At 42.2% G+C, this 57,671-nt stretch carries 58 protein-coding genes (2 of these 58 only partly in view); 42 read left to right on the top strand and 16 right to left on the bottom strand.

Annotated elements, in window-relative coordinates:
• Both uvrC and uvrY read right to left on the bottom strand, forming a co-directional pair.
• Positions 1-3, bottom strand: the start of a protein-coding gene (gene uvrC, locus EES38_RS09170; RefSeq protein WP_124936879.1) for an excinuclease ABC subunit UvrC. It extends 1,830 nt beyond the left edge of the window; only the first 3 of its 1,833 coding nucleotides appear in the window; it begins with the start codon at positions 1-3; its stop codon lies off the left edge, out of view.
• Positions 3-647: a UvrY/SirA/GacA family response regulator transcription factor gene (gene uvrY / locus EES38_RS09165; protein WP_124936878.1), complete on the bottom strand. Its 645-nt coding sequence runs from the start codon at positions 645-647 to the stop codon at positions 3-5. Before uvrY ends, uvrC begins: the two co-directional genes overlap by 1 nt.
• A gap of 349 nt (positions 648-996) precedes the next feature.
• Here uvrY and EES38_RS09160 point away from each other — a divergent pair, with 349 nt between their 5' ends.
• The 3 genes from EES38_RS09160 to EES38_RS09150 all read left to right on the top strand — a co-directional run bounded on the left by EES38_RS09160 (position 997) and on the right by EES38_RS09150 (position 5,819).
• A complete protein-coding gene (locus EES38_RS09160) occupies positions 997-1,482 on the top strand; it encodes a DUF3015 domain-containing protein (protein WP_124936877.1) in 486 nt (161 codons plus the stop codon).
• 61 nt (positions 1,483-1,543) lie between these two features.
• Positions 1,544-3,397, top strand: coding sequence for an Lnb N-terminal periplasmic domain-containing protein (locus EES38_RS09155; RefSeq protein ID WP_124936876.1), 1,854 nt, complete (start codon positions 1,544-1,546; stop codon positions 3,395-3,397).
• A 49-nt stretch (positions 3,398-3,446) separates the two neighbouring features.
• Complete coding sequence (locus tag EES38_RS09150; protein ID WP_124936875.1) at positions 3,447-5,819, top strand: DNA polymerase II; 2,373 nt, start codon at positions 3,447-3,449, stop codon at positions 5,817-5,819.
• A gap of 7 nt (positions 5,820-5,826) precedes the next feature.
• On the opposite strand, the gene EES38_RS09145 is transcribed toward EES38_RS09150, so the two are convergent.
• The gene (locus EES38_RS09145; protein WP_124936874.1) at positions 5,827-6,594 is read right to left on the bottom strand and encodes a nucleotidyltransferase domain-containing protein; all 768 of its coding nucleotides are present in this window, start codon (positions 6,592-6,594) and stop codon (positions 5,827-5,829) included.
• 131 nt (positions 6,595-6,725) lie between these two features.
• On the opposite strand from EES38_RS09145, the gene efpL reads away from it, so the two are divergent.
• From efpL to EES38_RS09120, 5 genes are all read left to right on the top strand, one after another.
• Positions 6,726-7,292 (top strand): elongation factor P-like protein EfpL, encoded by a 567-nt coding sequence (efpL, locus tag EES38_RS09140; protein WP_124936873.1) that lies wholly within the window; start codon positions 6,726-6,728, stop codon positions 7,290-7,292.
• Positions 7,293-7,302: 10 nt separating this feature from the next.
• Positions 7,303-7,623, top strand: a complete 321-nt coding sequence (locus EES38_RS09135) for an HI1450 family dsDNA-mimic protein (RefSeq protein WP_124936872.1) — start codon at positions 7,303-7,305, stop codon at positions 7,621-7,623.
• Between the two features lie 154 nt (positions 7,624-7,777).
• Complete coding sequence (locus EES38_RS09130) at positions 7,778-8,746, top strand: DUF3187 family protein (RefSeq protein ID WP_124936871.1); 969 nt, start codon at positions 7,778-7,780, stop codon at positions 8,744-8,746.
• Between the two features lie 71 nt (positions 8,747-8,817).
• Entirely contained in the window at positions 8,818-9,531 is a 714-nt protein-coding gene (gene hutC / locus EES38_RS09125; protein ID WP_124936870.1) for a histidine utilization transcriptional repressor HutC, read from the top strand.
• Between the two features lie 197 nt (positions 9,532-9,728).
• Entirely contained in the window at positions 9,729-10,460 is a 732-nt protein-coding gene (locus tag EES38_RS09120) for a DUF3581 domain-containing protein (protein WP_124936869.1), read from the top strand.
• Between the two features lie 64 nt (positions 10,461-10,524).
• Here EES38_RS09120 and EES38_RS09115 read toward each other — a convergent pair whose 3' ends face one another.
• Together EES38_RS09115 and ydiJ are read right to left on the bottom strand one after the other, a co-directional pair.
• Entirely contained in the window at positions 10,525-10,977 is a 453-nt protein-coding gene (locus EES38_RS09115; protein WP_124936868.1) for a methyltransferase family protein, read from the bottom strand.
• A 70-nt stretch (positions 10,978-11,047) separates the two neighbouring features.
• Complete coding sequence (gene ydiJ, locus EES38_RS09110) at positions 11,048-14,086, bottom strand: D-2-hydroxyglutarate dehydrogenase YdiJ (protein WP_124936867.1); 3,039 nt, start codon at positions 14,084-14,086, stop codon at positions 11,048-11,050.
• Between the two features lie 201 nt (positions 14,087-14,287).
• Here ydiJ and EES38_RS09105 point away from each other — a divergent pair, with 201 nt between their 5' ends.
• From EES38_RS09105 to EES38_RS09075, 7 genes are all read left to right on the top strand, one after another.
• A complete protein-coding gene (locus tag EES38_RS09105; protein WP_166434230.1) occupies positions 14,288-14,971 on the top strand; it encodes a DUF3334 family protein in 684 nt (227 codons plus the stop codon).
• A gap of 125 nt (positions 14,972-15,096) precedes the next feature.
• Positions 15,097-15,780, top strand: a complete 684-nt coding sequence (locus tag EES38_RS09100; protein WP_124936865.1) for a DUF2786 domain-containing protein — start codon at positions 15,097-15,099, stop codon at positions 15,778-15,780.
• A gap of 74 nt (positions 15,781-15,854) precedes the next feature.
• Complete coding sequence (locus tag EES38_RS09095; RefSeq protein ID WP_124936864.1) at positions 15,855-16,526, top strand: YiaD family glycine zipper/OmpA-like lipoprotein; 672 nt, start codon at positions 15,855-15,857, stop codon at positions 16,524-16,526.
• 27 nt (positions 16,527-16,553) lie between these two features.
• On the top strand, positions 16,554-17,534 hold the full coding sequence (locus EES38_RS09090; RefSeq protein ID WP_124936863.1) for a J domain-containing protein: 981 nt from the start codon (positions 16,554-16,556) through the stop codon (positions 17,532-17,534).
• Between the two features lie 114 nt (positions 17,535-17,648).
• Positions 17,649-17,849, top strand: coding sequence for a hypothetical protein (locus tag EES38_RS09085; RefSeq protein ID WP_124936862.1), 201 nt, complete (start codon positions 17,649-17,651; stop codon positions 17,847-17,849).
• Positions 17,850-18,169: 320 nt separating this feature from the next.
• A complete protein-coding gene (locus tag EES38_RS09080; RefSeq protein WP_166434229.1) occupies positions 18,170-18,562 on the top strand; it encodes a SulA-like leucine-rich domain-containing protein in 393 nt (130 codons plus the stop codon).
• 224 nt (positions 18,563-18,786) lie between these two features.
• Entirely contained in the window at positions 18,787-19,893 is a 1,107-nt protein-coding gene (locus tag EES38_RS09075) for a phosphoribosylaminoimidazolesuccinocarboxamide synthase (protein ID WP_124936860.1), read from the top strand.
• Positions 19,894-20,000: 107 nt separating this feature from the next.
• On the opposite strand, the gene EES38_RS09070 is transcribed toward EES38_RS09075, so the two are convergent.
• On the bottom strand, positions 20,001-20,375 hold the full coding sequence (locus EES38_RS09070; protein WP_124936859.1) for a transporter: 375 nt from the start codon (positions 20,373-20,375) through the stop codon (positions 20,001-20,003).
• A gap of 321 nt (positions 20,376-20,696) precedes the next feature.
• Between EES38_RS09070 and EES38_RS09065 the strand changes: the two genes are divergently transcribed.
• From EES38_RS09065 to EES38_RS09045, 5 genes are all read left to right on the top strand, one after another.
• Complete coding sequence (locus EES38_RS09065; RefSeq protein ID WP_124936858.1) at positions 20,697-22,388, top strand: NAD-dependent malic enzyme; 1,692 nt, start codon at positions 20,697-20,699, stop codon at positions 22,386-22,388.
• A 72-nt stretch (positions 22,389-22,460) separates the two neighbouring features.
• Positions 22,461-22,781, top strand: coding sequence for a DUF3392 domain-containing protein (locus tag EES38_RS09060; RefSeq protein WP_124936857.1), 321 nt, complete (start codon positions 22,461-22,463; stop codon positions 22,779-22,781).
• Positions 22,754-23,473: a SanA/YdcF family protein gene (locus EES38_RS09055; RefSeq protein ID WP_124936856.1), complete on the top strand. Its 720-nt coding sequence runs from the start codon at positions 22,754-22,756 to the stop codon at positions 23,471-23,473. Before EES38_RS09060 ends, EES38_RS09055 begins: the two co-directional genes overlap by 28 nt.
• 74 nt (positions 23,474-23,547) lie before the next feature.
• Entirely contained in the window at positions 23,548-24,375 is an 828-nt protein-coding gene (locus tag EES38_RS09050) for a DUF2797 domain-containing protein (protein WP_124936855.1), read from the top strand.
• 205 nt (positions 24,376-24,580) lie between these two features.
• The gene (locus EES38_RS09045) at positions 24,581-25,876 is read left to right on the top strand and encodes a 2-hydroxycarboxylate transporter family protein (protein ID WP_124936854.1); all 1,296 of its coding nucleotides are present in this window, start codon (positions 24,581-24,583) and stop codon (positions 25,874-25,876) included.
• Positions 25,877-25,951: 75 nt separating this feature from the next.
• Here EES38_RS09045 and EES38_RS09040 read toward each other — a convergent pair whose 3' ends face one another.
• Positions 25,952-26,608: a 2OG-Fe dioxygenase family protein gene (locus EES38_RS09040; RefSeq protein ID WP_166434247.1), complete on the bottom strand. Its 657-nt coding sequence runs from the start codon at positions 26,606-26,608 to the stop codon at positions 25,952-25,954.
• 462 nt (positions 26,609-27,070) lie between these two features.
• Between EES38_RS09040 and trxB the strand changes: the two genes are divergently transcribed.
• The 3 genes from trxB (at position 27,071) to cydC (ending at position 31,655) form a co-directional block, all read left to right on the top strand.
• Positions 27,071-28,027 (top strand): thioredoxin-disulfide reductase, encoded by a 957-nt coding sequence (gene trxB / locus EES38_RS09035; protein ID WP_124936852.1) that lies wholly within the window; start codon positions 27,071-27,073, stop codon positions 28,025-28,027.
• 123 nt (positions 28,028-28,150) lie between these two features.
• Positions 28,151-29,941, top strand: coding sequence for a heme ABC transporter permease/ATP-binding protein CydD (gene cydD, locus EES38_RS09030; RefSeq protein ID WP_124936851.1), 1,791 nt, complete (start codon positions 28,151-28,153; stop codon positions 29,939-29,941).
• Positions 29,934-31,655 carry a heme ABC transporter ATP-binding protein/permease CydC gene (gene cydC, locus EES38_RS09025; RefSeq protein WP_124936850.1) on the top strand — a complete coding sequence of 574 codons (1,722 nt, stop codon included), beginning with the start codon at positions 29,934-29,936 and terminating at the stop codon, positions 31,653-31,655. The genes cydD and cydC overlap by 8 nt, the downstream gene beginning before the upstream one ends.
• Before the next feature lie 75 nt (positions 31,656-31,730).
• Here cydC and rluB read toward each other — a convergent pair whose 3' ends face one another.
• From rluB to rnm, 3 genes are all read right to left on the bottom strand, one after another.
• Positions 31,731-32,642 carry a 23S rRNA pseudouridine(2605) synthase RluB gene (gene rluB / locus EES38_RS09020; RefSeq protein WP_124936849.1) on the bottom strand — a complete coding sequence of 304 codons (912 nt, stop codon included), beginning with the start codon at positions 32,640-32,642 and terminating at the stop codon, positions 31,731-31,733.
• A gap of 107 nt (positions 32,643-32,749) precedes the next feature.
• Complete coding sequence (locus EES38_RS09015) at positions 32,750-33,370, bottom strand: L-threonylcarbamoyladenylate synthase (protein WP_124936848.1); 621 nt, start codon at positions 33,368-33,370, stop codon at positions 32,750-32,752.
• A gap of 21 nt (positions 33,371-33,391) precedes the next feature.
• Positions 33,392-34,252, bottom strand: a complete 861-nt coding sequence (gene rnm, locus EES38_RS09010) for an RNase RNM (protein ID WP_124936847.1) — start codon at positions 34,250-34,252, stop codon at positions 33,392-33,394.
• 320 nt (positions 34,253-34,572) lie between these two features.
• On the opposite strand from rnm, the gene EES38_RS09005 reads away from it, so the two are divergent.
• The 11 genes from EES38_RS09005 to EES38_RS08955 all read left to right on the top strand — a co-directional run bounded on the left by EES38_RS09005 (position 34,573) and on the right by EES38_RS08955 (position 44,884).
• Positions 34,573-36,141 (top strand): anthranilate synthase component 1, encoded by a 1,569-nt coding sequence (locus EES38_RS09005; RefSeq protein WP_124936846.1) that lies wholly within the window; start codon positions 34,573-34,575, stop codon positions 36,139-36,141.
• 10 nt (positions 36,142-36,151) lie between these two features.
• Positions 36,152-36,730 (top strand): aminodeoxychorismate/anthranilate synthase component II, encoded by a 579-nt coding sequence (locus tag EES38_RS09000; RefSeq protein WP_124936845.1) that lies wholly within the window; start codon positions 36,152-36,154, stop codon positions 36,728-36,730.
• A gap of 60 nt (positions 36,731-36,790) precedes the next feature.
• Positions 36,791-37,798 carry an anthranilate phosphoribosyltransferase gene (gene trpD / locus EES38_RS08995; RefSeq protein WP_124936844.1) on the top strand — a complete coding sequence of 336 codons (1,008 nt, stop codon included), beginning with the start codon at positions 36,791-36,793 and terminating at the stop codon, positions 37,796-37,798.
• Positions 37,799-37,802: 4 nt separating this feature from the next.
• Entirely contained in the window at positions 37,803-39,212 is a 1,410-nt protein-coding gene (trpCF, locus tag EES38_RS08990) for a bifunctional indole-3-glycerol-phosphate synthase TrpC/phosphoribosylanthranilate isomerase TrpF (protein ID WP_124936843.1), read from the top strand.
• Between the two features lie 40 nt (positions 39,213-39,252).
• The gene (gene trpB, locus EES38_RS08985) at positions 39,253-40,443 is read left to right on the top strand and encodes a tryptophan synthase subunit beta (RefSeq protein ID WP_124936842.1); all 1,191 of its coding nucleotides are present in this window, start codon (positions 39,253-39,255) and stop codon (positions 40,441-40,443) included.
• Positions 40,443-41,249 carry a tryptophan synthase subunit alpha gene (trpA, locus tag EES38_RS08980; protein ID WP_124936841.1) on the top strand — a complete coding sequence of 269 codons (807 nt, stop codon included), beginning with the start codon at positions 40,443-40,445 and terminating at the stop codon, positions 41,247-41,249. The genes trpB and trpA overlap by 1 nt, the downstream gene beginning before the upstream one ends.
• Positions 41,250-41,574: 325 nt before the next feature.
• Positions 41,575-42,837 carry a dicarboxylate/amino acid:cation symporter gene (locus EES38_RS08975; RefSeq protein ID WP_124936840.1) on the top strand — a complete coding sequence of 421 codons (1,263 nt, stop codon included), beginning with the start codon at positions 41,575-41,577 and terminating at the stop codon, positions 42,835-42,837.
• Between the two features lie 131 nt (positions 42,838-42,968).
• On the top strand, positions 42,969-43,505 hold the full coding sequence (locus tag EES38_RS08970) for a septation protein A (protein ID WP_124936839.1): 537 nt from the start codon (positions 42,969-42,971) through the stop codon (positions 43,503-43,505).
• 128 nt (positions 43,506-43,633) lie between these two features.
• Positions 43,634-44,029 (top strand): acyl-CoA thioester hydrolase YciA, encoded by a 396-nt coding sequence (yciA, locus tag EES38_RS08965; protein WP_124936838.1) that lies wholly within the window; start codon positions 43,634-43,636, stop codon positions 44,027-44,029.
• Positions 44,030-44,180: 151 nt separating this feature from the next.
• A complete protein-coding gene (locus tag EES38_RS08960; protein WP_124936837.1) occupies positions 44,181-44,477 on the top strand; it encodes a YciI family protein in 297 nt (98 codons plus the stop codon).
• A gap of 2 nt (positions 44,478-44,479) precedes the next feature.
• The gene (locus EES38_RS08955) at positions 44,480-44,884 is read left to right on the top strand and encodes a GspS/AspS pilotin family protein (RefSeq protein WP_124936836.1); all 405 of its coding nucleotides are present in this window, start codon (positions 44,480-44,482) and stop codon (positions 44,882-44,884) included.
• Positions 44,885-44,910: 26 nt separating this feature from the next.
• Here the strand turns inward: EES38_RS08955 and EES38_RS08950 are convergent, their stop codons facing one another.
• Positions 44,911-45,774 (bottom strand): bifunctional transcriptional activator/DNA repair enzyme AdaA, encoded by an 864-nt coding sequence (locus EES38_RS08950; RefSeq protein ID WP_124936835.1) that lies wholly within the window; start codon positions 45,772-45,774, stop codon positions 44,911-44,913.
• A gap of 353 nt (positions 45,775-46,127) precedes the next feature.
• On the opposite strand from EES38_RS08950, the gene EES38_RS08945 reads away from it, so the two are divergent.
• The 6 genes from EES38_RS08945 (at position 46,128) to EES38_RS08920 (ending at position 49,754) form a co-directional block, all read left to right on the top strand.
• Positions 46,128-46,709 (top strand): hypothetical protein, encoded by a 582-nt coding sequence (locus EES38_RS08945; protein WP_124936834.1) that lies wholly within the window; start codon positions 46,128-46,130, stop codon positions 46,707-46,709.
• 147 nt (positions 46,710-46,856) lie between these two features.
• Positions 46,857-47,459 (top strand): hypothetical protein, encoded by a 603-nt coding sequence (locus EES38_RS08940; protein WP_124936833.1) that lies wholly within the window; start codon positions 46,857-46,859, stop codon positions 47,457-47,459.
• Between the two features lie 77 nt (positions 47,460-47,536).
• The gene (locus EES38_RS08935) at positions 47,537-47,926 is read left to right on the top strand and encodes a hypothetical protein (protein ID WP_124936832.1); all 390 of its coding nucleotides are present in this window, start codon (positions 47,537-47,539) and stop codon (positions 47,924-47,926) included.
• Positions 47,927-48,053: 127 nt separating this feature from the next.
• The gene (locus tag EES38_RS08930) at positions 48,054-48,686 is read left to right on the top strand and encodes a DNA-3-methyladenine glycosylase family protein (protein ID WP_243694174.1); all 633 of its coding nucleotides are present in this window, start codon (positions 48,054-48,056) and stop codon (positions 48,684-48,686) included.
• Positions 48,687-48,693: 7 nt separating this feature from the next.
• Positions 48,694-49,056: a DUF1294 domain-containing protein gene (locus EES38_RS08925; protein WP_124936831.1), complete on the top strand. Its 363-nt coding sequence runs from the start codon at positions 48,694-48,696 to the stop codon at positions 49,054-49,056.
• Positions 49,057-49,109: 53 nt separating this feature from the next.
• Complete coding sequence (locus tag EES38_RS08920) at positions 49,110-49,754, top strand: alanine--tRNA ligase-related protein (protein WP_124936830.1); 645 nt, start codon at positions 49,110-49,112, stop codon at positions 49,752-49,754.
• Positions 49,755-49,812: 58 nt separating this feature from the next.
• Here the strand turns inward: EES38_RS08920 and metE are convergent, their stop codons facing one another.
• Positions 49,813-52,092: a 5-methyltetrahydropteroyltriglutamate--homocysteine S-methyltransferase gene (metE, locus tag EES38_RS08915; RefSeq protein WP_124936829.1), complete on the bottom strand. Its 2,280-nt coding sequence runs from the start codon at positions 52,090-52,092 to the stop codon at positions 49,813-49,815.
• A 217-nt stretch (positions 52,093-52,309) separates the two neighbouring features.
• Between metE and metR the strand changes: the two genes are divergently transcribed.
• Positions 52,310-53,221 carry an HTH-type transcriptional regulator MetR gene (gene metR / locus EES38_RS08910; protein WP_124936828.1) on the top strand — a complete coding sequence of 304 codons (912 nt, stop codon included), beginning with the start codon at positions 52,310-52,312 and terminating at the stop codon, positions 53,219-53,221.
• Positions 53,222-53,251: 30 nt separating this feature from the next.
• On the opposite strand, the gene EES38_RS08905 is transcribed toward metR, so the two are convergent.
• From EES38_RS08905 to EES38_RS08890, 4 genes are all read right to left on the bottom strand, one after another.
• Complete coding sequence (locus tag EES38_RS08905; RefSeq protein WP_124937194.1) at positions 53,252-53,977, bottom strand: amino acid ABC transporter ATP-binding protein; 726 nt, start codon at positions 53,975-53,977, stop codon at positions 53,252-53,254.
• Between the two features lie 19 nt (positions 53,978-53,996).
• Positions 53,997-54,941 (bottom strand): amino acid ABC transporter permease, encoded by a 945-nt coding sequence (locus EES38_RS08900; protein ID WP_124937193.1) that lies wholly within the window; start codon positions 54,939-54,941, stop codon positions 53,997-53,999.
• Between the two features lie 75 nt (positions 54,942-55,016).
• Positions 55,017-55,826 carry a transporter substrate-binding domain-containing protein gene (locus tag EES38_RS08895; protein ID WP_124936827.1) on the bottom strand — a complete coding sequence of 270 codons (810 nt, stop codon included), beginning with the start codon at positions 55,824-55,826 and terminating at the stop codon, positions 55,017-55,019.
• A gap of 188 nt (positions 55,827-56,014) precedes the next feature.
• A complete protein-coding gene (locus EES38_RS08890; RefSeq protein ID WP_243694173.1) occupies positions 56,015-57,220 on the bottom strand; it encodes a trans-sulfuration enzyme family protein in 1,206 nt (401 codons plus the stop codon).
• A 148-nt stretch (positions 57,221-57,368) separates the two neighbouring features.
• On the opposite strand from EES38_RS08890, the gene EES38_RS08885 reads away from it, so the two are divergent.
• Positions 57,369-57,671 carry the 5' portion of an Lrp/AsnC family transcriptional regulator gene (locus tag EES38_RS08885; protein WP_243694172.1) on the top strand. 153 nt of this gene lie beyond the right edge of the window, so only the first 303 of its 456 coding nucleotides appear in the window; the start codon lies at positions 57,369-57,371; the stop codon falls past the right edge of the window.

Raw genomic sequence — 57,671 nt, 5'->3', positions numbered from 1 at the left:
CACTACAACGTCTCGGTATCTAACATCCCATGCCGAATCGCTAAATGAGTTAGTTCTACATCACCGTTTATATCGAGTTTTGCAAACAATCGATATCGATAGCTGTTCACAGTTTTTGGACTAAGGTTAAGCTGTTCTGAAATATCAGTGACTTTCTGCCCCTTAGTAATCATCATCATAATTTGCAGCTCGCGCTCTGATAAATCCGCGAACGGATTGTCGGAAGCAGGAGAAATTTGACTCAAAGCCATCTGCTGAGCGATCTCGGGAGAGATGTATCTCTGTCCGCTATTCACGAATCGAATAGCATTTACCATTTCGTCTGGACCAGCCCCTTTTGTCAGGTAGCCTGCGGCACCAGCCTGCATAACCTTGGTTGGAAATGGATTTTCAGTATGCACTGTCAAAACGATGATTTTTACGTCGGGATTGTAGCGAAGAATTTTCTTCGTTGCTTCCAATCCACCAATGCCTGGCATATTCATGTCCATCAGCACAACATCAACATGATTGCTACGACACCACTTTACAGCTTGTTCACCACTATCAGCTTCCCCTGCTACTGTCATTCCACGGACGTCTTCAATAATCCGTCTAATCCCTGTACGAACCAGCTCATGATCATCTACAAGGAAAACACTAATCAAACCTGTATCTCCAAAATCAAAAAGGCTCTATACCATTGAATTAATGAGAATCGATTAAAATGGGGTGACTCTCACAAATGCGTTCCCCTGACTATGAGCCCAAACGACTTCTTTGGCAAGCAATTCTTTCGATGAACACCTTTAATACCCTACTGTTTGCACATTTCATGATAAAAATCAGCAAACTGTATAATAAGCGACCAATTAGATTCATGATCTTTATATCATTATGATATCTAATAAATGCAACAACTTGAAATGTCTGTATCAATACCCTAGGCTAACTAAGCGTCATTAAGTAGTAGCGTGCGGATCACACAACTTATAATTCAGTTTAGGGATTTAACATATGAAAAAATTACTTGCAGTGGCAGCATTGGCAGCAACCCTTCCTCTTTCACACTTTGCGATGGCAGATGATGATATTGGTTGTGGACTTGGCACCATGGTGTTTGATGGTAAGTCAGGTAAAGTATTTAAAGTACTAGGTGCGACAACAAACGGCACATCCGGTAACCAAACTTTCGGTATCACTTTCGGTACTTTGGGCTGTGATGGAACTGGTACTATCGATTCCAAACAAAAACTGGCTATGTTTATCGACGGAAACTTAGATAACCTTGCGCGCGACATGGCGAAAGGCGAAGGTGAAACTCTAGCGACACTATCTGAAGTTTGGGGCATCCAAGACGCAGATAAAGCAAGCTTTAATACAATGGCTAAGCGGAATTTCGCAAAAGTGTTCAAATCTGAAAGCGTGACTTCAAGCGAAGTCCTTAACAACCTAAATTCAGTAATCGCTCAAGATTCTGCGCTTTCTTCTTACGCTATTTAATTTAGCGTTTCGTAAAGTCAATGCCTCGCCAAGCGAGGCATTTTTAACCTAAAGACAATCCATGACGTTATCCCGAATTCTAAGTATTTCATTTCTGTGTTGTTCTTTCTTTTCTCCTTCCGCCTTCTCAGGACAACAATCACTTGATGTTCCAACGCTAAGCCATAATGCTTACTGGCTAAAATTAGGACACTACCTCAAGGGATCTATAAGTAATTACGAAAGCACCGTTGATTCTTCGACATTTTTTCTCTCTCACCAAGGAAAGCACGATCCTCAACAGGAATTAACTGCCACTATTAAAGCCTTGTATGCAGGCTCACCAGATGAAGTTCAGAAAGCACGATGTACGTTCCCAGCTCGTTATACATGGCTTGAACGAAAAATGGGACACAAAGCTCCCGAGCTCAATTGCCCTGATTTGATAAAATGGCAGAATGCCATTGAACCAGATAAATTGACGCTTGTGTTTCCGACTGCGTTTATGAATAACCCCTCTTCAATGTTCGGACATACCCTTGTTCGAATTGACGCGAAAAATCAAAACAAAAATAACGAACTCGTCGCATTTGCTATCAACTTTGCCGCGGAGCCCAATACCAGTGACAACGCAGCGCTTTACGCCCTGAAAGGGTTAGTTGGCTCCTACCCCGGTCGTTTTACGGTGATGCCCTACTATAAGAAAGTTCGGGAATACAACGATATTGAATCTCGTGATATTTGGGAATACCCTCTTAACTTTACTAATGAGGAAGTAAACCGGATTCTTCTTCACTTGTGGGAACTGGAACAAGCGGAATTTGACTACTTCTTTCTCGATGAAAACTGCTCATACCAACTTTTAGCTCTGCTCCAGCTAGGAAATCAAGACTTAGATTTAGTGAGTGATTTTCCTATTACTGCCGTGCCATCCGACACGGTTAAAACATTGGTCAAAAATGGTTTAACCAACAAGCCCGACTATCGAGCCGCGTTTGGTACTCGTCTATTGCATGAGTCTGATGTCGTTGATAAGCGAATTTATCAAGCTACGAAAAGGCTCAAAGAAGACGGAATATTCCCAACACCAGCGGAGTACACCTCATCAGAACAAGCTGCTATTTTAGAATTTGCTTACGAGTGGCTAAATTTTGAATTGTATGACCAAGGACTTGAGCGCGATTTGACAGCCAAAAGACTCACTAAAATTCTTATCGCGCGTAGCCGAGTGGATGCCTCTTCTCCTTTTCCTCCCGTAGCTAAGCCTAAAACTTCACCAGATCAGGGTCATGGTTCAGCAAGAGTAGGAATCGCTCGTAATACATTCAGTGAGAAGACGAATAATACTTCGATTGAATGGCGCCCATCGTATCACGATCTTTTTGATGCTCAGGAGGGTTTTATTCCTGGAGCACAAATTAGCTTCTTAGATACCAAGCTCAGCATCAACGATCGTGGAAATACCGCTGTTGACCATTTCTATTTTATGGATGCGATGGCACTTGCCCCAAGCAACAGAGTTTTCGATAGCTTAGCATGGGGAGTTAAACTGGGTTTTGATCGCCCTGACGCATCCAATGAAGGACGTTGGTTCTTAAATGGCGGGACTGGAAAAGCATGGGGTAGCGCGGACAGTTTACACCTTTACTGGTTAGTCGAAGCGGAAGTCAATCAAGGCGACCTTACTGAAAACGATTTCGCCTATGGACTTGGAGCTAAATCAGGCCTGCTATACTCTCTCAATGAAAAGCACCGCCTCGGTATAGAAGCGGAATGGCTATCTCTATTTAATGATAAAGCAGATAATCACTCCTCTATCGATGCGACGTGGAACTGGAGCACATCAACGAATACGGCTTTGCGGACTAAAGTCGGTTACTCTAAATGGCATGAAGAAGAGATGAGCGCCAAGGTTACGGCTTATTTCTACTACTAATCTTTGCTATCATCGGACCCTAATGTTTATCACTCTGGGTCCGTAGCATTTGGTACGTCAATATGGATTTCTCCTCACACATCAGGTGCGGGAAGTTAATGGTCAATCTTCACTCGAATTTTGGGTTACCACCGATAACGGACCAACTCGTCTGGTTATTCCTCAGCAGACTCACTGTTATTTTGCGTCTGAAGAGTATGCGCAAAAGATTGAAGAACTAGCAAGAACTGCCCAGCTTGTTATAGAAATCAAAAAGGTGAATCTAAATACCTTTGAACAAATTCCTGTGGTAGCGATCTATACTCAAACTCTCACTTCAGCGAATCAGTTAGCTTCCCTATGTCATGAGCATGACATCATCTTATATGAAGATGATATCCGACTAGCCGAACGCTATCTTATGGAGCGGTTTATTAAGGGCGGCCTGGAATTTGTCGGTCAACCGAGAGAGCATCGCTTTTCTCATCTGGAATTTCACGATGTGCGATGTCGCGCTGCTGACTACACACCCCATTTAAAGTTGGTTTCTCTCGATCTGGAATGTTCAGAGAAAGGCATTCTCTATTCAATTGGTTTACATGGCGATAGCGATTCTAGAGTCATTATGATAGGCGATGCACGAGACGCTACAAGTGAGATTCTAATTGAATGGGTTGCAAATGAAAAAGACCTTCTACTCGCAATGTTTCGTTGGTTTGAAACGTTCGACCCCGATATTATCATTGGTTGGAATGTTATCGACTTTGATTTTCAGCTTCTGTATAAGCGCGCTAGTTGGCATAACTTACCTTTCAATATAGGTAGAGGAGGACTAAAAGGTTACTTTCGGACCTCAGCCAACCAAAAAAGCTATATTTCAATCCCCGGGCGCGCGGTAATAGATGGTATCGATGCATTAAAAACGGCAACGTATTATTTTCGCTCCTGGTCGTTAGAATCGGTATCACAAGAACTCTTAGGAGAAGGTAAGAAAATCCATAATGTCCATGACCGAATGGCTGAGATCAACCATATGTTTCGGCATGATAAAGCGAGTTTGGCAAAATACAATCTTCAAGACTGCAAACTCGTCACCAAGATCTTTGCAAAAACGCACCTGATGGATTTTCTGGTACAGCGTTCGAAACTTACGGGGCTGGAGATAGACCGAGTTGGCGGTTCTGTCGCGGCGTTTACCAATTTATATCTCCCCCAGTTACACCGCGCAGGTTATATCGCGCCAAATCTGCTTTCTGAAAACTGGATAGCCAGTCCTGGCGGCTACGTAATGGATTCTATTCCAGGTTTGTATGATTCGGTCTTAGTTCTCGATTTCAAAAGTCTTTATCCGTCAATCATAAGAACATTTCTCATCGACCCGCTGGGACTTATTGAAGGTCTACGCCAAGAAATCGGAAACGATATTAACCAAGCTGTCCCTGGCTTTCGAGGTGGTCAATTTCATCGAACCCAACATTTCTTGCCGCAAATGATCGATGAACTTTGGCAGGCCAGAGACGTCGCCAAGAAGAATAATGAGAAAGCATTTTCGCAAGCCATAAAAATCATTATGAATTCGTTTTATGGCGTCTTAGGCTCATCGGGTTGCCGCTTCTTCGATACTCGACTTGCTTCCAGTATCACGATGCGGGGACACGAAATAATGAAAAAAACTCGTGAACTGATTGAAGCAAAAGGCTATACCGTAATTTATGGTGATACCGATTCGACATTCGTGTCTCTGGGTTCAAAAACGGATATCAGCAGAGCGAATCAGATTGGTCAACAACTAGTCGAAGAGATAAATCTATGGTGGAAAACACTCTTACTGGAAGACTATGCGTTAGAGAGTTGCCTGGAAATAGAATACGAAACTCACTATCAACGATTCTTGATGCCAACGATCCGTGGCGCTGAAGTTGGCTCCAAAAAACGTTATGCCGGATTAAAAATCGAAGATGACGGCACAAAAAATCTGATCTTCAAAGGGCTAGAAAGTGTTCGTACTGATTGGACTGAATTATCTCAGAAATTTCAGTACCAACTCTACTCCACAATATTTGAAAACAACGATCCAGAACAATATGTGAAAGACATTGTAGAAGCAACGCTGGCGGGTGAGCATGATAATGAATTAGTGTACCGCAAACGACTACGCCGACATTTAGCGGATTATCAAAAAAATATTCCCCCTCAAGTCAGGGCGGCAAGAATTGCTGATGACATTAATAAGCAGATGGGCAGACCTTTGCAATATCAAAATAAAGGAACAATCGAATATGTCATCACAATTGCTGGCCCGGAACCAGTCGAGTACCGAAAACACGCTATTGATTACGATCATTACATCAATAAGCAACTAAAACCCGTTGCTGATGCGATACTGCCTTTCATCGGTAAAACCTTTAATGACATACTCAAACCTCAGTTAGGGCTTTTTTAAGTATGACCTACCCTATGCGAAATTCGGTTTTTTCATATTGTTTCACCAACCACGGACCAAAATCGTCGATTAATCCAATCGCAGAACGTTTGGGGATGGGTTTTCCTTTAAGCAGAATCCCGAGTCTTTGAATATCCTTTTCTTTTTCTGGAAAATACGCAAGGAAAGCCTTGCCACATTCCATCGGGTCTTCGAGCCATTTCCCATTTTTATACATGACTAATGTATGAGCCGAACGTAGCAATTTTTTTGCGATAACACTTTGAGCGGCGATCTGCTCTTGAGGTGAATTGGCTCTGGCTAGCTTTTGTCGATACACAGGCAGCGATTCACCAAGATCCATATTCCAATACTTAGCAATTTCCCAACTAGGCTCATATTCACCAAAGCACTCACTAAGATCGTCGCCGTAGATACAAACCGCACAGTGCTTTAACAAAAAGCCCCAGGAAAACAAGCTATCGAGAGAGGCCACTTCTTTCACTAACGCGGCCTTGATTGAAATGTCAGGAACAAAAGGAAAATCCTTTTGAAAGCGCCAACGCAAACTATTAAATAGAGTTTGCCGGTTTTCTTCAAACTCATGATGAGTCACGACAATCACATCAATATTAGAGCGATGAGGTTTAGCCACTTTTCTCGCCACACTACCATAGATATAAAGACTATGGAGGTTGCCACCTAGGCCGGCGCGAAAATAACGGACCAGGTCATCAACGACTTGCTGATAGTCTGGCTGGAATGGTTCGTTGGGGTCAATAACAGAAAGTGGCATAGCGTAGTAATGAATGTCCTGATTAAGTGATGATAATATAGCTAATCAGCATAATACCCATATGATTAGAATACTATTCAAGAATAACTTTGGATATAATAAGACAACTATCTAATGTTAGGAATTATTCCATGCCAAAAGCAAGTGAACTGAAAAAGGGTTTAGTTATTAATTCAAACGGTAAATCTTTACTGATTAAAGATATGGAAGTGACCACACCTGGTGGTCGTGGTGGTTCTAAAATCTACAAACTGCGTTGTTATGATTTGACAAACAAAACGCGCGTAGATGAAAGACTAAAAGCCGATGACTTTGTTGATACAATTGATATGAATAAGCGCATGGCTACCTTTTCTTATGCCGATGGTGATGAATACATTTTTATGGATAATGAAGACTACACTCAATTCGTTTTCAAAAAAGATGAAATCGAAGACGAGTTACTTTTCATTAACGAAGAAACGCAAGGTATTGCAATTGTACTGGTTGACAGCAAACCAGTAGGTATCGAACTACCTGGCTCGGTTGAACTAGTCATTGAAGAAACCGATCCGTCTATCAAAGGCGCATCTGCATCTTCAAGAACTAAACCAGCTCGCTTAAGTACAGGTTTAGTTGTACAGGTACCAGAGTACATTGCAACTGGAGACCGTATTATCATTAACACTGCAGAACGCAGATTCATGAGCAGAGCTTAACGGAAATACTATGGCTGATAAATTAACTTACGATGAAGCAATTGATGCGGCTTATGACATCTTTTTGGAAATGGCACCTGATAATCTCGAGCCTGTGGATGTTATTTTATTTACCGCTCAATTTGATGACAGAGGTGCGGCCGAACTGGTTGACATCGGCAATGACTGGGCCGAACAGACCGGGTTTGAAGTAGACCAAGAACTGTTTGCTGAAATTCGTATAGGTCTGGTAAATGAAGAAAATGACGTATTAGACGACATATTCGCCAGAATGCTAATCAGCCTCGATCCGGACAATAAATCTTGCCACATACTGTGGAAGCGGGATTAATCATACTCTCCTTCAGCCAGATACTTCTCTGGCTGAATTTTCCTACTCTTCACTGAATAACTCTAAATATTTACAAAATAAGCTAACGATTAAAGAAATCGATTATTTTTCATGCTATTAATATTGATGTGTTTTCTAACAATAGTAAAAGATAATGGACTCTAAACTTGTTTTTCGTTTCCTTCTCGTCACATTTCTTTTATCCACTTCGATACGGAGTTTTGCCCTGCAATACGGACCTCTTGAGTTGTACTCTCAAGCACCTCTTCAGGTTAATGCTTTGACAACTCAGTTACGTTCGGGCTTCTCTCTGCCAATAAACACAAAGGAAATCGGAGTCAGTGGAACAGCCTCTAGTGTCTGGGCAAATACCCCAGAATACTCAGCTGATTATTATCAAAATCAGCTCTTTGTTGGTGGTAAGTGGCAGGTTAATGATGACTGGCAAGTTGCATTAAACTATCGATGGAATGTCGCCGCTGATAATAAACTCGATCACCTCACTGTGGCTTTTCATGACCTTTTAGGGATATCTCAAAATGGGCGAAATCAAGTAGATAAAGATAGATTTTACCTTTCATATCCTGAATACGATGAATCAGAACAAGGATTCGAAGGTGAAACGCTGAGCAGTGCTATCACTGGCTATACTCAATATCAACTGTTTACTACTACCCATCATGGCCTATCATTCGGCGCTTCCGTCTACTACAACGACATCAATCATAGCATTTTTAGCAATACGCGCTTTGAACAGGCTATACAATTAAATTACAGTTACCGCAGAAATCATCATCATTTAGACATGTTAGCAGGATTGTCTTTTCATCATCCACAGGGACATTGGCGACGTTTTCCTTACAAAGACACAAGTGGCGCTTTTGGTCTGAGTTATCAATACAATATAACTCCTCATCATGATTTCATTGCCGAATATCACGCTTTTGAGGGTATATCATACGGCGCAAACGACTTCTCTTCTCCTTCGAACGAAATTGTCGTTGGTTATCGATATAAGCTAACATCCTCAGCTATTGAGCTATCAATGATCGAGAATATTTTTAATATGAACAACAGTTCAGACATTGCGTTTACACTCGCATATCGACTTCGCTTTAATTAACAAGGATTAATAGTTGCATTTTGATCGATAAATCGAGATGATTTGTATATTCAAATCATTTCGAAGTCATTATGAGCGAATCACCACTTTACTTACAGATAAAACGCTATATCGAAGACAATATTGATCGTGGTTTTTGGCCTGTGGGTCATAGAATAACGACGGAGCTTGAGTTAGCGAAACAATTTAGTGTCAGTAGAATGACAGTGAATAAAGCCATCAGAGATCTCGTGAATAATGGTAAGCTGCAGAGACGGCCTCGTCTGGGCACATTTGTATCATCCCCTCAGCAAAAAGCAGAATCGCCTTTGCTTGATATACGCAATATTGCTGATGAAATACATAACCGCGGACAAGAATATCGGAGTGACGTTAAAATTCAAAAAAGTATCATCGCTGATGATGACATTGCGACTAAACTCGGGGTCATGTTGGGTTCGCAAACCTACTATACAGAAATCATTCACTATGCTGATAACATCCCTCTGCAACTTGAAGTTCGTTGGGTAAATGCTCAATTTGCTCCTGACTATATAAATCAGGATTTTACTCAAATCACACCCAATCACTACTTGTCAATCGCCTGCCCTTTAAGCGCGATTGAACACACTGTTGAAGCTATAACGCCTGATTCTAAAGTTAAATCGGCTCTTTTGCTGACAAATCAAGAGCCTTGTTTACTGCTCAACCGTCGAACTTGGAGTGAGGAGAAACTAATCAGCTCAGCATTACTTTATCATCCAGCAAGTAAATATAAGCTGTCCTCAAAAGTGACGCTGACGTAATACAAAGAATGCCAATGCAGATAAATTCCTTGTGTTTCTCGCAATTATTCATACACTAGCACATTCGCTTTCAAGCATCTGTCTGGGATAACTGATTAATATATCAGCCGCGATGTCATTTTATGGCAACTGGATAGACCATTGAAACAAGATTGTCATATATAATTTGACTTAGTATTGGTTAGATAACGTAAATTATGTTTTTAGCTCCTTATTTTTCTTCAAATGAACAACAGTTCCAGTTTACCCGTCAACAAGCGAGTCATTTCGCGAAAAAGGTCGCTGGAGATTTTAATCCCATCCATGATGAAGATAACAAGCGCTTCTGCGTTCCTGGTGATCTTCTGTTTGCAGTACTGCTGCAAAAGCATGGCATTTGCCAAAAGATGAAGTTTACTTTTTCTGGGATGGTAAATGACGGCATTCCTCTTCAAATCGAAGAAAAAGAAGCAGGTGAAATCGCTGTTACTGATGTGAATGGTAAAGAATACCTACATATGCATCATGAAGGCGACACCAGTACCGATAAAGCCTTTATCGAACACGTTGTCACGAGCTACGTCAAATTTTCAGGTAAAAACTTTCCTCATATCATGGTTCCTCTTATGGAAGAGAAGCAAATGATGATCAACTGCGATAGACCGCTGGTTATCTATGAAAGTATGGAAGTCGAGTTTTCTCATTTAAACCTGACTCACCCTGAAGTCTCTTTTACTGGTGCTACATTTGATGTTGATGGTAAACGCGGCGTTGTGACTCTCAATTTCGAGTTTCTGGAAGAAGGTAGCGTTGTTGGCCGTGGTGTAAAACGAATGGTTGCAAGTGGCCTTAAACCCTATTCCCAAGAGGCGGTTGATGACTTGGTGACTCGTTTTAACGAGAGAAAAAATTACTTCTTAGACCAATTTGCTCAAGAAGCCGCAGCCTAACAATCACCTAGCAAAATGAAATCAAATAAAAAACCGCATACTTTTCTATGCGGTTTTTTTATTTCTATATCCAGCGCCTAACTCGACTCTTATATTGTTGGTAGTCCTGACCAAATTTCGCCTCTAACACCCTCTCCTCAGGGTAAATTTGGAAACGATTCATATAAAGCACAAATAGAACACAAACAAGAAAAGCAAAAGCAGTCTGTAAAAAGAAGCAATAGCTGATCAATAGAAAGAGCAAACCAAGGTACATCGGATTACGAGACAATCTAAAAATCCCGCTTGATACTATTTGACTCGCCTTCTCTGGCTCCATCGGGTTTACCGTTGTGGACGATAGCTTGAAAGACAACACACCTAAGCAACCAAAGATTCCCGACATTATAAAAAAGGCAATCGCACACCATAGAGACAATGTATCGAATAGAGAAAGTGATGCATCAAACAAACCAATACCATAAATGGCCAACACAGCAATGATGAACACGATCACGGGAGGAATTTTCAGTTCCATGCTCTACCTCGATTTATAATTTGGTATAAAGTAAATCGCCAATGCGTTATACATTGGCGATATTATTTAATTATATGAGTTGGAGCAGAGCCTGAACAGGATGTTTGGGTTTAACATCCTCAAAACGTTTGACCTGACTTCGGCAGGAATACCCGGTAATCAAGCAGCGCTCTTTAGGCAGCTTCTCTAAATTAGGTTTCCAACTCAATCCGTAGATATCTTTTGAGACCTGTAGTTTGTCAACTTCATGACCAAACGTCCCGGCCATGCCACAACATCCAACAGAGACTGGTACTAACTGTGCACCGAATTGAGCGAAGATTTGCGTCCACTCTTTCTCAGCGTTCGGCATCTTTGTTTTTTCCGTACAGTGAGCAAAAAGATACCATGGCTCCACCGCCTTACTGTCCGTTGCCGTTAATGTATCTAAACGTGGTGTTAACCATTCATGAACATTAAGTACGTTGAAATCGCCACGCTCTTCCAATAATACTTCTGCATATTCGTCTCGATAGCAAAGCACAGTTGCAGGATCAACCCCCACCATAGGAATGTTTAAAGTGGCCACTTCCCGCAAAAACTCAGCGGTTGAACTTGCTGTGGACTTAAACTGTTTTAGGAATCCTTTGATATGCTGTGCTTTACCATTTGGCTTGAATGGCAACAAGATGGGATGCTTACCCAACTTAACCACTAAAGAAACAAAATCATCAACAACATCAGCATCGTAATAACTTGTGAATGGGTCCTGTACTACGATGACATAGTCTTCTTTATGCTCTTCTGGAATATCCTTAATGGCCTGATAGTTATACTGAATAACAGCACGTTCTTTCAGGCGTTTCTCTAGTGTAGGGACACTAAGTAGAGGCGCATCAATATAACCTACCGTTTTCTTGGTAAGATCTTTGACCCACTTATTAGCAAGAATAGTATTCACCACACCAGGTGCTTTTGCCATTATAGGTAGCATCGTTTCGATATTAGCGACCAAATAATCTTTGGCTGGACGCTGATAACGAGAGTGATAAATATTCAGAAAACGCGAGCGGAAACTCGGCACATCGACTTTGATCGGACATTGACTCGCACACGCCTTACAAGCCAGACACCCATTCATAGCCTCATAAACTTCGTGAGAGAAGTCATACTCATGACGCTTATTAAAACGATTACGTACTCGGTCAATCAAAGATTTAACCGATAACGTTAAATTCAGAGTTTGCTGCTCTAAATCGAGGATATCAATCCCCTCTTCAGTCAACTGACGCAGCCATTCACGGACTAAACCTGCGCGTCCCTTTGGAGAATGACGTCGGTCTGCCATCACCTTCATCGATGGACACATAGGAGAACTGGTATCGTAGTTAAAGCACAGTCCATTACCGTTACATTCCATAGCCTGCTTAAAGCTATCGCGCACTTGGACTGGAATCTGACGATCGAAATGTCCTCGCTTCTGATCAGCCACTTTGACTAATTCATGTTCTGTATCAAGCGGTGTACAGATCTTACCCGGGTTCATTTTGTTATCTGGATCAAACGCAGCTTTAACACGTCTTAGTTCGTTAAATAGCTCATCACCAAAAAACTCAGGACCGTACTCAGATCGATATCCCTTACCATGCTCACCCCACATTAGACCGCCGTATTTAGCAACGAGCTTTACGACCTCATCAGATATTTGGTGCATCATTTTTTCTTGCTCAGGATCGCACATATCGAGTGCAGGACGGACATGAAGAACCCCTGCATCAACGTGTCCAAACATACCGTAGGCTAAACCGTGGCCATCAAGCAACTCGCGGAAATCAGCAATAAAGTCGGCTAGGTTGTGGGGAGGTACACACGTATCTTCAGTAAAAGGAACTGGCTTGGCTCGACCCTTAGCAGCACCGAGAAGTCCGACGGCTTTTTTACGGACATTATAGATTTTGTTAATGCTGGCGAGCTCATCACAAACCTGATAACCAATAATGCCAGCTTCACCATTAGCCATCATTTCATCAATACGAGCGGTTAAAGCGTCAACATGTTGTTGGTTCTCTTCAGGGTTCTGACTCGCATACTCAACGATGTTGATACCTAGCATTTCCTTTCCAGGTACATCAGTAATGAGATCTTTCACACTGTGCCAAGAGATGTCCTCTTTAGCGAGATTCAATACTTTTGAGTCAACGGTCTCGACCGAGAGCGCCTTTGCTTCAACCATCAAAGGTGCGTTACGTAATGCAGAGTCAAACGTATCGTATTTAATGTTCACCAGAGTTCGAGCGGTTGGTATTTTGGTCAGATTTAGCTTCGCTTCGGTGATAAACACAAGAGAGCCTTCAGCTCCACACAACACTCGAGTGATGTTGAACGAATCATCGGTTTCATCAAGCGCATTTTTTAAATCATAACCAGTAAGAAAGCGGTTCAGGTCAGGAAACTTGTCAACGATTTGTTGACGTTTATCTCGACAGACCTGCTCGGTAACTTCCAGAGCTCTCTGGGCGTATGAGCCAGCCTCAGGTTTGCCTTCAGACAAATCTGACTCTAGGATAGAACCATCAGCAAATACCGCTTGTAGAGAAAGGACATGATCTGATGTCTTACCATATTTCAAAGAACCTTGACCAGAAGCATCGGTATTAATCATTCCGCCTAAAGTTGCGCGGTTACTGGTCGATAAATCAGGAGAAAAGAAATAACCGTAAGGACGCACTGCATCATTAAGCTGATCTTTAATCACACCAGCCTGAACTCGAACCCAACCTTCTTCATCGTTGATTTCTAATATTTTGTTCATGTGGCGTGACAGATCGACAACAACCCCTTTTGTCAGAGACTGACCGTTTGTACCGGTGCCACCGCCACGCGGAGAAAAAGTCACTGCTTTATATTGCGATTTACTACTAAGCTTACCTATTAATGCAACGTCTTGAGTTGTTTTAGGTAAGATTAACGCTTGAGGGAGTTGTTGATAGACACTGTTGTCAGTTGATACAGCTAGACGGCTTGAATATTGGGTTTCAATGTCGCCAGTAAAACCAGAATTATCGAGTTCTTGTAAAAAGCTGATAACGATGGGATCAACGTCAGTTTGATGATGAAGTCTCGGTAACATATGCTTCCTGCCCGTATGTTGCTGATTCCGCTCAGCACTGGGTGAGTAATTTATTCTTGATATTTGAGTTGCGTCACTTTACAACATTTAGAGAAGTGATCAAAACAGAATATCAATGCCACAATAATAAATGATGATTTTCTTGCGGCGAATTGTACTGCAGCGATACGCTCAACCGTATGAATATAAATGGACGATAATATGAAAAAAAACCAAGTTGTCACAACAGAAGATATTTTGCTCAAACTGTGTAAGTCAGTTTCAGGGGTACTGACCGCAGCTTCTGCTTCCGATGTCACCTACTCAGCTATGGTACAGAAAATTAATAAAACGGCTTTGAAACCTGATTTTGGCTGCTTTGTTCTGTTTGATGGTGGCTTTTCTGGATTAGTCGTTATCAACTTCACAGCGAAAGCGGCGCTGGAACTTTATACCAATTACATGCGTAATATGGGGATGCCAGAAGACGAACTTGCCGTTCTCCACACTTCAGACGAAGTTGGTGATGTTCTGGGTGAGCTAATGAACCAAATCGTAGGCGATTTTACCAACAAAATTCGTAAAGACCTGCAAACCAACATCACTCAAAACCAACCCAAAATGTTATCGCTAAACAAACAGGTTATCCTTTCTGTTGATACCAATCTCGATCGGCCTCAAGCGAGACGGGTTACTTTCTCTACCGCTAAAAACAATATTTTTTATCTTGAGCTAGCGATGGATAAGACAGAGTTTATTCAATTAGAAGAATTCGAAGTCCAAGAAGACGAAAGCCCAGACTCAATTCTTGAGGCGGCACGAAACAAAGAGTCTGCCAAAACTGCAGCTAAGTCTTCAGAAGATGAAACTGGCTCATCTGACCTACTTGACGAGCTCGGAATTTAATTCTCAACTCCATTTAATCCTCCAACACCAGAGAACATCGCACGATGTTCTCTTTAATCTTCGGCTGAAAAACGCTAAAATGTCGGACTTTTGTTACCATTCTAAAACGAGATACCGACTGTTCAATGGACAAACAAAAAGCACTTAAAAAGATAGCCAAGTGTCTTGAACTTGGCAATTCAGCAAACGTCAATGAGGCTGCAGCGGCCATTCGTATGGCTCACAGACTCATGGTGAAATATGGTCTCGACAAAGACGATATTGAATTCATTAAGATGGGGAAAACCCAGTCTACGCATTTATTACCAGCCAATATCGGACAGTACATTTTAAGAGTCATCAGAGGCATCAACACCAAATTTGGCGTAGAGGCTGTGCTTCTTAATCATAAAGGACTTAAACGCGTTGAGTTTATTGGCGAAGCAGACCGCGCAATTTTTGCGGCCTTTGCATTCGATATTATATATCGCGAAATGAACGAACAGACTGGTCAATTTCGTAATAGCTTCTCCGGATCAGGTACGTCTAATCTCGAAGTTACACGCAGGGTAAACTCATTTATTTCAGGTTGGATAGAAGGCGCTTTGGAAAAATTGCCCGAGATTTCTCCCGATGATGACTCACGCAATAAGATTAACAACTATATTGATAAAGAGTTTGAAAACATCGATCGCGAAACGTTTAAAAAACAATTGAAAGAAGCGATGAAAAATTTAACGGAAGACTACGAAGTCGGCCTGAAAAAAGGGCGTAAAGTTTCTGTCAATCGTCCGATAGATGGTGCACAAGCTCCAAAAATGCTGAAATAATCAGGTACTTCTTGAGTATCACAATTAAGATTATTATGGTGTATCAGCCATTATTTAGGCGTATGGAGACTATTATGTTAAAAAAGCTAACAGCTGCTGCTGCGATTTTGCTACTGCTATCTGGTTGTGAAGCAACACAAAGGCAAAACGCAACAACAGGCGAATATGAGACCAACTCAACGACCAAAGGTGCGATTATTGGCGCAATTTCTGGTGTGGCCGTAGGACTTGCCTCAGGCGATAACGCAACAGAGCGTCGTCAACGAGCTTTGATCGGTGCAGCTGGTGGCGCTGCTATTGGTGGTGGAGTCGGCTATTACTTCGATAAGCAAGAAGCAGCGTTGCGAAAAGAGTTGCTTAATTCTGGCGTTCAAGTCCAACGAGTTTCCGACAATGAACTCCTGCTTCGAATGGAAAATGGCATTGGTTTTGACACAAACGCGTATCAACTGTCGTCCAGCATATACAATACACTAAACGGTGTTGCAAAAATTTTGGTTGCCTATCCTAACACCAGCCTAATAATCGAGGGGCATACCGATAGTACTGGAAGCGATTTGACCAATCAGGTCCTATCTGAAAAGAGAGCTGAATCAGTAAGAGCATACTTGGTTAATCAAGGCGTTGCACCAGGTCGTGCAGTTGCGCGCGGAATGGGAGAACGAATGGCTCTTTGCTCAAATAGTACTGCACAAGGCCGCGCCTGCAATCGCCGCGTAGAAATCCAGATCCTTCCATTGAAGTAGATCTGGCACATTAATGAGAGGCTATTATTGAAATACTTTTTGGCAATAGTTACGTTGCTTATTACGTTCTCCTCACTGTCTGCGTCTTTTGAAGAAACACTACAAAAAGCCAGGGTGAACGATGCAAAAGCTCAATACGATGTAGCCTCTCATTATCTGTTGCTTCAACCAGAAACTAATGAAAATAAGTCTCTGGCACTCTATTGGTTCGAAACGGCTGCACAAAATGGCTATGAACCAGCGCAAGAATTTCTTTCAAGAGAGTACCTGTCCGGAACCCTTGGAAAAAAAGATGACAATCTCGCGATATACTGGCTAACATTTCTCGCAATTAAAGGGAATACTGATGCCAAGCTGAGTCTAGCCGATTACTTTAAAAATACCCGGGATGTTCCTGATTTAACGGAAGTATGGCTTAAACTAGCCGCTGCAGATAACGATAAAGGTGAAGCTGCCTACTCAAACTATCTTCAGAATAAATTTAATCAGTCCAGACAAAACCAGCTTAACGATACACAACAACTCGAAGGAGTCATCGACAGCAGCACATCAAATGGACTGAGTATTGACACTGAATCCTATCATACAGGTCGTACTGTTTCTGATAATGGGATTTTTTGGATTATATTCGCTATTCCACTGACTCTTATCGTGTACATTCTTCATCTGCGCCGAAAATTAAAGTCATCTAAGTCAGACAAAAAGTCCGTCGATTCAGAACGAAATCAGGAACGAACCGCTGCTACTATCAAAATTCAAAAACAAAAGCAGCAAATCACTCTATTATTTAATGAGTTAAAACGTGCAAAAGAAAAAGAAGAAGACCAAAAGTTACTGCTTGCCTGCGCGATTTTTGGGTTTAGCCCAAGCTCAATTCCAGACAAACAACACATCAAACTGCGTTACAAACAACTGAGCAAAATCTACCACCCAGATATGAAAGGATCTGATGACGAAATGAAGAGGTTAAATCAGGCACTTAAGATCATACTTGCGCAAAAAAACTAATCGGATTAGTTTTTTTCATGCTTATTTTTCAACCAATACTTAACAAATGTTGCATATAGGTGTAACATTCACCCGCCATAATAATGGTGCTTTATTCCATAACTAGGAGGAAAGATGTTCTCAAAACACGGTGTATGTGATTGGTGTAAAAAACGCGCTCTTGTAACTAAACTCAACTATGTAGACGGAAAATCGAACTTTGCATGCGCAAGCTGCAGTGATATCGCTAAAATGGACGTTCGATTATATAACCTAGAGCAAGCAAGTTTCACAGCTTTACAACAAACACAGCAAACACACCACCACAGTGCATAATTAGCACACGTCAGCCGGGTTGGATGTAACAGGAAGTGCCATCCGACCTATAGATACTCCCTATTCTATCCAAGTTTCAATACTTCATCTTATTTTCATACTGCTTCTCTTCTTTGCATACAGCTTCTCCCGTACTTGTAATTCAATTTAGCCTAACTAATACGTTATCTACCATTTCTGCTGATAGCTCAATCAGCCTCCAACTAGATCTTGATCACTTTTTATCATACTTGCCTATAAAATATGCGATCTTTTAGTTGATCTATGTGTAAAACCACAGTACTGTACACATATACAGTATGTATATGGAGACAGTTCTTATGCTTAGTTCAAACATCACTTTTACCCAAACTACCTTCGCTCATGAAGCAATGTTGGAAGAACAACACAACGTTCACAGTGAGTTATTTGATCAATTAGCACAGACGATACGTTCAAACCAATGGATTTGGTTTACTTCACAGAGTATTCGCCCTTCTCTTCAACAACTCTCAGCAAGTAATATTCCTGTAAATCAGGTTATACAATTAAAAGCGTCGGCTCATCTCACCGAATTTGAAGTTGCACGAAAAGCGATAAAAAGTGGAAATGCAAGCGCGCTAGTGGTGTCTAAGCAGATCTCAAAATTAGAGCAGAATATATTGCGTGATCTTAGTGATGAAATTGGTTGCCAGCTATTCTTTATTGATAGTGCCAAATCCTTTTATCATTAAGCACATTTTCTACATACTGAACACTGCCAAACATTCATGTGGCCGACCTATAGTATCATGGGTCGGTTTTTTTAATTTTCTCAATCCATCAGTACAATACAAACGAAGCAAACGTTTGCTTTTTCTCTGGTAGTTGTGCCTAATTCTGGTATGATGCGCTCAATCAATTATATCTCGATGAGATAGCGTTCAAGTTTGACTTTGTAATACACAGGATTGTCCTAATGAACCTTGCAGATCAAGTTCTCGCCGTCAACGACGACCTCCCTATTCGTACTAATCAACCTGTTCATAGTGGTAAAGTACGCTCCGTTTATTGGCTAACTGAAGAAGATAGTAAACGTCTAATTCAGGAGAAAGGCTACAATGTTGCGCCTGATGCACCTTTGGCAATAATGGTAATTAGTGACCGAATTTCCGCATTCGACTGTATCTGGCATGCAGAGGGCGATGTAAGAGGTGTTCCTGGTAAAGGTGCAGCGTTGAATGCAATCTCTAATCACTGGTTTAAACTTTTTAAAGAGAATGGCTTGGCTGATAGTCATATTCTTGATATTCCTCACCCATTCGTATGGATTGTGCAAAAAGCCAAGCCAATAAAAATTGAAGCGATATGTCGCCAATATATTACTGGTTCAATGTGGCGTGCCTACGAAAAAGGTGAACGTGAGTTCTGTGGTATCACTCTTCCTAAAGGACTGAAAAAAGATAGTATTCTCGATGATCTTCTTATTACTCCCTCAACTAAGGGCATACTAAAAGGTATCCCGGGCGTTCCTGAAGCAGATGATGTGAACATCACTCGCAGCAATATCGAAGATAATTACGCTGCATTCAACTTTTCAAGTGCTAGCGACATAGCTCAGTATGAAAAGTTGTTAAAACAAGGCTTTAACGTAATTAGTGATGCACTAAAAGATATTGATCAGATCTTTGTCGATACGAAGTTTGAATTTGGTTACGTAACTGACGCTTCAGGAAATGAAAAGCTTATTTACATGGATGAAGTTGGTACGCCAGACTCATCACGTATTTGGGATGCTCAGGAGTACTCGCAAGGAAAGATCGTTGAAAACTCAAAAGAGGGTTTCCGTCAGTTCCTACTATCATACTTCCCTGACCCAGATATTTTACTGAACAAAAATCGCATGCCAGAGCGTGAAGCACTTGCACGCGATAACGCTTTACCTCTAGACGCTCTAATGGACATTTCACGTACTTATATAGGTATCGCTGAGAAGATAACTGGACGTAAGATAGAATTAAGTGAAAATCCTAAACAAGAAGTAATCGATGTTTTGGATAAAGAATACGGATTGATCGCAAAATAAGATCAATAGAAATTAGAATGGAATCTGACGCAGCAATATGTGAATTATTGCTGCGGCTTCAAACGGTTCACTCGTAACTTGGTGAGCCGCTGTATGTTAATTAGCAATCAAAGCATGATGAATAATTCATCGTGTTCACTATCGCTGACAATGTCTTTTGAATGTTTGCGTATTGAGGTTAGCTGATCAGGTTCCAAATCATATGGCATCAGCAGTTTTAATTCTTCAATACCTTCCGACTTTGCAATCGAAATCAGTGCTAATAAGTTAGCCTCGTCACTTTTGCGACTAGACAAAACATTTAACGCTTTCGTCCACAAACGAACCTCAAGCTCGTTCTGTTCTGAGTCATCTGGATTTTGTTCCAGTTCATCAGACGCGGAAAAAAAGTGAAATGCATCCACAAAAGTCCACTTTTTCTGGCTGGATGTTCCTAAAAATGTTGTGTAGTCAAAAACGACACTATGATTGGGCTCACTCATTGCTATTAAACCCCAAATGATTCAGAAATGCTTAATCTACTATTCAACATTGAGTTCTATATAGCAATACAATATAGAAAAATGTTCTTTTAGAAGGTTTTTAGCTCAATATAGGCTATATTCAACACATTCTATTAACATTTAGGTAAACATGTGGAAAAAATATAAATCAAGTTGCTTAATATTTATTTCAATTTTTCTCGAAATAGCGATTTCGTTTTAAAAAGTTACATATCTAGTAAGCATGTTTACAAAAATTGGACAGCGGCATAGAATTTTGCGCTGAAAAATCCCTCAAAACCCACAAAAATACAGACTGAAATGAAAAACGACAAAAGACCTTTATACATTCCCTACGCTGGGACTGCGTTGCTAAGTACTCCCCTACTCAATAAAGGCGCAGCGTTTACAGCAGAAGAAAGACAATCATTTAATCTTGAAGGGTTACTTCCAGAAGTAACAGAAACGATTCAGGAACAGGTTGTCCGCGCTTACCAACAATACTGTAGTTTTGATAATGCGATGGATAAGCATATCTATCTGCGCAATATCCAGGATACGAACGAAACGCTTTTCTATCGTCTTATCCAGAATCACATCACAGAGATGATGCCGATCATTTATACCCCTACTGTTGGTGCTGCTTGCGAAAACTTCTCAAATATCTATCGTCGTGGCCGTGGTCTTTTCATTTCTTACCCTAATCGTGACCGTATTGATGACTTATTAAATAACGCGTCAAGACATAATGTTAAAGTCATCGTTGTCACAGACGGTGAACGTATTCTTGGTCTTGGTGACCAAGGCATTGGTGGTATGGGCATTCCTATCGGCAAACTCGCTCTATACACAGCTTGCGGTGGTATCAGTCCTGCTTATACGCTACCTATCGTGCTTGATGTTGGTACCAATAACCCACAACGACTTGCTGACCCAATGTATATGGGTTGGAGACATCCTCGTATCACAGGCGCCGAATACGATGCGTTTGTTGAAGAGTTTATGCAGGCGGTTCAACGTCGCTGGCCTGGCGCTCTCGTTCAATTTGAAGACTTTGCACAGAAAAATGCGATGCCTTTGCTTGAGCGTTATAAAGATCGTATCTGTTGCTTTAATGATGATATTCAAGGTACAGCAGCCGTTACTGTTGGCTCTTTATTAGCGGCATGTAAAGCAGCTGGTAGCAAATTATCTGAGCAGCGTGTTGCATTCCTTGGTGCTGGCTCTGCTGGCTGCGGTATAGCAGAAGCCATTATTGCGCAAATGGTCTCTGAAGGCATTAGCGATAAAAAGGCTCGTGAGCAAGTCTTTATGGTGGATCGCTGGGGTCTACTAGAAGAAGGTATGCAGAACCTACTCGACTTCCAACAGCGTTTAATGCAGAAGAAATCGAACACAAAAGAATGGACTTCATCATCAGGTAACGGTTTCTCTCTACAAGACGTTGCTCGTGAGGGTAAACCGACTATCCTAATCGGTGTATCTGGTGCTCCGGGTCTATTTAGCGAAGAAATTATTAAAGAAATGCACAAAAACTGTGAGCGTCCTATTATCTTCCCATTGTCAAACCCGACAAGCCGTGTAGAAGCACTACCAAGCGATCTCATTACATGGACAGAAGGTAATGCACTTGTTGCAACAGGCAGCCCTTTTGAGCCAGTCGTGTTTAATGGCGAAACATACCCAATAGCTCAGTGTAACAATAGCTATATTTTCCCTGGCATAGGTTTAGGTGTTCTTGCGACTAATGCTACGCGTGTTACAGATGAAATGCTGATGGAATCAAGCAGAGCGTTAGCAGAATGCTCACCGCTTGCCATCAATGGCCATGGTGCTTTATTACCACCATTAGAAGCCATTCACTCAGTGTCTAAGAAAATTGCTGTTGCTGTTGGTAAAAAAGCTATTGAACAAGGTGTGGCAAAAGCCATTACTGAGCAAGCATTGTTAGACGCTATCGATGAACATTTCTGGCAGCCAAACTATCGCCGTTACAAGCGCACCGCATTCTAATTTACAACTCACTTAAATCAGTGTTTAAATAAAGCCTTCGATAATTTGAAGGCTTTATTTTTTAGGGACACTATGGAATTACTTAATCCCCTTGGACAATTTGTTTACCCTTATCTGAGCGAAATTTCGGTTGCTCTCATCGCATGTCTGTTGGTTATGGTTGGTGGAGAAATTAACGCTTTCTTACGCAGAGCGATGCGCAATCAACATTTTATCGTTAGGACGCTTGTTTTTATTCTGATCAACGCATTTGGTTATGGACTCATCATCGTAAAATCAAGCCCTTACTTAACTCGGACACTCCAAGGTCTGGAAAAAGGCATCATGGTTGCAATTCTTCTAACAAGTTTTATATTAATTGGTTTATGGGCTCAAAAAAACCGTCACATTTAATTGCTTCTGCCGCTCAAGCAGTCAAAAAGCACCTGGATATAAATGGGATATTGATTACGTCCTTGCGAGTGTTTTTACTGGCAATTATTGGCTTAATTATGATTGATCGATGGGTAACGTGGTCTACCCAAAAACAGATCATACAGAATGTTGAAAGTGTGCCCCATTTTCAGGTTGCGATGGTTCTAGGAACGAGTAAATATCTGGGTCATACTCTCAACGATTACTACGCCAATCGTATTAACGCAGCTATTTATCTATTTAAACATAATAAAGTCGATTACTTCTTACTCAGTGGCGACAATGCACACCGGTCATACAATGAACCCTGGACCATGAAGCGCGATTTACTTAAAGCGGGAGTACCGGACAATGAAATCGCTCTTGACTACGCTGGCTTCAGAACACTCGATTCTATTGTTAGAGCAAAAAATGTATTTGTTTCCAATGACTTTCTTATTATTACGCAACGCTTTCATTGTGAAAGAGCGCTCTTTATTGCCAATGCACATAATATTCAAGCGAAATGTTTGGCTGTACCGAGCCCGGGAAATCAAGTCGGTCTAAATTTAAGGATACGAGAGGTTTTTGCCCGCGTAAAAGCCGTCCTTGATCTTTATGTACTGAACGCTAAACCTAAATTTCTTGGTCCCAAAGTTCCGATTACAAATACTACAACTGAGCGCCGTTAAAGTAAGTTGAGTTCAATTCTCGTGTAAGAATCTGCTACCATTGGCAGCAAATAAATACAACGATGAGTAATGTCATGACTTTTACCGTTTCAGGTGTCCTAAGAAAAATGCAAGGTAGTGATAACGAGCAAATCGATTATCACCTACCTGTAGGTGAACACCTTGTTCACTTAAACCCATTAATAGGTAAGAAAATATCTCTGGTCCATTCCGGAAATATATACTGTTGTAACTGCGGTAAGAAAACCAAGAAAAGCTATTCACAGGGCCACTGTTTTGTCTGTATGAAGAAACTGGCGAGCTGTGATATGTGCATAATGAAACCTGAGACATGCCACTATGACGAAGGAACCTGTCGGGAACCCGAGTGGGCTCAGTCTCACTGCATGGTTGACCACTATGTTTATCTATCAAATACATCGAGCCTAAAAGTTGGGATTACCCGCCATACACAAATACCGACACGCTGGATAGATCAGGGAGCAACTCAGGGGTTACCCATTATAAAAGTCAAAACACGTCAGTTATCAGGGCTAATCGAGGTTGAACTCGCGAAGCACATCGCAGATAAGACCAATTGGCGAACCCTATTGAAAGGCGATGGGGATAAACTCGATTTGCATCAAAAATGGCAACAATTACGACCTCTGGTAGAAGACCATATCGACTCACTAAAGCAACAATTTGGTTCCGATTCTATCACTATTCTAGAAGACGAAGCGTTGTTGAATTTATCCTATCCAGTACAACAACATCCAACCAAAATAGTCTCCCATAACTTTGATAAAGAACCCGTAGTCGAAGGCATTTTACAAGGCATCAAAGGTCAGTATCTTCTGTTCGATACAGGGGTAATCAATATCAGAAAGTTCACTTCATATGAAGTTGAAGTCACTGCCTAAAGACGTATCTCAATCACATCCATAATAGATAACCTCTTGTTAATAGAGGTTATTTTCCTTTCAATATTATTTACATAAACCAACAAAAGTTACAAAAGTGTCACATAGTTACATAAAAGGATAACGCAACGTTATTCCTCATAATCACTGATAGACTTCGCAGCAGTTGACCCTACGTCTCTACATAAAAATTAAGGTTAAAATTATGCTTAGTAATGTGATGTCCTCACGCGAGAATGAGGTTGGACGCGAGCAAAGAGCGATGAATATCGTCTACTTCTGTTCTGCCGTTATCATTTTATTTGCTGCAACACAGAATCTGCTTCCATCAGGTTTAATTGGTGCTTTAGGTATCATGGCTGTTGTAGGTTACATACTTAATGTTGTTGGTGATCGAACTCCAATCCTAAACCAGTTTTTTGGTGGCGGTGCGATTGCCGTTATTTTTGGCTCATCGTATCTATTCCATAGCGAATGGATGCCAGCAGAAACAACTCAAACGATCACGACATTCGTTAAAAGTGGTGGCTTCTTATCCTTCTTTATCGCCAGTTTAGTCACCGGCTCTGTACTCGGTATGGACAGAGATGTTCTGAAAAAAGCAGCACTAAAATACATTCCCGTCATTCTTGCTGGTGTCGCATTTGCTTTCCTGTTTGCTGGTATTGCAGGCGCGATCGCAGGGAATGGCTTTTTCGATTCAATCATGTTACTCGCTTTGCCAATCATGGGCGGTGGTATGGGTGCCGGCGCTGTTCCACTAGTTGAAATCATGTCTGGTAGAACTGGTATGTCAGGCGAATTCCTAATGTCAAAAATGGTTCCTGCTCTGGCCATTGGTAACGCGGTATCCATTGTATGTGCAGGTTTACTTGATAAGTTAGGTAAGAAATTCCCATCTCTAACGGGTAATGGACAACTTATTCGTGGTGGCCAAGACGTGGCTAAGCAAGAACAAGAAAATGTGCCTATTACCATTAACTTGCTAGGTACGGGTGCTTTAATCGCAATCTCCATGTTCTTCGTAGGCACAGTCCTGAGTAACGTAATCGCGATGCACTCTTACGCACTCATGATTTTATTCGTAGCATTCTTAAAAGTTACCGGCATCATGCCACGTCAATTAGAGCAAGCAGCACACGCTTGGTATAAATTTGTCGTAGATAACCTAACGCCTGCACTGCTCGTTGGTATTGGTGTCGCTTATACTGATCTAGACCAAATTGTTAACTCGTTGAGTTTGGTCTATTTCCTTATTGTTACTGCAACAGTTCTCGGTGCGGTTGTAGGGACAGGTCTTTTGGGACGCCTCATGGGCTTCAACCCAATCGAAGCAGCAATTACTGCTGGCCTGTGTATGGCAAATATGGGTGGTACTGGCGACGTAGCTGTATTGGCTGCCAGTAAACGTATGGAATTGATGCCATTTGCACAGATTTCATCCCGAATCGGTGGAGCGTTCATGCTCATATTGGCAACATTTATCATTCAGTTGCTATAACTATCTGACAATATACTTAGTTCCTCTCAAAAATGGGTTGGTCACGGATGACTAACCCATTTTTATTTTTCAGCACTAAGAATGATATAACGCTCTGTTGCGGTTTGCTGTCATAACAAACACATCCATATGCCCTTCTCCATCATTTTTAACCGCACGAATAGGACTGGCATTATGCCAAAGTTCATGGTCAGCAAGCATTGCAATTTCACCGTCATCAAGTACCTTACGATAAAACGGCGCATCATGATTTCCCTGATAAATCATAAGTTCACCGCCAACCACATTTTGCCGATTTATCCCAATCATAGCGATGCAGTCAAAGCCATCCTGATGGACACCTTCTGGTGACACAGGAGTTTCATCAAATACTGGCGCAATCCTCATTTGGTGAATTTCAATTTCTTGTCCATTGGGCAGATGATTTAATTCGACGAACAGTTCGCACAACTCTTTTAACCCCTTGCTTTCAATAGTGCGATTTAATAATGGCTCGAAGTTCCGTTTCACACCACCCTGATAGTGATTGTATGTTTCACTTTGAGTAAAGTCGTGCTTTTCCGTTGGTACAACTTGCTGATCAACAAAGCGGATGACCGAATAACGTCTAAGACGAAATTTTCCGTCGGCATGCTCGGTATGAGGTAATTGCTCAAACGAAGGAGCGAGTTCCCTTACTGCACTCTGACTTAAGTGTGTTAGATGTAACGTGTTGTCATGTTCTGTGGTAATCATATATCACTCCTTACGAAGCTTATCTGATAACATTCTCATTACTAAAATTAGTCAAACATTCTGCCAATTCAAATTTATTCAACATTTAACGTCACAAAAAAGTCATATATGTAATTTAAGGCCGATAATGGCACAAATAATAGTATTTAAACCCAAAAGAAAAGCCAGGTTATATTTAATCCTAGAACTATTATCTATTAATTTATTAATAACGCCTTTTTTACCCTCCATATCAAGGAATTATGACGGAAAGAAGTGTCCTGTAACGAAATTCAATAACTTTGACCTATCCTATTAATAGGCACGAACATCTCCTAATTAATAGCATTCTGATGTATCGTACTTTCGGTTCTAATACATAACCTTTTATTTACCGGTTGTTTACCCTTAGTGCTTTAACTTGGTAAAGGAATCTCTTAGAATCTTTCGAAATAATAGACACATAAAAATGGGGCGACTATGAGCGACGCAAAACACAGTAAACTTCTGATTTTAGGTTCCGGTCCTGCCGGATACACTGCAGCGGTTTACGCAGCTCGTGCGAATTTAGATCCAGTATTGATTACCGGTATGCAACAAGGTGGTCAGCTTACAACAACAACAGAAGTAGAGAACTGGCCGGGTGATGCAGAAGGTCTGACTGGTCCGGGTTTAATGGATCGCATGAAAGAACATGCAGAAAGATTCAACACTCAAATTATTTTTGACCACATTAATGAGGTCGATCTTAAACAACGTCCGTTCACTTTGAAAGGCGATAGCGAAGTTTATACCTGTGACGCATTGATTATCACTACGGGCGCTTCAGCTAAGTACCTTGGCCTAGATTCAGAAGAAGCATTCAAAGGCCGTGGTGTATCAGCTTGTGCTACATGTGACGGTTTCTTCTATCGTAATCAAAAAGTGGCAGTTGTTGGTGGTGGTAATACGGCAGTAGAAGAAGCACTTTATCTGTCAAATATCGCCTCAGAAGTGCACCTTATTCACCGTAGAGATACGTTCCGTTCAGAGAAAATCTTGATTGACCGTATGATGGACAAAGTTGCAAACGGCAACATTATTTTACACACTGACCGCACGCTTGAAGAAGTCGTCGGTGACGATATGGGTGTAACTGGTGTTCGTCTTAAAGACACAAAATCCGGTGACGTTGAACAACTCGATGTCATGGGTGTTTTCATTGCTATCGGCCACCAGCCAAACACCAGCATCTTTGCTGATCAACTAGAGCTCAAAGACGGATATATCGTAGTTCAGTCAGGTTTGAATGGTAACGCAACACAAACAAGTGTTGAGGGTGTATTCGCTGCTGGTGACGTAATGGATCATAACTACCGTCAAGCAATCACTTCTGCAGGAACTGGATGCATGGCTGCGCTAGATGCAGAGCGTTATCTGGATAGCCTAGCTAAATAAGTCGCATACGTTTTTGTTAGAATATACTAATGATAAGCCCAGTGGTGTTTCCTCTGGGCTTTATTTTGTATACTATTGCTCCCACTTCATTATCATCATTCTAACAAGAAAGCCTTCAAAACAATGGATAGAAAAAAGCAAAAACGCTTGAATACTTGGCTACGTCAGCAAAGTAAACTGGCTAAGCGCTGGTTAATGATCGCTGTCGGTCTTGGTGTTCTTTCAAGTTTTTTTCTGATCGGGCAAGCCGCTTTATTAGCATCAATGCTTTATCAGCTTGTTATCGAATCAGTAGATAAACACACACTTATTCCCCAATTCTTTGGTCTTATCGCCTTAATCGCTGGTCGAGCCTTCTGTTCTTGGGCCAGAGAGCTAGCTGGTTTTAGATGTGGACAAGAAATCCGCATCTATATACGTCAGCTTATTCTAAATAAACTGAGAGAAATGGGTCCGGCCTACATCAAAGGTAAACCTGCAGGTGCCTGGGCGACTTTAACGCTCGAGCAAGTAGAAAACATGCAAGATTTCTTTGCCCGTTATCTACCACAAATGTCTCTGTCTGTGTTTATCCCTTTTGTCATCCTGGTCGTCGTATTCCCAATAAACTGGGCTGCGGGTTTAATATTTCTGATTACTGCCCCACTCGTTCCATTCTTTATGGCTCTGGTTGGTATCAAGGCAGCAGATGCAAGTCGTAAGAACTTCAAAGCTCTACAACGACTATCAGGACATTTTTACGATCGTCTTCAGTCAATGACGACCATAAGAATGTTCGATAAGACAAAAGCGGAATCCGATCATCTGCGTGCAGCATCCGATGTTTTTCGTGAACGAACAATGGATGTCTTACGTATCGCATTCTTGTCTTCAGCTGTACTGGAATTTTTCACCTCAGTATCCATCGCTGTAACAGCGGTTTACTTTGGCTTTAGCTTCATAGGCGAGCTTAATTTTGGATATTACGGTGCGGGCGTGACTCTATTCTCCGGACTCTTCATTCTCATTTTGGCTCCAGAGTTTTATCAGCCTTTACGTGATTTAGGCACTTTCTATCACGCTAAGCAACAGGCAGTGGGCGCAGCAGAAAGTATCGTCGATTTCCTAAGCCTAGAAGTTGAAGAAATCAAATTTGGACGCAATAGCATTCCAAACCCAAGTACCATATCGATTGAAGCGCGTGACCTTGAAGTTTTAAATCCAGAAACAGGATCAACACTTGTCGGTCCGGTGTCTTTTAAGCTTTCAAGTTCAAAACATACTGCTCTTGTTGGTCCGAGTGGCGCGGGTAAAACTTCACTTATCAACGCTATTCTTGGGTTTATGCCGTATAAAGGCGAACTATTGATAAACGGCGTTCCAATGCACGATCTTGATCTATCGGAATGGCGTAAACAGATAAGCTGGGTCGGCCAGAACCCTGTATTACTGCACGGCTCAATTCGTGACAATGTCACGCTAGGTAAGAATAATGTAGCAGAAGAAACCATCAAAGAAGCACTGGATCAATCTTTCGCTTCTGAGTTTATAGAATCGCATGGCATGGATTACTTGATCTCGGATCGCTCGGGCGGACTTTCCGTCGGACAGGCGCAGCGACTTGCTGTAGCGCGAGCAGCAATTCAAAATGGGTCCTTCTGGCTCCTTGATGAACCGACAGCGAGCTTAGATGCAAAAAGCGAGCAGTTAGTGATGCAAGGCTTGGATAATCAAACGATCAATAAGACAACATTGCTCGTTACTCACCAGCTCGCCCCACTAAAATCTATGGATCAGATCCTCGTGCTCGAAGACGGCAAAATTATTCAAATTGGTGATTTTGACCAACTAAGCCAAGCGGAGGGTGTGTTTAAACAGATGCTCAATGCTAATGTAGTAATCCAATCTCAAGATAAGGGGAACTTAGATGCGTGATTTAATCCCTTTCTTAAAACTGTATCGTAAACATTGGTTTGGTCTAACGCTGGGTATGGTACTTGCGCTATTAACGCTCTGTGCGTCAATAGGCCTGTTAACACTCTCAGGGTGGTTCTTGTCTGCGTCGGCTATAGCAGGACTGACTATCGCAAGAGAAACATTCAATTATATGCTTCCCGGCGCGTTTGTCCGTGGCCTCGCTATCGGACGTACAGCAGGTCGCTGGGGTGAACGAGTAGTCAGTCATAACGCGACATTTAAAGTACTCGCTGATTTACGTATTTTCTTCTTCGACAAATTATCCCCTCTGATTCCAGGGCGCGTAGCCAACCTTCGTGATGCGGATTTATTAAATAGACTGGTTGCTGATGTTGACGCAATGGACCACGTCTATTTACGTTTGATCAGCCCGATGTTGGTCGGTACATTCGGAATTATTTTCCTAACTCTGTTTCTCTGCTGGTTTAACCTGCAAATGGGATTGGTCTTAGGTGGAATCTTATTAGTTCTGCTCATCAGTTGGCCATTTCTCTTCTACAAATTAGGCAAGAAGAATGGATATGAGTTGACCGACGAGCGAGCCAAGTTCCGAGTGGCGTTAATGGACTGGATTCAGGGCTTTAGTGAATTAAGTATATTCGGCGCAGAAGAACAATATCGTGATCGTATCTCGACACATGAAACTAACCTCATTGCTAAGCAGAAGTTCAATGCTCATGTAACGGGTCTTGCTCAGGCACTATTGCTGTTAACTAACGGCCTGACGCTGGTACTTATGTTATGGGTCGTGGGTGATGGTATTCATTCCGGCGTAGAACAAGATCCTCTTATCGCGATGGCGGTTTTTGCCACGATGGCGAGTTTTGAGCTACTTATGCCGATTGCCGGTGCGTTTCAATACTTGGGGCAAACACTCTCATCAGCACGCCGACTAAATGAAGTTCTCGACGCTAAGCCTGAGGTTGAATTTAAATCGGAGAAAAACGAAATTAACCATCTCGATATAGCATTTAAGAACGTTGATTTTCGTTATTCAGATGATGAGTCCTACGCACTCAAAGACATCAACCTTGAAATCCAGACCGGGAAGAAGCTGGCTATTGTAGGTCAGACCGGTTCAGGGAAATCAACATTGATTCAGCTACTATCACGTTACTGGGATCCTAAACGTGGTTCAGTCTCTATTGGTGGTATTGATCTTACCCAATGGAACGAAAGTCAACTGCGTGCAGCAATTAGCGTTGTAAGCCAACGAGTTGATATTCTAAACGGGTCACTTAGAGATAACCTGTTAATCGCAAAATCTGATTCAACAGATGAGCAACTTAGCGATCTTCTATCCAGTGTGGGTTTGGACAAGCTGTTAAAAGAAGCTGGACTTGATACATGGCTTGGTGATGGTGGTAGACAATTGTCTGGCGGTGAAAAGCGTCGTATTGGTATCGCTCGTGCCCTTCTTCACGACGGTGATATTATTCTGCTAGATGAGCCAACCGAAGGTCTCGATAAATCAACAGAGCAAAGCATCATGAACCTGTTGATGAAACATTTTGAGAATAAAACGGTGTTGTTTGTCACACACAGACTAGTCAATCTGGATAAGATGGACTCCATTTGTCTGATAGAGCAAGGACAAGTTGTAGAGTACGGCAGCCATAACGCGTTATTGGCTCAAGGTGGTCGCTATTATCAATTAAATCAAACGCTGTAAAAACGGTTTATCTCCGACATAAAAAAACCTGAGCTCATCACTCAGGTTTTTTTGAAACAATAGAAAACTGTCTAATTACGGGCGACGCTGTTGTTTGTTACCCGCTTTTTTTGCAGTGCTTCTTCCTCGAGGAGTACTTACTCGCTCTTCATGACGTTTGACCGCACGACGAATTTTCTGACTACGCGCTCTTTCACGTTTTCTTGACGTGTTATCTTTATTTTGATCAATCATAGTGCGTTGCTCTGGCTTAAGCTCTACCAACTCACGCAAATAATTCACCTGTTTCAATTCGAGCTCAGTCCAACCACCACGAGGTAGCGTTTTTTCTAGGAAAATATCACCATAGCGAACACGTTTAAGACGGCTTACGGTTGTGTCCTGAGACTCCCAAAGACGTCTTACTTCACGGTTTCTACCTTCGTTGATAACGACGTAAAAAGTATGGTTGATTCCTTCTCCACCAGCATAAACAATGTCCTCAAATCGGGCAACGCCGTCTTCAAGTTCAACACCATTTACGAGATTACGAATCTTGTTTTCGTTAACTTCCCCAAATACACGAACCAGATACTCACGTTCTACCTGACGACTTGGGTGCATCAGACGGTTGGCTAACTCGCCATCCGTTGTAAAAAGCAACAGACCAGAAGTGTTAGCATCCAGACGACCAACAGAAATCCAGCGCGACCCGCGGATTTTTGGTAGTCGGTCAAATACCGTACGGCGACCTTCTGGATCATGACGAGTACACAGCTCACCCTCAGGTTTGTAGTAAGCTAATACACGGCATATCACTTCTTCTTGTGCTTTGATTGAAACATTATGTCCATCAATACGCACAACAGCGTTTTCGTCCTCTAGGCGTTCACCCAGAGTAGCTACCTTGCCATTAACACTTACGCGACCTGCACGAATCAACGCTTCTAATTCTCTGCGAGAACCATGACCTGCGCGTGCTAAAACCTTTTGTAACTTTTCGCTCATTTATTTACCTTGTATGTCGTCTTCTCAGACGTCGAATAGAAAAATGCGACCGCATTAGGCGGTCGCACATTATCTCAAACTCTAGCGAAAAAAGCATCATAATAATACTATTCGAAAGGCTGTATATCTCCAGAGCCTACACGAACAACTTCAGGTTCGCCTTCGCTAAAATCAATGACTGTGGTTGGTTGTTCACCAAGGTATCCGCCATCTAAAATAACATCAACTGCATGCTCCAGTTGGTCTCGAATATCTTCAGGATTACTTTCCGTCGTATCGTTACCAGGCAAAATAAGAGATGTCGACATCAATGGTTCGCCCAACGCCTCCAGTAAGTCTAGCGCAATTTTGTTATTCGGTACTCGAATACCGATTGTTTTGCGCTTGGCATTCATCAGTCTTCTCGGAACTTCCTTAGTCCCTTTAAAAATAAACGTGTACGGCCCCGGTGTGTTGTTTTTCAGTAAACGAAACGCCACATTATCAACACGAGCGTAAATCGATAATTCGGATAAATCACGACATAACAATGTGAAGTTATGCTTGTCATCTAAACGTCTGATTTGACATATTTTCTCAAGTGCATGCTTGTTCTCAAGCTGGCAACCAAGAGCATAACCGGAATCAGTTGGATAAACGACGACACCACCGTTACGAATAATTGCAACCGCTTGATTAATTAGTCTTGTTTGTGGGTTCTCGGGATGTACATAAAAATACTGGCTCATCACTACTCCTCGCCAACAGGCCTATTCAGCCATTTTGTCCGGGGAAAGACCCCAATCCTTCCAGACGGGTTCAACCCCTGCTGGGAGCCATAAATTTCTTCCAAGTTCCAACCAATTTGTTGGATAGTGGAAGTCGCTCCCCTGTGACGCTAATAAATTGTATTGTATAGCATAATCGGACAAATTTCTTCTATCTTGTTGACTTTGCTGCGGCAAAGCCACTTCCATTGCATCCCCACCAGCTTCTGCAAACGCACCAATTAAGCGTTTTACCCATTTGGTGGTTAAGTCATATCTACCTGGGTGCGCTAGAACAGCTTGACCACCAGATTGGTGAATAATATCAATGGCTTCTTCCATACTACCCCAGTTTGGCGGTACGTAACCTGTATTGCCTCTTGAGAGATATTTTTTAAACACTTGCTGAATATTTTTGACGTAACCATGATCGACTAACCACTTAGCAAAATGCGCCCGAGTTAGAGATGCTCCGTTAGCCATTTCTGTTACTTCATCCAATATTTGCTCATTTTTTAATGCTTTACTCAAACGTTCAGCAATCAACTCAGCCCGCTCCTGCCGACGTACTTTTTGCTGCTCCATGAAGCTGACAAGAATCGGAGATTGAGGGTCAATATTAAGTCCAACGATATGGATATCTTTGTTTTGCCATAATGTCGATATTTCAATCCCGGAGATCAGCTGAAGCGAGTTATTATCTGAATTATTGAGATACGCTTGAGCTTCAGCTAACCCATTCGTCGTATCATGGTCAGTAATGGCAAGGACTTTAACATCAAACTCCATTGCTCGAGCAATAAGCTCAGAAGGCGTCAAACGACCGTCCGATGCTGTTGTGTGACTATGTAAATCTATTTTCATAATATTTTTATTAAAATGACCATTTAAGGCTTGACTTTTTTTGCTTGAACTAGTTTACTAGTACGCAAATACAAAACAGGTATCTCGCTATGCTACATAAGTTTAAGTCACTGTTAAATGCCACAACCGAACTATCGCTAAGCTCTTGGCGTTGGTGGCATATTAATTTCTTGAACTATCAAGCGGATGCCTAGTGCATAAATCCTGATGAAAGGCCCGCTTTTGAGCGGGCCTTTTTCGTTTGAGCACAGTACCGAAAAAGTAATAAATACACTCTAAACTGTGTCTCATAGAAAAGAAAATTATTTAGGGAATATCGGATGAAAAACTCAGCACACGGTACAAATAAAGGGAACATTAACGTCATCAGACAATCTATCCCGTACTATTCTGACCCTACAAGTCTTTTCCATACGTTGTGTGAAAAGAAAACAGATAGCCTTCTTCTCGAGTCTGCCGAGATTGATTCAAAAGAAGATCTCAAGAGCCTACTACTCATTGACTCGGCAGTACGAATCGTCTGCGAAGGTCTGGACGTCACATTTGAAGCATTAACTACCAACGGTCATAACCTCATTCAGTTTCTAGCTGATAAATTAAATGAGTCTATTTCGTTTTCTACTCAGGAAAATGCACTCACACTACACTTTACTGCAGCAGACAGTAATCTGGACGAAGACTCTCGTCTAAAACAAGCATCACCCTTTGATGCACTACGAATGATTCAGCAAACGTTCCATCTTGATAACGAAGATAAATACGCCATTTTTATCGGCGGATTATTCGCTTACGACCTTGTTGCTAATTTCGAACCACTGGGAGAAGCAAAGTCTATCAACCAGTGTCCTGATTACGTATTTTATGTGGCTGAAACGCTACTCATAATTGACCATCAATCAGAACAGTGCATTCTTCAGGGAACAATATTTGATAGCGATAATGCCCCTTTGACATTACTAAATAACCGCTTAACACAAATAAGCGAACAATGTCTCAACCCTGTAACGTTGCCAGAAGCAATCAAAGTCGCCGATATGAGTGTTTCCACCTCGATTAGCGATAAAGATTATTGCCAAACGGTCTCTGAGCTAAAAGATTACATTGTTAAAGGCGATATTTTTCAAGTTGTACCATCAAGACGTTTTCAACTACCTTGCCCTTCGCCTTTGGCTGCTTATAAATCGCTCAAAGCCAGTAACCCAAGTCCATATATGTTCTACATGCAGGACGAGCGTTTTACCTTGTTTGGTGCCTCTCCAGAAAGTGCACTCAAATATGAAAAAGACACTAACCAGATTGAAATTTATCCTATCGCAGGCACACGTGGTCGTGGGAAAAATGCAGACGGTTCGATTAACCTCGACCTTGATGGCCGCATTGAGCTGGAACTGCGAACTGATAAAAAAGAAAACGCAGAACATATGATGTTAGTGGATTTGGCGCGTAATGATGTTGCGCGTATCTCCCAAGCCGGCAGCAGACACGTAGCCGATTTACTTAAAGTTGACCGTTATAGCCATGTAATGCACTTGGTCTCGCGCGTTGTCGGTCAGTTACGAGAAGACCTTGATGCTTTACACGCCTATCAAGCCTGCATGAATATGGGCACGCTTACTGGCGCACCAAAAATTCGCGCAATGCAATTGGTTCGTCAGTATGAGAAAGAACGTCGCGGAAGCTACGGTGGTGCGGTTGGATACTTAACGGGTCATGGCGATCTAGACACATGTATCGTGATTCGATCTGCGTATGTTGAAAATGGCGTTGCAAGTGTTCAGGCTGGTGCCGGCGTTGTTTATGACTCAATCCCTCAACTTGAGGCTGATGAAACTCGTGGTAAAGCACAAGCTGTTATCTCAGCAATTCAAACCGCACATCAAGTGAAGTAAGGATATTCTCATGGCTAATATAATTTTTATCGATAACTTTGATTCCTTCACTTATAACCTCGTTGATCAATTTCGTTCTCTTGGTCACAACGTGACGGTCTATCGTAACAGTATTTCAGCGGCAACAATTGCTTCTGCAGCATTGGAAACACCGAACTCGATTATCGTGTTATCTCCTGGACCTGGCACCCCATCCAACGCAGGCTGTATGCCTGAGCTTATTCAAACCTTAAAAGGCAAAGTGCCAATGATCGGGATTTGTCTCGGCCATCAGGCAATCGTTGAGGCATATGGCGGTACTGTCAGCGGAGCCGGACAAATTATCCATGGTAAAGTATCGATGATGGAACACAACAATCATCCAACCTATGAAAGTTTGCCATCACCATTTGCGATTGCTCGATACCACTCTTTGGTTGCAAGAGAAGTCCCTCAGACATTAACGGTGACAGCGGAAGTTGATGGGCTAGTCATGTCGGTTGTACACGAACAAGACAAGGTGTGCGGATTTCAATTTCACCCTGAATCAATTATGACGACATACGGTGCAAAATTGCTCTCGAATGCGATCAGTTGGGCGCAACAGTAATTAACAAAGATAACGATAACTGCGCCAGACATTCGAGAATAGAAATAAAGGATTAAAGACATGCAAGCAACACAAACAATCGTAAACAAGCTTTATGAACAGCAGAATCTGACTAAGCAAGAAAGCCAAACGCTCTTCGATACTCTCATTAAAGGTCAACTTGATCCTATCTTAATGGGTGCAGCACTAGCAGCATTGAAAATCAAAAAAGAAACGCCCGATGAAATATCAGGCGCCGTAGAAGCGTTACTTGCCAACGCAACCGAGTTCCCTCGTCCAGACTATGACTTTGCTGATATTGTTGGTACTGGCGGCGATGGAGCGAATACGATTAATATTTCGACTACATCCGCGTTTGTTGCTGCGGCTTGTGGCTTTAAAGTAGCGAAACACGGTAACCGTGGTGTATCAAGTAAGTCTGGCTCATCTGACCTGCTTGATGCTTTTGGTATCAATCTGGCCATGACTCCAGAAGATACTCGCACAGCCTTGGATGAATTAGGGGTTGCGTTCATGTTTGCACCGCAATATCACGGTGGCGTTAAGCACGCAATGCCAGTAAGACAAGCCATGAAAACCCGTACTATTTTTAATATCCTCGGTCCCCTTATTAACCCAGCCCGACCAAATATTGAGCTAATGGGTGTCTACAGTCCGGAATTAATTCAACCTATCGCACAAACTATGTTAAAAATGGGTATGAAAAGAGCCGCTGTTATTAATGGTTCTGGTCTTGATGAAGTGGCCATTCATGGTCCAACCCAGGTAGCCGAAATTAAAGATGGTAACATCATAGAATACACGCTGACTCCTGAAGACTTTGGCCTTGAGACCTACCCACTCTCTGCGATTGAAGGTGGAGAACCGGAAGAAAACAAGCGTATTATAACGGATATATTGACCGGCAAAGGTAAGCCTGCTCATATCGCTGCCGTTGCAGCTAACGTCGCCTTATTACTTCGCCTCTTCGGTGAAGAAGATCTCAAAGCGAATGCTGCACGAGCCATTGATGTGATGAACTCAGGTCGAGCCTTTGAATTGGTTGAAAAACTTGCAGCACGAGGATAAGGAAATGACGGATAAGTTATCTGAGCACATCACAACCAGAGACACTCAAATGGCAGAAGTACTGGCCAAGATTGTGGCAGATAAGCGTATTTGGGTTGAAGAACGAATGAAAACTCAACCATTGGATAGCTTCAAATCTCTGGTTACCCAATCAGATAGAAGTTTTTATGATGCGCTTAAGTCCGAGAAAACCGCCTTCATATTGGAATGTAAAAAAGCATCGCCATCCAAAGGACTGATTCGCGACCATTTCGACCTGGATTATATTGCGTCTATATATAACAAATACGCAAACGCGATTTCAGTTTTGACCGACGAGAAATATTTTCAGGGTAGCTTTGATTTTATCAATCAGGTTCGCAGCCAAGTGTCACAACCCGTGCTGTGTAAAGACTTCATGGTATCGGAATATCAGGTCTATCTAGCTCGTCACTATAAAGCTGACGCGATTTTACTCATGCTTTCAGTATTGGAAGATGATGCCTATCAGGATCTCGCAAAACTCGCCCATTCTTTAGGCATGGGGGTGTTAACTGAGGCAAGTAACGATGAGGAAGTGGAAAGAGCTATTAATTTAGGCGCAAAGGTGATTGGTATTAATAATCGTAACCTTCGTGACCTCACCACCGATCTCAATCGCACCAAGATGCTGGCGCCTAAACTTCCTAAAGATGTAACGATCATCTCTGAATCAGGTATTTATACCAACCAGCAAGTAAGAGAGTTAAGCCAGTTTGCTAATGGTTTCCTAATTGGCAGCTCCTTGATGTCGGAAGACAACATTGAGCTTGCGGTACGTAAAGTCATCTACGGTGAAATTAAAGTATGTGGACTGACATCACGAGACGATGCGGCTAAAGCCTATCAAGCCGGCGCTATCTTTGGTGGATTAATCTTTGTCGAAAAATCGCCACGTCATGTGGACGTCAACAGAGCAAAATCCATTATGGATGGAGCACCGTTAAGATACATCGGTGTATTCCAAAATCAGGATATCCAGGATGTGGAGCACGTTGCACGTGAACTCAATTTAACCGCAGTGCAATTGCATGGTGACGAAGATCAGCTCTACGTTGATGCCCTTAGAACATTGTTACCCGATTCAACCCAGATTTGGAAAGCGTACGGTGTTAAAGATCAATTCCCTGAACTTATCTCGCAGCATGTCGATCGCCACTTATGTGATAGCAAGATTGGTAACCAGTCTGGTGGGACGGGTAAGGTCTTCGACTGGCAACTTCTTTCAACGAATAATCAGGTTATGCTCGCTGGCGGAATCTCACCAGAGAATATTGCCTCAGCAGCAAACCTAGGCTGTATTGGACTGGATCTCAATTCTGGGGTAGAAAGCGAACCCGGCAAAAAAGACAGTCAAAAATTAAAACTGGCGTTTGAAAAACTACGTCAATACTAAAACGCTAAGCGCCTAACAATTTCAGTTTTAAGGAAACATTATGTCTAAATTAAATGCCTACTTTGGTGAATACGGTGGTCAGTTTGCACCACAGATTCTTGTCCCTGCATTAGACCAATTAGAGCAAGCGTTTATCGATGCTCAAAGCGATCCAGAATTTCAGGCTGAATTTCTTGGTCTGTTACAAGAATATGCAGGTCGTCCAACTGCGCTTACGTTAACGCGTAACATCACCAAAGGTACAAAAACAAAAATCTATCTTAAACGTGAAGACCTACTTCACGGTGGCGCTCACAAAACTAACCAAGTGTTAGGTCAGGCATTATTGGCTAAACGCATGGGTAAAACCGAGATAATTGCCGAAACAGGTGCCGGTCAGCATGGTGTTGCAACCGCTATTGCATGTGCACTCCTAGACCTTAAATGCCGTATTTATATGGGTGCTAAAGACGTTGAGCGCCAAAGTCCTAACGTATTTCGTATGCGTTTGATGGGCGCGGAAGTCATCCCTGTACACTCTGGTTCTGCGACACTAAAAGATGCCTGTAATGAAGCAATGCGTGATTGGTCTGGTTCTTATGAAAATGCTCACTACCTACTCGGTACAGCAGCAGGCCCTCACCCATTCCCGACGATCGTACGTGAATTTCAAAAAATGATCGGCGAAGAAACTAAGAATCAGGTACTTGCAAGAGAAGGACGTCTGCCAGACGCAGTGATCGCTTGTGTTGGTGGTGGTTCTAACGCCATTGGTATGTTCGCTGATTTTATTGACGAACCCAGTGTCAAATTGATCGGTGTCGAGCCAGGTGGTAAAGGTGTCGATACCCATATGCATGGCGCGCCTTTACGCCACGGTAAAACAGGTATTTACCTTGGAATGAAAGCACCTATGATGCAGACAGAGGACGGACAAATTGAAGAGTCTTACTCTATCTCTGCAGGTCTAGACTTCCCTTCTGTCGGTCCTCAACATGCTCATTTGAACGCAATTGGTCGTGCACAATATGAAAATGCTACAGATGACGAAGCACTGGATGCTTTCCAAAACTTAGCGAAACACGAAGGTATTATTCCAGCGTTAGAGAGTTCTCACGCACTAGCCTACGCGCTTAAACTTGCCTTTTCAGACCCAGAGAAAGAACAGATACTGGTAGTCAATTTATCAGGACGTGGCGATAAAGATATCTTCACTGTAAACAAAGCATTAGAAGAAAGAGGAACGTTATAATGGATCGTTATGCTGCACTATTCGACCGTCTTGGCGAAAAAAATCAGGGCGCTTTTGTTCCGTTTTTAACCATTGGCGATCCAAATCCAGAGTTATCAGAAAAAGCAATCTTTGCACTTGTGGAAGGCGGCGCTGACGCACTGGAACTTGGTATGCCATTTTCTGATCCACTGGCTGATGGTCCAACGATACAAGGGGCGAACCTAAGAGCGTTAAACGCGAACACCACAGTACAAAAGTGTTTCGATATCATCACATCGGTACGTTCTGCCTACCCAGATTTACCGATCGGACTACTAATGTATGCCAATCTGGTGTTTGCTAACGGTGTAGAATCGTTTTACAAACGTTGTAAAGACGCTGGTGTCGATTCAGTCTTAGTTGCTGACGTACCAACTAATGAGAGCAAAGACTTTGTTGCTGCCGCTGAAAAATTTGGTATCCACCCAATTTTCATTGCTCCGCCAACTGCTCCAGAAGAAACACTCAAAGCCGTAGCTCAATTGGGTTCAGGATATACTTACCTGCTCTCACGTGCTGGTGTTACAGGCGCTGAAACCAAGGCAAACATGCCTGTACATGAACTACTAGATAAACTCGCTTCTTTTGACGCCCCACCTTGTCTACTTGGCTTTGGTATTTCAGAGCCATCACAAGTAAAAGCTGCGTTAGAGTCTGGCGCAGCAGGTGCAATTAGTGGTTCAGCAGTTGTCAAAATTGTCGAGACCTATCAAGATGATCCCGACAAGATGCTTGCTGAGCTAAAAGCGTTCACTCAAGGAATGAAAGCAGCGACTCAGAAATAGATTTCTTCGATAGAATTATGCACTTTTAAAGGGCTTGTTTATTTATGTAAACAAGCCCTTTTTCAGTATATACGTCTGCTTCCATATCTCTCATTTCCGTAACATCGATAACGTGCCGTAAACGTTTGCGCAATACTTTTACCCTATATTTGACTACATATTCCCCAAACATGAAGTATTTTCCTGTTTAGATCCCCATTCATAGTAATTCTGCTTGATCATTAAGTCAGAGATGTGTAAAAAGCACAGTCGAATAATTATCCACATTTTTATTGTTAATAAGTGGTTAATTCCAGGATGTTGTACATTAATTAGCACAGAGGTTATGGAAGTGTTAAATCAAAAGAATTTACTTACAAATATCGGCTTTCAAGTCGTTATTGCGATGATTGTCGGTACTGTTGTTGGTGCCATGATGGGACATGATGCCGCGGTATTTTCACCGCTTGGCGCTATTTTCATCAATTTAATTAAAATGCTTGTTATTCCTTTGGTCGCAGTTGCCCTAATTTCAGGTGCAGCAGGTCTTGGGAACAGCCAATCTGCTGGTAAAGTAGGTGTCACAACCTTACTCTACTTTGCTGTAACATCAGCACTAGCGGTAGCACTAGCATTGGTCATGGGTGCGATCTTCAAACCAGGACTTGGTATTGATGTCTCCGGAGTACAAGGAATGTTCTCATCGGAATACGCATCGAAAGGTGACTTACCTACTTTCTGGGAAACCATCATTGGTATGATCCCAACCAACGTTTTCCAGTCACTGAACGACGCAAACATTCTGCAAATTTTGGTTTTCTGCCTATTCTTCGGTATCGCGATTGCCAAACAAAGTGAAGAAAAGCGTACTCCAATCATCAAAGGCGTGAACACCATCGTTGATGCTATGGTTTGGATGATCAACAAAGTGATGATCATCGCTCCAATTGGTGTGTTTGGTCTTATGGCAGAAGCCGTTGGTACATTTGGTTTCTCCGCCCTTACTGTTGTTTTAAAACTGTTTGTTGTTTATGTTGCTGCAATTCTGATTTTTGGTTTCATCGTATACCCACTGATGATTCAACTGTTCACAAAGACTTCAGCGCGTAAATTCATTTCTGTAATGAAAAAACCTCAAGCTGTCGCACTTTCAACCGCCTCGTCTATGGCAACACTTCCCGTGACGATGGACGCATGTGAAAATGACCTTGGTGTACGTAACTCAACCGCATCGTTCGTACTTCCTTTAGGTGCGACGATTAACATGTCAGGTAACGCAATTTACTATGGCCTAGTAGCTATCTTCTTTGCGCAACTATTTAACATCGACCTAAGTATGGGCGCTTATGTTGCTATCATTATCACAGCGACTCTTGGCGCTGTTGGTCAAGCTGGTGTTCCGGGACCATCGTTCTTAGTGGTTGCAGTACTGCTTGCGGCAGGTATTCCAATTGAAGGTCTACCATTACTATTCGCTCTTGACCGTATCTTCGACATGATTCGTACCGCGCTAAACATCACTGGTGATGCTGCTTGTGCGTTAATCGTTGATTCTTTAATCGAAGAGACTGAAGAAGAAGCCGAGAAACAAACAGTGACTCAAGAATAATATTTCATTGTTGAGTACGAAAAAGGCTGCCAAATGGCAGCCTTTTTGTTTCTAAGTGCTACCTGCTATTTAGCTCGCCTGAGAAATCCGTTAGACTAGCGCCAGTTAAAAGAGTAGGAATAACAAAACTTATGAAGCAACTCATCGATTTCATACCACTAATTATTTTCTTTGCACTGTACAAACTCTACGATATTTATGTTGCCACCGGCGCCCTTATCGTTGCTTCCGCTATCCAAATCGTCGTCACTTACTTCCTCTACAAAAAAGTCGAAAAAGTTCAGCTAATTACTTTCGTTCTCGTCGCTGTATTCGGTGGCATGACTATTTTCTTGCATGATGACAACTTTATAAAATGGAAGGTAACCATTGTTTATCTTGTATTTGCTATCGGTTTAGCAGTTAGTCACATGATGGGTAAATCGGCAATCAAAGGAATGCTGGGTAAAGAGCTAGAACTGCCAGATGCAGTTTGGACCAAAGTAAACTGGGCTTGGGTTCTGTTTTTCGTTGTTTGTGCGATTATCAATGTGTATGTGGCGTTTCGCTTACCCCTAGATGTCTGGGTGAACTTTAAAGTATTTGGTCTATTAGTTGCCACGCTGGTCTACACCCTTCTTACGGGTATCTACATCTATAAACACATTCCGAAAGATACGGATAAATAATTTCTAACACCTTGCAAAACCTTTGATTCACAATCCTTGCTGAATCGATATAATGCATTTTTAGCCAAGAGCTAGTCACTCTTGGCTTTTTCTTGCCTAGTGCTTTTAATGAATGGATAACGTAAATCATGAGCTCAAAGACTGAAACACCAAAAGGACAACTTTTAACTCGCACCCTAGCAATGCCCGCAGACACCAATGCCAATGGTGATATTTTTGGTGGTTGGATTATGTCCCAGATTGACCTCTCAGGTGGTATTTTGGCCAAAGAGATCTCGGGTGGTAGAATCGTGACCGTCTCTGTTTCGAGTATTACGTTTAAAAAGCCAGTACGAGTTGGTGATGTGGTTTGTGTCTATGGCGAATGCGTCAGAATTGGTCGCTCTTCCATGTCTATCGATTTAGAAGTCTGGGTTAAACCGGTGAAAAAAGACGGTATCGGTGATCGATTCATGGTTTGTGATGCGACGTTTAACTACGTAGCCATCGATGCAGAGGGCAAACCTCGCGCGATCGAAAAATAAATTCGTAGGTCGATGAAATTAAAGGCTGAGTTCGCAGTCATATTAAGGTAAATTGTGGCCTAATTCATATGCATGACTAGCCCTATACTGTAAGTTATTCAGTCAGGTTATTTGTATATTTTTATCATCATCTCGTATAAGGATTTCGTCTATGTGGTATGTTATTTTTTCTCAGGACATCGAAAATTCACTAGAAAAACGTATGAGCGTGCGTCCAAAGCATCTGGAACGTCTTCAAACACTTAAGGATGAAGGCCGTCTGCTCACTGCAGGGCCAATGCCAGCGATAGATTCAGAGAATCCAGGGGAAGCCGGTTTTACGGGCTCTACCGTTATTGCTGATTTCAATTCTTTAGAAGAAGCGAAATCATGGGCTGATGCCGACCCGTATGTTGAAGCAGGAGTCTATGCCTCTGTTGTTGTTAAACCTTATAAACAAGTATTCTAATTATGTCTATTCAACGCCTTCTGGTCGTTCTATTTTCAATTTTTCTCTTTGCCTGTAGTTCAACGAGTAATGAAGAAAAGCAACTCGAACTCTTAGCGGCCAACCGCGCGAGTTTAATTCAGTCTGAACTTCCTTATGAAGTTGGCCCTCTTCATATCATGCGTGCAAGTGCGAGCAAAAGCATGATTGAAATCATGATGATTTATAACTCAGATGAGAGCGGTGCCAAGCCCATAAAACAGGTGCTAAATCAAAGCATTAAATTTTACTGCAATGATAAAACCACCCTGGCAAATCTTGATATTGGTATTGCCTATCGAATTAAGATGCGCAATCCACGCGGCCAGCTAATGGTCGATCAGATCATTACCAAGAAGACGTGTGAACCGGTTAAAAATCCGTCCTAATATTAACGGCCTCTGATGAGGCCGTTTTACTTTTTACGCTCTTTTTCAAGCAAGCACTGTTTACGCTCCAAACCCCAACGGTATCCACCCAGTCCCCCATCGCTGCGCAACACACGATGACAGGGCACAAGCACTCCGATACGGTTCTTGCCACAAGCGGTTCCCACCGCTCTGGTAGCATTTGGCTTGCCGATCTTTTCTGCCACATCAGCGTAGGTAACAACGTCCCCTTCTTTAATGCTTAAAAGAAACGCCCATACCGTTTTCTGGAAGACCGTTCCGCGAATATCCAGAGGTATATCGGGTCTTGGGCCGATACCTTTAAGATGGTGTTCTATCGCGTCTATCCATTGCGTCAGTAGCGGCGAATCAGACTGGGCGAGAGAGAGTATTAATTCAGCGTTGGGGAACTCTTGGTCAAGCAGAGCCACTAACTCAGATTCACTATCGCCAAATTGAAGACAACAGACACCAATATCCGTTGCGGCAATTAACATCAGCCCCAATGAACAAGGTTTAATTACATAGTGTATGACTTCCCCTTCCCCACCAACTTTGTAAGACTTGAGTGGCATACCTAGTGAACGAGACTCTTCACCGTAGATTCGGCTCACTGAACCAAATCCAGCCTCGAAAATAGCGTCTGTAACACTGTTGGATTCCTTAAGCGATTTTTTAAGTAAGTCCATACGCACTGCATCCTGATACGCTTTTGGCGATAAACCAAAGTGATTCTTAAAAACACGCTGCAAACGTGATGCTGACAGCCCAACCTGTTGCGCTAATTCTGCTAAGGTAATCTTCTCATCCGCATGCTCTTCAATATATCGCGCCAACCGCACCAGTGCTTCAGCCAGTGACGTATGTTGACCGAATTGTTCTTCACTCATGGCTTATTCCTAACCGTCGTTAACCCACAAATATCATCATAATTACGACATTGACGCTATCCGTTTTTTGCTAAGACGGAACGATTTCAATCGATACGATAAATTCAATAACAAGAATTGTGTAGATTTGCCTAAGTGTCTTATTCAATTTAATATGCATCTCATGGATTAAACTGATTAGCGTTTTTATCATTACTGACCAGATATAATGGACAATGTCGTTATTTAAGCTTTTCCGCAAAAAGATAAGTTAGCTTAATCAGAAACTTAGCGTTTTTATATCCATATTTTGTCTAAGATGTGATGTGGACATTGTCCAGTGAAAAGAGACTGTTATAGCGCAGGAGGTTTCTATGGCTAAACAAGAGTTTGAACCATTGTTCAAATCGGACAGTGATTGGCGTAATAATGCTTGTTTGAACTTTCATTCAGATATGTCACATGGCTATATCAATGGATATAAATTAGCTGCGGATTCGTTGGTGCTACAGGTAAATGATACGGGCAGAGACCAAGATTATTTGGTGTATCCGATAGTGTTTTTATATAGGCAGCATATAGAGTTACTTCTAAAAAATATTGTCAGCAATGGTCGACAACTTTTAGACCAAGAAGGCGGTTATCCAAAACACCATAAAATCGATGAGCTTTGGAAAACGGTCAAAGGGATTTTGCGTCAAGTTTTCGAATCTAACATTGATAAGAAGTTTGCCCGAGTCGAGCACTTTGTTAATGAATTAGCAAAAGCAGATCCTGATTCAATGAGTTTTAGGTATTCAACTGATCGAAGTGGCAAGGGGTCAACTGACGGGATCTTTTATATAAACCTCCGTCATCTTGGGGAAATGATCAATGACATTAGTGAAGAGTTAGATGGCGCTGATTCCGTAATAATGCACGACCTCGATGCTAGAACTAATATGCAATCATGGTGAGTAGCGCTATAACAAGTCGCTCAAGCGGACTGCCAACGCGTGGCATTTTTAGTTTCAGCCAGTTTTGTGGTTAAGGTGCAGTGCTTTGAGTAATCAAGGCGTTGGCAGCCACTTAGCTCAGCGTTAGGCATACAAGTCAGGTCGCAAGTGGATAATTCACGCATCAGGAAAAAATATCTCTGGTTAATGTGCGAAATAGACAAGAGAATAGAAGTATTAAAAGCATTGTGCGATGGTAAAGCAGATGTTGTATACCTGAAAGCAAAAATAGAAACAGAAGCGTTACAACTGAGAAAAATACTTGAATTAATTGCATACGCGTCTCTTATCGCACACAAAGAACAATATAAAGAAGTGCGAGCTGATATAGCAAAAGATTGGCATGCAAATCGAATTATTTCGAAAATAGAGGCTATAAATCCTAATTTCTATCCTATACCCGCACAAGGATATTTCAAAGGTAAGTGGCATGATCTTCGTTCTGGATATCTAACTAAAAAGCAATTTCGTGATGCTTATGACTCTTGTGGAGATATGCTTCATGCTCACAATCCATTTAGTAAAATCAATAAAAGTGCAATCGCTTTTGATAGAAAAGTTCCTGATTATATTGAGAGAATTGAGAAGCTAATAGAAGAACATCGGGTAATTTTGCCTGATGATTTAGGTATGATTCATGTGCAAACAAATTTTGGCTCTGATCAGGAATTAAAAATTTGGTTGTATGCACCAGTGGAGAAAAATGCCTAACAAGGCGTTTCAATTGACAAAATATGCAAGCATTTCAATTCTATTCGAGCAGAAGCTGAAACAAATATCAGATTAATATGATTAACTTTAAACTTTTAAGCATATCTACCGCATTAATCGCACTGACTTTATGTGCTGTGCTGCTACTAGTACCTGAGGTATTATTCTGGCTCTTTGGTGTCGAAGCATACAGTTCTGCACTCTTTATGGGAAGGAGAGCTGCAATGCTATTTCTTGGTTTGTCCGTGCTAAGTTGGTCTGTGAGAAGTTTTGGACACTCAGAATATAGGCAGTCCGTGTGTCTCTGCTTTTCAGTTTCAATGTTTGGTTTAGCAACGCTCGGGACTGTGGAATATTTTCGTGGTTTTGCTGGTGCAGGGATATTGCTAGCGATAGTTACAGAAACAATTTTAGCGGTACTTTATTTAAAAATCTGGATTAACGGTAGGCATTGCGCAAAAGCTTAGGCTATATAACGGCTGACAAAGGAAGTAGTGTTAAGAACCAAACGTATATCCACGCACAAAATTCGGATGTTTTTCTAAGCCATTAGCCGTTATGCTTTCCAAACCCTATTCGCCTGACCGTTCCCGAATGATAGATAACAACACAATAGAACTTGGAATCACCTTTCTCTCACAGCGAGATAACGATATTCAAAGCGCCGTGAAAATCGTTGGGGTTCCGGCTCCTAGAGTCAGTGACAAAGGCTTTGTTACCTTTGTCTCAACCATTATCAGTCAACAACTCTCAACCAAGGTTGCCAATACTATATTTAAGCGATTTGCGACGCTTGCGGGAGAAATAACCCCTGCGAGGATTTCCTCTCTATCTGAACAAGAGATGCGTGACGTCGGATTATCCAGACGAAAAATCGAATACATCCAGGGTTTAGCTCAAGAAGTTATCTCGGGACGTTTTGATATTGACGCATTGGAATCCATGACGAACGAAGACGCTATCGCCGCGATTACCAAACTGCGTGGTTTTGGTCGCTGGAGTGCTGAAATTTATTTGTTGTTTTCGTTGGGGAGACTCGATGTATTCCCCGCGGATGATTTGGGTATTTTACTCGGACTACAAAAACTGAAAGGTTTGGAAACGAAGCCAACACCAGCTAAAGCGCGTAAAATGATCGAGCACTGGTCGCCTTGGCAGAGTGTCGGCGCGCTGTTTCTCTGGCATTATTACCACTCACTCACGACTGAACTCAAAGATAAAAAATAATATCCCTATGAAGACTCGTCTTACATGCATCGCCCTACTCACTCTTTATGTATTATTGGTTCTTAGAACCTACTCTTATCAAGCGTATGTTGGCGGATTCTATGCTTGTTTTAGTCTTGTCACCTTCTTCGTTTTTGCTTGGGATAAATCAGCAGCTCGTAATCGCAGGTGGCGTATTGCAGAGAAAATCTTGTTGTTTCTCTCTCTAGCGGGAGGATGGCCAGGTGCTCTACTCGCACAAGTAAGCCTGAACCATAAAACGAAAAAACAGCCTTTTAAATCACTGCTTTGGCTAACAGTTGCGCTCAATGCTGCCATCTTATTTGCCTGCTCACAGCCTTATCTGCAAGATATTCAGGATCTCTTCTGATGGGAATGATATGTTATCTCTATAGGAAATGAGCTTACGACAAGGAAGTGGCAATGACAGCGCACAAAGTCTTTTGGGATGATCCCTATCTCACAGAGTTAACATCACGTGTAACCGGTGTTGATGGTAACAACATCACATTGTCCGATACAATTTTCTACGCAGAATCAGGCGGTCAAGAAAGCGATGCGGGGACAATTGGCAATATTGAAGTATTGAAAGCACAGAAAGACGGGCTCGATATTATCTACACACTTGCGTCTGCACCTGACTTTTCTGTCGGTGATGACGTAGTCACTCGCATTGATTGGCAACGACGTCACGCATTAATGAAACTGCATTTTGCAGCGGAAGTGATCTTGGAGCTGCTTACCCAACGTTACCCGAATATAGTCAAGATTGGTGCTCATATTTCTCAGGATAAAAGTCGTATTGATTTTGAATGGCCAGAAAGTATCAGTCCCCTATTGCCGAAATTAGAGGAAGAAGCACACAGCCTTATCCATGCGGATTCTCCAATTGAGTGTGACTTTTCCGATGAACAAGCCCAACGGCGTTATTGGAAAGTCGATTCGTTTGCGCAGGTACCTTGCGGTGGTACTCACCTCAAAAGAACATCGGAAGTGGGCAACATTCGACTAAAACGCAAAAATATTGGTAAGGGAAAAGAACGGGTAGAAATCAGTCTGAGTGAATAATGGAATAGTTGAGAAAAAGAGTCTTCCTAACGAAGACTCTCATCTCATGCTTGCACGTCTAATGGATGTCTTTACGCAAGTTTTTCGCTGCTGCCACCATGTTTTTTAGTGATGCACGAGTTTCATTCCACCCACGGGTTTTTAGTCCACAGTCCGGATTCACCCACAGTCTCTGATATGGAATCAGTTCACCCGCCTTAACCAATAAAGATGTAATCCACTCCTCACTCGGAATATTCGGAGAATGGATATCATACACACCCGGACCTATTTCATTCGGGTATTTAAACTCCTTAAATGCATCAAGTAGCGACATATTCGAGCGCGAGGTTTCAATTGTAATGACATCCGCATCCAAATCCGCGACCGACTCAATAATGTCATTAAATTCGCTATAACACATATGGGTATGGATCTGCGTCTCTGGCCATGCTGAAGCAGCGGAAAGTTTAAATGCCCTAACAGCCCAATCTAAATAGTGTTTATGCTCACTGTGTTTTATTGGCAGCCCTTCCCGTAGTGCGGGTTCATCTATCTGGATGATGCCTATGCCAGCCTTTTGTAAATCATCCACTTCATCTTTTATTGCCAGTGCGATTTGTGTCGCAACGGTTTCACGTGGTAAATCCTCTCGAGGGAATGTCCAACCTAAAATAGTTACCGGTCCGGTCAGCATTCCTTTCACTGGCTTAGTCGACAGAGACTGGGCATAGGTAATCCAATCAACCGTCACGGGAGCCGGTCTTGTTACATCTTCCACAACGATCGCAGGCTTAACACAACGTGATCCATAACTCTGTACCCAGCCAAACTGAGTGGTCTGGAAGCCGTCAAAATGTTCTGCAAAATACTCCACCATATCATTTCGTTCCGCTTCACCATGAACGAGCACATCGAGATCCAGAGCTTCTTGCTCTCTGATGGTCGTTTCGATCTCTTGTTTGATACGGGTTTTATAATCCACTTCTTCTATCCGCCCATGCTTAAAGGCACTGCGTATTTGACGAATTTCATTGGTCTGTGGGAAGGAACCTATCGTTGTTGTCGGTAAAATGGGTAATTGTAATGCGTCTTTTTGATACTCAGAACGCTCAGCGTATTCCAGACAACGTTGGCTATTTTTTCTGGTTAAGCCTGCAATTCGGTCAGCCACTTCCTGTTTATTTACGTTTATATTGCTGGCTCGTTGCTGAATGGGCAAGCTGTATTCAATACAGTGATTGTAGGCGTTTGGTTTACCATCAATAGCCTGAGCGAGAGACGAAACTTCATCTAATTTCTGATAAGCGAACGAAAACCATGAGTAAGTCTCTTCGCTCAACGAAGACTCAAGCGTTAGATCCACAGGACTATGCAATAATGAGCAAGACGAACCTAGCCAAAACTCTCGTTCAGGATAATCACGATAAACAGAACTTAGGTGATCGCACCATTTACTGAGATCGGCTTTCCACACGTTTCTACCGTTAATAACGCCCAGAGAAATCACCCACTGCTTGGGAAGTGTTTCCAGACATGGCTGCAGTTGGTTCGGCGCCGCGACTAAATCTAGATGTAGACCGTCAACAGCGAGGTCTTTGATGACATCGATAACGTGCTCAACCCCACTGAAATAAGTTGTTAGCAGCAGCTTAACGTTTCCTGATAATGTCTTATAGGTAGGTTTAAAAAGATCCAACCAACTTGGTTCTAATTCCAACCCAAGAATCGGTTCGTCAATTTGTAGCCATTCAACATTCAGTTCGGAGAGTCGCGCTAAGATGTCTTGGTACGCGTTCACTATTCTCGGAAGTAATTCTTTTCTGTCATAGGTACCATCAGTGGGATTACCCAAAAACAGATAACTAATGGGGCCCAAAAGAACAGGCTTAACACGATGACCAAGCGCCTGAGCTTCTTTTATCTCATCAAATAGCTGGGGCCATGACACCGAAAATTGATCGTCTTGGGAAAATTCAGGAACGATGAAATGATAGTTAGTATTAAACCACTTCGTCATATCGGACGCTGCGATGTTGGAACAATCACACTGTTTTTCTTTGCCGCGAGCAATTGCAAATAGGGTATCGATTGTAATTGACTGACTTCTATGACGCTTAGGAACGTGACCGAGTAACAACGAAGTATTCAACACGTGATCATACCAAGCGAAATCGCCAACCGTCACGTAGCTCAGGCCGCTTTCTTTCTGCTTTTGCCAATTCTTACGGCGTACAGCAGCACCGACCTCCTCAAGTTGTGTTTGACTCAGCTCGCGACGCCAATATTTTTCTAATGCAAATTTGAGCTCTCTTTGTTCACCAATTCGGGGAAAACCTAGGATATGCGTTGTTGTCATGGATTGTACCTCACTAATAAAGATGTCTGGACGTCTATATAGTGAGATTATTCCGTACCTTGGACAATGGATTTATATTCAACCAGTTTTCAAATTAAATTCATGTTACAGGGTAAAACATGAATTATTTTGAATTTATTGCAACAAAGAGGTTTACAATTTTCATAGAACTCCGTAACTTATTGCTATAACGTCAGTCTCAATATAAAAAATATTCATGTTAGAAATAAAACATTTAAAAACATTGATGTCTCTTAGAGATACCGGATCCTTGACCGCGACAGCAACTGCGCTGCATCTTACTCAGTCAGCTCTGTCGCATCAGATTAAAGATCTTGAATCACGTATAGGAAGCCAACTTTTCCTACGTAAAACTCGACCAGTGCGCTTTACTTCTGAAGGCGAAATTCTTCTTAAACTTGCCGATGACATACTCCCGAAAATGGCGAGAGCAGAAAATGACTTAGCCAGCCTTAAAGAAGATGTTAACGGACGTCTGCATATGGCGATTGACTGCCACTCATGCTTTCAGTGGTTAATGCCAGCACTTCGTGAATATCAGATTACCTGGCCAAGCGTAACTCTTGATTTTTCATCAGGCTTTGGTTTTGAACCCATTCCGGCATTACTCTCCGGAGAATTGGATCTGGTGATCACATCGGACATACTCCCTCGTTCTGAAGTACATTATGAGCCCTTGTTCGACTTTGAAATGTGTCTGATCACATCGTCAACTCATGCTTTGGCAGAAAAGGCCTTTATTCAACCTGAAGACTTAGCTGACCAAACCATGCTGTCCTATCCGGTGCAAAAGCAGCGCTTAGATGTTGTGAAACATTTTTTGCAGCCCGCAGGAATCGAGCCCATTAAGTGGAAGCAAGCTGATAATACGTTGATGCTCGTTCAAATGGTCTCGGCAGGACTCGGTGTAGCCGCTCTACCAAACTGGGCAATCAGTGAGTTTTCACGACAAGGACTTATCGTGAGTAAACCACTAGGTAAAGGTTTGTGGCGCAGACTGTTTGCGGCGGTACGCCATAGCGACAAAGATAAACGTTACTTACAGGCATTTTTTGCCACGGCGAGACAGCAAAGCAAAACGCATCTTGAAGGCATAAAAATGGTGTAAAAAAAAGCCAACTTACGTTGGCTTTTTTCATTATAAGACTTTAGCAAGAAATTGTTTCAGCCTTGGATGTTCCGGGTTATCGAAGACTCGAGCTGGCGCATCATCAACCAACAACGCCCCCTCTTCCATAAACAACACTCGGTCAGCAACTTCTTTCGCAAAGCCCATTTCATGGGTTACGATTACCATTGTCATCCCTTCTTTGGCGAGTCCTTTGATAACGTCAAGAACTTCACCCACCATTTCAGGGTCGAGTGCCGATGTCGGCTCATCGAACAACATCAAATCTGGCTGCATTGCCAAAGCTCGTGCTATCGCAACGCGCTGCTGCTGACCGCCAGATAAGTGTGAAGGATAGTTGTTCATCCTATCTGCAAGACCCACTCGCTTCATAAGCGCCTTGGCTTGCTCTTCCACTTCTTTCGCAGGACGTTTCGCCACTTTCAACGGGGCCAACATCACATTCTGCAAAGCTGTTTTGTGCGGAAATAGGTTAAAACTTTGGAACACCATACCCACGTTTTGGCGCAGTTGATTGATATTCGTTGATTTAGCATACATATCGACGCCATCAACGAATATTGTGCCTTCACTAATCTCTTCTAACTGGTTTATTGTCCGTAGAAAGGTCGATTTACCTGAACCGGAAGGTCCGATTATTGCGACTACTTCACCACGTTTAATCGTTGCAGAAACCGATTTTAGGGCGTGACAACCATTTGAGTAGAATTTATCGACTCCAGTTGCGACCACCATTTCGTCACCGTTATATCCTCTAGTCACTGGCTGATAACCTCTTCTCTAGTCGTTGAATTGCCCACGATAACGTGCCTGTTACCACTAAATATAATGCAGCAACAGTAAACCACACCTCAAAAGGTGCAAAGCTTCCACTTACTACTTCCCTTCCCGCTTTGGTTAAGTCAGTGATAGATATGACGGAAACCAGCGAGGAGTCTTTAATCAGGTTAATAAACTGGCCTGCCAATGGAGGAAGCGTTCTCTTAAATGCCTGCGGCAATACAACATATTGCATCGCTTGCGGGTAAGTCATACCTAGTGAGCGAGCCGCTTCCATTTGACCTGAGGCTACAGACTGAATCCCTGCACGGATAATCTCGACAACATAAGCACCCGTAAAGATTGAAAGCGCGACGACACCAGCCGTAAAGCGATCCAGGTCCAAAACCGTCCCAATGAAAAAGTAGACGATAAAAATCTGTACCAATAACGGTGTTCCACGAATAATTTCAACATACGTTAATGCTAAGTTTCTCGCCGTAATATTACTGGATACCCGCATCAAACCAAAAACGAGTCCCAAAATCACAGCAAAAAACAGAGAAATAAAGGAGATTTTAACGGTCACCCATAAGCCTTCGGCTATTGGACCAAACTTCCAATCATTAAGATAAGCGATCGTATCGCCTTCAAAAATTAAATCCCCGTCCCCTACGGCAAGCTTGTCGTATTTTTTTACGACCTGCTGAGAATCCTGATTATCAAATTGAATGGTTAACGTATGATCATTGACATTAGCAACACCATCCGCTTGAGCGCGGATATCCTGCATTTCAGTATTGATTACGTAAGGCCAAAGCCTCTCCCAGTGCCAATTGTAGTCAATTGTCTTACCTGAAAGATAAATGCCTCCAACCAACATCAGCATGATAATGGCATAGAGTCCATGTCCTATCAGGCGACCGGATTTAGATTTCATCACAAAATTACTCTTACTAAATAGAAAAAGTAGAGCAGACTTTCGTCTGCTCAACTGTTTTAAACCAATAGGTTCTTACTGAACTTGTTTAAGCCAGTTGTCTGACTCAAACCACTTATCGTACATACGATCATAGGTACCATCACCTTTAATCTGACGTAAGTAGTTGTTTAGGAAATTAAGGAAGTTAGGATCATCTTGTTTGATTGCCCAAGCAAGTGGTTCAAACGTGAATGGTTTGTCTAAATGAGCTAACTGCTCCTTATGCTGAGATGCATAAATAGCGTTGTATGGAAAATCGTACACGAACGCATCAGCTTTACCATTAGTTACTTGCAGAACTGCATCCACTTCAGTGTCGAATAGGTTCAGTTTTGCTTTTGGTAGGTAGCGCTGAGTTGCTTCTGCACCTGTCGTTCCAAGTTTAGTCGCTACAGTGTACTTAGGATCGTTCAGATCTTTATAGCTTTTCACTGTGCCTTCTAGTTTTGGCGACATAAGAATAGACTGACCGATAACAATATATGGGTCAGCAAAATTCACTTTTAAGTTACGCTCTGCGGTTACAGTCATACCCGCAATAATGATGTCACACTTGCCAGTTTGCAGAGCTGGAATGATACCGTCCCATGCTGTGTTTACTGGAACATATTTCACTCCCATTGAGCGAGCCATATGTTTGCCGAGATCGATATCAAAACCGACATAACGACCATCTTTTGTCTTCATTTCGAAAGGCATATAACCTGCGTCGAAACATACCTTCATTTCACCAGATTTGATGATGTTTTCTAATGTTGACTCGGCTGCAAAACTGTTAGCGCTTAAAAGAGTTGATCCGGCTAATACGACACCGGCTACAGCGGTCTTAATGAACTTTTTCATAACATTCCTTAGTTATATTCAATTTGTTGATATTCAACAATTCTCGTTCCGTTAATGCAATGTTGTGCTATTTTTATTATGGTGACCCAATTTATATAGTGATATTGAGCCAAAATCTATAGATAAGTGATGTTTTAGTGACTGCGTCTCGAATATTCGCCTAAAAAGCAATCATTAACGGTCACATTCTAAGCTAAGACCCTTTGTAACTCATTAATCAAGTCATCACTGTTCTCTAAGCCAATCGACAATCGAAACAGACCTTCCCCGGCGAATTCCAGGTACTCTTCTTTTTGCTGCTGAGAAAAATCATATGACGTCTTGACTAAATCTTCACTATTTAAGTACACAACTAAGCTTCTTTGATGACCGAGAGAGAATGCATGAAGGAACAGTTTTGCTTCGCGCATAAACCGTTTCAGTGTACGACTGGGATGGGTTACCTGAAAAGAAATTACCCCACCGAAGCCGTTCATCTGTCTCTGAGCAAGTTGGTTCTGCGGGTGAGATTCTAACCCCGGATAGTTAACCTTTATAACATTAGGGTGACTTTCAAGCCACTGCGCGATGTTTAGCGATGATTCACATATCCAACGCATCCGCGCAAATAACGTATCAATTCCACGCATAATTAACCAAGCACTTTGTGCTGTCATCGTCGCCCCCAAGTAAACTCCAGCGTGGGCGCGAATTTTACTGACCAGATATTTGCTCCCGCTAACACTGCCCCCTAGAACATCACCATGACCATTGATGAATTTTGTCAAAGAATGGATAACCAAATCAGCACCGTATATAGACGGTTTTGTGACAACCGGAGTTGCAAACGTGGAATCAACGCATAACAGACAATCATGTTCATGACAGATATCAGCAATCGCTTTTAAGTCAGTCAGTCTCAGCAAAGGATTGCAAGGAGTTTCGGCATAGACAAGACGCGTATTAGATTGAATGGTATCGCGAAGTGTTTGACTGTCCGTCAAATTAACAATTGATACCTCGACTCCATAGCGAGGTAATATTTCACGAATAAACTCGCTGACCGCCGCATAACAGACATCACTGACAATCAGATGATCGCCACAATGAAGTAGTGATAGTAATGTACCTGAAATAGCAGCCATTCCAGACGCCGTAACAAATGTCTCTTCTATCGCCTCTAACTCGCTTAAGCGTTTTTCAAGCTGACGCACCGTTGGATTACTCCAACCAGCATAAACGTACGGTGACTCAATGAGATCAGTCATTCCTTTTGCTGAAAAGTTACCTGAGTCCGGGTCATAGATATTATTTACCGACATCGAAATATCAGGAGCAATCGCACCAAAGCCATTAGTTAATTCAAAGTTAGCGCCTAATGCTTTCGTTTCTGGATGTAATAGGATGTCATTCACCGAGTCAGAGTCCAATTAATCAATTTCAGAAACCAGTATCGCTAATCTCGATGCATTTGAACGGCATTTTAGCCCACAAAAAAGAAGATTTTCTGCATTGAAGACTGCATAATGCCCATAAAACACCACTTCAGTGCAGAGAAATATTGTGCTTGATGAGTTCGATAAAAAGATCCTAAAAATCATTCAGAAGAATTGCCGCGTTCCAACCGAGTTGATTGCAGAGAAAGTTGGGCTTTCCGCTTCCGCAATACAAAGGCGCATAAAAAAGCTTAAAGCAGATAACATTATAAAAAGTGAAGTGGCAATACTGAGCAATAGCACCCTACCGCAATTGATTACCTTTATTGCGGGAATCGAAATAGACAGAGACAATTACGTCGCGTTACGCCAGTTAAATCAGTGGGCTGAAGAACGAATTGAAGTACAGCAGAGCTTTTATGTCACGGGT

Origin of the sequence: Vibrio viridaestus (assembly GCF_003856525.1) — a bacterium.
Classification (GTDB): domain Bacteria; phylum Pseudomonadota; class Gammaproteobacteria; order Enterobacterales; family Vibrionaceae; genus Vibrio; species Vibrio viridaestus.
This window is presented reverse-complemented; position numbering and strand designations above follow the sequence as displayed.

Bases quoted from the DNA above. Each gene is read 5' to 3' on its own strand.
- trpB (WP_124936842.1), top strand. From the start codon at position 39,253: ATGTCTAAATTAAATGCCTACTTTGGTGAATACGGTGGTCAGTTTGCA.
- ydiJ (WP_124936867.1), bottom strand. From the start codon at position 14,086: ATGTTACCGAGACTTCATCATCAAACTGACGTTGATCCCATCGTTATC.
- metR (WP_124936828.1), top strand. From the start codon at position 52,310: ATGTTAGAAATAAAACATTTAAAAACATTGATGTCTCTTAGAGATACC.
- EES38_RS08900 (WP_124937193.1), bottom strand. From the start codon at position 54,941: ATGAAATCTAAATCCGGTCGCCTGATAGGACATGGACTCTATGCCATT.
- EES38_RS09120 (WP_124936869.1), top strand. From the start codon at position 9,729: ATGTTTTTAGCTCCTTATTTTTCTTCAAATGAACAACAGTTCCAGTTT.
- EES38_RS09100 (WP_124936865.1), top strand. From the start codon at position 15,097: ATGGACAAACAAAAAGCACTTAAAAAGATAGCCAAGTGTCTTGAACTT.
- EES38_RS09115 (WP_124936868.1), bottom strand. From the start codon at position 10,977: ATGGAACTGAAAATTCCTCCCGTGATCGTGTTCATCATTGCTGTGTTG.
- EES38_RS09130 (WP_124936871.1), top strand. From the start codon at position 7,778: ATGGACTCTAAACTTGTTTTTCGTTTCCTTCTCGTCACATTTCTTTTA.
- EES38_RS09045 (WP_124936854.1), top strand. From the start codon at position 24,581: ATGCTTAGTAATGTGATGTCCTCACGCGAGAATGAGGTTGGACGCGAG.
- EES38_RS08930 (WP_243694174.1), top strand. From the start codon at position 48,054: ATGATAGATAACAACACAATAGAACTTGGAATCACCTTTCTCTCACAG.
- metE (WP_124936829.1), bottom strand. From the start codon at position 52,092: ATGACAACAACGCATATCCTAGGTTTTCCCCGAATTGGTGAACAAAGA.
- EES38_RS09000 (WP_124936845.1), top strand. From the start codon at position 36,152: ATGGCTAATATAATTTTTATCGATAACTTTGATTCCTTCACTTATAAC.
- EES38_RS09005 (WP_124936846.1), top strand. From the start codon at position 34,573: ATGAAAAACTCAGCACACGGTACAAATAAAGGGAACATTAACGTCATC.
- EES38_RS09145 (WP_124936874.1), bottom strand. From the start codon at position 6,594: ATGCCACTTTCTGTTATTGACCCCAACGAACCATTCCAGCCAGACTAT.
- trpA (WP_124936841.1), top strand. From the start codon at position 40,443: ATGGATCGTTATGCTGCACTATTCGACCGTCTTGGCGAAAAAAATCAG.
- yciA (WP_124936838.1), top strand. From the start codon at position 43,634: ATGAGCTCAAAGACTGAAACACCAAAAGGACAACTTTTAACTCGCACC.
- EES38_RS09095 (WP_124936864.1), top strand. From the start codon at position 15,855: ATGTTAAAAAAGCTAACAGCTGCTGCTGCGATTTTGCTACTGCTATCT.
- hutC (WP_124936870.1), top strand. From the start codon at position 8,818: ATGAGCGAATCACCACTTTACTTACAGATAAAACGCTATATCGAAGAC.
- trpCF (WP_124936843.1), top strand. From the start codon at position 37,803: ATGACGGATAAGTTATCTGAGCACATCACAACCAGAGACACTCAAATG.
- EES38_RS09070 (WP_124936859.1), bottom strand. From the start codon at position 20,375: ATGAGTGAGCCCAATCATAGTGTCGTTTTTGACTACACAACATTTTTA.
- EES38_RS08920 (WP_124936830.1), top strand. From the start codon at position 49,110: ATGACAGCGCACAAAGTCTTTTGGGATGATCCCTATCTCACAGAGTTA.
- EES38_RS09075 (WP_124936860.1), top strand. From the start codon at position 18,787: ATGAACCTTGCAGATCAAGTTCTCGCCGTCAACGACGACCTCCCTATT.
- EES38_RS09105 (WP_166434230.1), top strand. From the start codon at position 14,288: ATGAAAAAAAACCAAGTTGTCACAACAGAAGATATTTTGCTCAAACTG.
- EES38_RS09135 (WP_124936872.1), top strand. From the start codon at position 7,303: ATGGCTGATAAATTAACTTACGATGAAGCAATTGATGCGGCTTATGAC.
- cydC (WP_124936850.1), top strand. From the start codon at position 29,934: ATGCGTGATTTAATCCCTTTCTTAAAACTGTATCGTAAACATTGGTTT.
- EES38_RS09015 (WP_124936848.1), bottom strand. From the start codon at position 33,370: ATGAGCCAGTATTTTTATGTACATCCCGAGAACCCACAAACAAGACTA.
- EES38_RS08925 (WP_124936831.1), top strand. From the start codon at position 48,694: ATGAAGACTCGTCTTACATGCATCGCCCTACTCACTCTTTATGTATTA.
- EES38_RS08955 (WP_124936836.1), top strand. From the start codon at position 44,480: ATGTCTATTCAACGCCTTCTGGTCGTTCTATTTTCAATTTTTCTCTTT.
- EES38_RS09065 (WP_124936858.1), top strand. From the start codon at position 20,697: ATGAAAAACGACAAAAGACCTTTATACATTCCCTACGCTGGGACTGCG.
- EES38_RS08895 (WP_124936827.1), bottom strand. From the start codon at position 55,826: ATGAAAAAGTTCATTAAGACCGCTGTAGCCGGTGTCGTATTAGCCGGA.
- rnm (WP_124936847.1), bottom strand. From the start codon at position 34,252: ATGAAAATAGATTTACATAGTCACACAACAGCATCGGACGGTCGTTTG.
- EES38_RS09160 (WP_124936877.1), top strand. From the start codon at position 997: ATGAAAAAATTACTTGCAGTGGCAGCATTGGCAGCAACCCTTCCTCTT.
- EES38_RS09155 (WP_124936876.1), top strand. From the start codon at position 1,544: ATGACGTTATCCCGAATTCTAAGTATTTCATTTCTGTGTTGTTCTTTC.
- EES38_RS09060 (WP_124936857.1), top strand. From the start codon at position 22,461: ATGGAATTACTTAATCCCCTTGGACAATTTGTTTACCCTTATCTGAGC.
- EES38_RS08935 (WP_124936832.1), top strand. From the start codon at position 47,537: ATGATTAACTTTAAACTTTTAAGCATATCTACCGCATTAATCGCACTG.
- trpD (WP_124936844.1), top strand. From the start codon at position 36,791: ATGCAAGCAACACAAACAATCGTAAACAAGCTTTATGAACAGCAGAAT.
- EES38_RS08975 (WP_124936840.1), top strand. From the start codon at position 41,575: ATGGAAGTGTTAAATCAAAAGAATTTACTTACAAATATCGGCTTTCAA.
- cydD (WP_124936851.1), top strand. From the start codon at position 28,151: ATGGATAGAAAAAAGCAAAAACGCTTGAATACTTGGCTACGTCAGCAA.
- EES38_RS08945 (WP_124936834.1), top strand. From the start codon at position 46,128: ATGGCTAAACAAGAGTTTGAACCATTGTTCAAATCGGACAGTGATTGG.
- EES38_RS09055 (WP_124936856.1), top strand. From the start codon at position 22,754: ATGGGCTCAAAAAAACCGTCACATTTAATTGCTTCTGCCGCTCAAGCA.
- EES38_RS08905 (WP_124937194.1), bottom strand. From the start codon at position 53,977: ATGGTGGTCGCAACTGGAGTCGATAAATTCTACTCAAATGGTTGTCAC.
- EES38_RS09080 (WP_166434229.1), top strand. From the start codon at position 18,170: ATGCTTAGTTCAAACATCACTTTTACCCAAACTACCTTCGCTCATGAA.
- efpL (WP_124936873.1), top strand. From the start codon at position 6,726: ATGCCAAAAGCAAGTGAACTGAAAAAGGGTTTAGTTATTAATTCAAAC.
- EES38_RS09085 (WP_124936862.1), top strand. From the start codon at position 17,649: ATGTTCTCAAAACACGGTGTATGTGATTGGTGTAAAAAACGCGCTCTT.
- rluB (WP_124936849.1), bottom strand. From the start codon at position 32,642: ATGAGCGAAAAGTTACAAAAGGTTTTAGCACGCGCAGGTCATGGTTCT.
- EES38_RS08950 (WP_124936835.1), bottom strand. From the start codon at position 45,774: ATGAGTGAAGAACAATTCGGTCAACATACGTCACTGGCTGAAGCACTG.
- EES38_RS08970 (WP_124936839.1), top strand. From the start codon at position 42,969: ATGAAGCAACTCATCGATTTCATACCACTAATTATTTTCTTTGCACTG.
- trxB (WP_124936852.1), top strand. From the start codon at position 27,071: ATGAGCGACGCAAAACACAGTAAACTTCTGATTTTAGGTTCCGGTCCT.
- EES38_RS08960 (WP_124936837.1), top strand. From the start codon at position 44,181: ATGTGGTATGTTATTTTTTCTCAGGACATCGAAAATTCACTAGAAAAA.
- EES38_RS09050 (WP_124936855.1), top strand. From the start codon at position 23,548: ATGACTTTTACCGTTTCAGGTGTCCTAAGAAAAATGCAAGGTAGTGAT.